43 protein-coding genes, 4 tRNA genes and 1 pseudogene (1 of these 48 running past the window's edge) are annotated in these 57,671 nt (G+C 35.6%); 32 read left to right on the forward strand and 16 right to left on the reverse strand.

Annotated features, from left to right (window positions below; genetic code table 11):
- The coding region (locus tag BKH43_RS03180) for a hypothetical protein (protein WP_143429021.1) at positions 1-1,781 on the reverse strand (1,781 nt) is incomplete at its 3' end.
- Between the two features lie 427 nt (positions 1,782-2,208).
- Here BKH43_RS03180 and BKH43_RS03185 point away from each other — a divergent pair.
- The 4 genes from BKH43_RS03185 (at position 2,209) to prpD (ending at position 7,734) form a co-directional block, all read left to right on the forward strand.
- Positions 2,209-4,161 (forward strand): AMP-binding protein, encoded by a 1,953-nt coding sequence (locus BKH43_RS03185; RefSeq protein ID WP_095228504.1) that lies wholly within the window; start codon positions 2,209-2,211, stop codon positions 4,159-4,161.
- Positions 4,161-5,036 (forward strand): methylisocitrate lyase, encoded by an 876-nt coding sequence (gene prpB / locus BKH43_RS03190; protein WP_095228506.1) that lies wholly within the window; start codon positions 4,161-4,163, stop codon positions 5,034-5,036. The genes BKH43_RS03185 and prpB overlap by 1 nt, the downstream gene beginning before the upstream one ends.
- 83 nt (positions 5,037-5,119) lie before the next feature.
- A complete protein-coding gene (locus BKH43_RS03195) occupies positions 5,120-6,265 on the forward strand; it encodes a citrate/2-methylcitrate synthase (RefSeq protein ID WP_216358490.1) in 1,146 nt (381 codons plus the stop codon).
- A 23-nt stretch (positions 6,266-6,288) separates the two neighbouring features.
- A complete protein-coding gene (gene prpD / locus BKH43_RS03200) occupies positions 6,289-7,734 on the forward strand; it encodes a 2-methylcitrate dehydratase (RefSeq protein WP_095228511.1) in 1,446 nt (481 codons plus the stop codon).
- 87 nt (positions 7,735-7,821) lie between these two features.
- Here prpD and BKH43_RS03205 read toward each other — a convergent pair whose 3' ends face one another.
- The 6 genes and pseudogenes from BKH43_RS03205 to BKH43_RS03230 all read right to left on the reverse strand — a co-directional run bounded on the left by BKH43_RS03205 (position 7,822) and on the right by BKH43_RS03230 (position 15,037).
- The gene (locus tag BKH43_RS03205) at positions 7,822-8,571 is read right to left on the reverse strand and encodes a hypothetical protein (protein WP_095228513.1); all 750 of its coding nucleotides are present in this window, start codon (positions 8,569-8,571) and stop codon (positions 7,822-7,824) included.
- A 279-nt stretch (positions 8,572-8,850) separates the two neighbouring features.
- A complete protein-coding gene (secF, locus tag BKH43_RS03210; RefSeq protein WP_095228515.1) occupies positions 8,851-9,828 on the reverse strand; it encodes a protein translocase subunit SecF in 978 nt (325 codons plus the stop codon).
- Positions 9,815-11,518 (reverse strand): protein translocase subunit SecD, encoded by a 1,704-nt coding sequence (secD, locus tag BKH43_RS03215; RefSeq protein WP_095228517.1) that lies wholly within the window; start codon positions 11,516-11,518, stop codon positions 9,815-9,817. Before secD ends, secF begins: the two co-directional genes overlap by 14 nt.
- Positions 11,519-11,764: 246 nt before the next feature.
- Positions 11,765-12,037 (reverse strand): annotated as a pseudogene (gene yajC, locus BKH43_RS08735) (preprotein translocase subunit YajC); the annotation flags it as partial.
- A gap of 35 nt (positions 12,038-12,072) precedes the next feature.
- Complete coding sequence (gene nhaA / locus BKH43_RS03225; RefSeq protein ID WP_095228522.1) at positions 12,073-13,362, reverse strand: sodium/proton antiporter NhaA; 1,290 nt, start codon at positions 13,360-13,362, stop codon at positions 12,073-12,075.
- Between the two features lie 37 nt (positions 13,363-13,399).
- Positions 13,400-15,037 (reverse strand): ATP-binding protein, encoded by a 1,638-nt coding sequence (locus BKH43_RS03230; RefSeq protein ID WP_095228524.1) that lies wholly within the window; start codon positions 15,035-15,037, stop codon positions 13,400-13,402.
- A 124-nt stretch (positions 15,038-15,161) separates the two neighbouring features.
- Here BKH43_RS03230 and BKH43_RS03235 point away from each other — a divergent pair, with 124 nt between their 5' ends.
- The 17 genes from BKH43_RS03235 to BKH43_RS03315 all read left to right on the forward strand — a co-directional run bounded on the left by BKH43_RS03235 (position 15,162) and on the right by BKH43_RS03315 (position 30,831).
- Entirely contained in the window at positions 15,162-16,388 is a 1,227-nt protein-coding gene (locus BKH43_RS03235; RefSeq protein ID WP_253248033.1) for an MFS transporter, read from the forward strand.
- A gap of 71 nt (positions 16,389-16,459) precedes the next feature.
- Positions 16,460-19,126: a valine--tRNA ligase gene (locus BKH43_RS03240; RefSeq protein ID WP_095228526.1), complete on the forward strand. Its 2,667-nt coding sequence runs from the start codon at positions 16,460-16,462 to the stop codon at positions 19,124-19,126.
- Positions 19,123-20,265 carry a pyridoxal phosphate-dependent aminotransferase family protein gene (locus tag BKH43_RS03245; RefSeq protein WP_095228528.1) on the forward strand — a complete coding sequence of 381 codons (1,143 nt, stop codon included), beginning with the start codon at positions 19,123-19,125 and terminating at the stop codon, positions 20,263-20,265. Before BKH43_RS03240 ends, BKH43_RS03245 begins: the two co-directional genes overlap by 4 nt.
- Positions 20,265-22,301, forward strand: coding sequence for a PBP1A family penicillin-binding protein (locus BKH43_RS03250; RefSeq protein WP_095228530.1), 2,037 nt, complete (start codon positions 20,265-20,267; stop codon positions 22,299-22,301). Before BKH43_RS03245 ends, BKH43_RS03250 begins: the two co-directional genes overlap by 1 nt.
- A 45-nt stretch (positions 22,302-22,346) precedes the next feature.
- Entirely contained in the window at positions 22,347-25,532 is a 3,186-nt protein-coding gene (locus tag BKH43_RS03255) for an efflux RND transporter permease subunit (protein WP_095228532.1), read from the forward strand.
- Positions 25,516-26,778 carry a TolC family protein gene (locus tag BKH43_RS03260; protein ID WP_095228534.1) on the forward strand — a complete coding sequence of 421 codons (1,263 nt, stop codon included), beginning with the start codon at positions 25,516-25,518 and terminating at the stop codon, positions 26,776-26,778. Before BKH43_RS03255 ends, BKH43_RS03260 begins: the two co-directional genes overlap by 17 nt.
- 39 nt (positions 26,779-26,817) lie before the next feature.
- Positions 26,818-27,051 (forward strand): 30S ribosomal protein S16, encoded by a 234-nt coding sequence (rpsP, locus tag BKH43_RS03265; protein ID WP_095228536.1) that lies wholly within the window; start codon positions 26,818-26,820, stop codon positions 27,049-27,051.
- Between the two features lie 8 nt (positions 27,052-27,059).
- Positions 27,060-27,302, forward strand: coding sequence for a KH domain-containing protein (locus BKH43_RS03270; protein WP_095228538.1), 243 nt, complete (start codon positions 27,060-27,062; stop codon positions 27,300-27,302).
- A gap of 4 nt (positions 27,303-27,306) precedes the next feature.
- The gene (rimM, locus tag BKH43_RS03275; protein ID WP_143429022.1) at positions 27,307-27,798 is read left to right on the forward strand and encodes a ribosome maturation factor RimM; all 492 of its coding nucleotides are present in this window, start codon (positions 27,307-27,309) and stop codon (positions 27,796-27,798) included.
- Between the two features lie 6 nt (positions 27,799-27,804).
- Positions 27,805-28,527 (forward strand): tRNA (guanosine(37)-N1)-methyltransferase TrmD, encoded by a 723-nt coding sequence (gene trmD, locus BKH43_RS03280; RefSeq protein ID WP_095228543.1) that lies wholly within the window; start codon positions 27,805-27,807, stop codon positions 28,525-28,527.
- 11 nt (positions 28,528-28,538) lie between these two features.
- Entirely contained in the window at positions 28,539-28,907 is a 369-nt protein-coding gene (gene rplS, locus BKH43_RS03285) for a 50S ribosomal protein L19 (RefSeq protein WP_095228545.1), read from the forward strand.
- 6 nt (positions 28,908-28,913) lie between these two features.
- On the forward strand, positions 28,914-29,183 hold the full coding sequence (locus BKH43_RS03290) for an EscU/YscU/HrcU family type III secretion system export apparatus switch protein (RefSeq protein ID WP_095228547.1): 270 nt from the start codon (positions 28,914-28,916) through the stop codon (positions 29,181-29,183).
- A gap of 220 nt (positions 29,184-29,403) precedes the next feature.
- A tRNA-Gly gene (locus tag BKH43_RS03295) sits at positions 29,404-29,478 on the forward strand.
- Between the two features lie 7 nt (positions 29,479-29,485).
- A tRNA-Leu gene (locus BKH43_RS03300) sits at positions 29,486-29,572 on the forward strand.
- Positions 29,573-29,590: 18 nt separating this feature from the next.
- Positions 29,591-29,664 (forward strand) — tRNA-Cys (locus tag BKH43_RS03305).
- A 95-nt stretch (positions 29,665-29,759) separates the two neighbouring features.
- Positions 29,760-29,847 (forward strand) — tRNA-Ser (locus BKH43_RS03310).
- 666 nt (positions 29,848-30,513) lie between these two features.
- Positions 30,514-30,831: an outer membrane beta-barrel protein gene (locus BKH43_RS03315; protein WP_095228549.1), complete on the forward strand. Its 318-nt coding sequence runs from the start codon at positions 30,514-30,516 to the stop codon at positions 30,829-30,831.
- A 180-nt stretch (positions 30,832-31,011) separates the two neighbouring features.
- On the opposite strand, the gene BKH43_RS03320 is transcribed toward BKH43_RS03315, so the two are convergent.
- From BKH43_RS03320 to BKH43_RS03340, 4 genes are all read right to left on the reverse strand, one after another.
- Positions 31,012-32,409 (reverse strand): anaerobic C4-dicarboxylate transporter, encoded by a 1,398-nt coding sequence (locus BKH43_RS03320; protein WP_095228551.1) that lies wholly within the window; start codon positions 32,407-32,409, stop codon positions 31,012-31,014.
- Between the two features lie 400 nt (positions 32,410-32,809).
- The gene (locus tag BKH43_RS03325) at positions 32,810-34,207 is read right to left on the reverse strand and encodes an anaerobic C4-dicarboxylate transporter (RefSeq protein WP_095228553.1); all 1,398 of its coding nucleotides are present in this window, start codon (positions 34,205-34,207) and stop codon (positions 32,810-32,812) included.
- Positions 34,208-35,196: 989 nt separating this feature from the next.
- On the reverse strand, positions 35,197-37,230 hold the full coding sequence (locus tag BKH43_RS08605) for a methyl-accepting chemotaxis protein (protein WP_095228557.1): 2,034 nt from the start codon (positions 37,228-37,230) through the stop codon (positions 35,197-35,199).
- 203 nt (positions 37,231-37,433) lie between these two features.
- Entirely contained in the window at positions 37,434-38,765 is a 1,332-nt protein-coding gene (locus BKH43_RS03340; RefSeq protein WP_095228559.1) for a homoserine dehydrogenase, read from the reverse strand.
- 110 nt (positions 38,766-38,875) lie between these two features.
- On the opposite strand from BKH43_RS03340, the gene BKH43_RS03345 reads away from it, so the two are divergent.
- The 7 genes from BKH43_RS03345 to BKH43_RS03375 all read left to right on the forward strand — a co-directional run bounded on the left by BKH43_RS03345 (position 38,876) and on the right by BKH43_RS03375 (position 45,627).
- Positions 38,876-39,796 carry a hypothetical protein gene (locus tag BKH43_RS03345; protein WP_095228561.1) on the forward strand — a complete coding sequence of 307 codons (921 nt, stop codon included), beginning with the start codon at positions 38,876-38,878 and terminating at the stop codon, positions 39,794-39,796.
- Positions 39,797-40,348, forward strand: a complete 552-nt coding sequence (locus BKH43_RS03350; protein WP_095228563.1) for a hypothetical protein — start codon at positions 39,797-39,799, stop codon at positions 40,346-40,348.
- A gap of 33 nt (positions 40,349-40,381) precedes the next feature.
- On the forward strand, positions 40,382-41,545 hold the full coding sequence (locus BKH43_RS03355) for a sigma-54 dependent transcriptional regulator (protein WP_095228565.1): 1,164 nt from the start codon (positions 40,382-40,384) through the stop codon (positions 41,543-41,545).
- A 45-nt stretch (positions 41,546-41,590) separates the two neighbouring features.
- Positions 41,591-42,805: a hypothetical protein gene (locus BKH43_RS03360; protein WP_143429023.1), complete on the forward strand. Its 1,215-nt coding sequence runs from the start codon at positions 41,591-41,593 to the stop codon at positions 42,803-42,805.
- A gap of 11 nt (positions 42,806-42,816) precedes the next feature.
- Positions 42,817-43,200 carry a biopolymer transporter ExbD gene (locus tag BKH43_RS03365; protein ID WP_095228569.1) on the forward strand — a complete coding sequence of 128 codons (384 nt, stop codon included), beginning with the start codon at positions 42,817-42,819 and terminating at the stop codon, positions 43,198-43,200.
- On the forward strand, positions 43,200-44,429 hold the full coding sequence (locus tag BKH43_RS03370) for a U32 family peptidase C-terminal domain-containing protein (protein ID WP_095228571.1): 1,230 nt from the start codon (positions 43,200-43,202) through the stop codon (positions 44,427-44,429). The genes BKH43_RS03365 and BKH43_RS03370 overlap by 1 nt, the downstream gene beginning before the upstream one ends.
- 292 nt (positions 44,430-44,721) lie before the next feature.
- A complete protein-coding gene (locus BKH43_RS03375) occupies positions 44,722-45,627 on the forward strand; it encodes an outer membrane beta-barrel protein (protein WP_095228573.1) in 906 nt (301 codons plus the stop codon).
- A 253-nt stretch (positions 45,628-45,880) separates the two neighbouring features.
- Here the strand turns inward: BKH43_RS03375 and BKH43_RS03380 are convergent, their stop codons facing one another.
- The 5 genes from BKH43_RS03380 to flgL form a co-directional block, all read right to left on the reverse strand.
- A complete protein-coding gene (locus tag BKH43_RS03380; RefSeq protein ID WP_095228575.1) occupies positions 45,881-46,903 on the reverse strand; it encodes a type II asparaginase in 1,023 nt (340 codons plus the stop codon).
- A gap of 424 nt (positions 46,904-47,327) precedes the next feature.
- Positions 47,328-48,428 (reverse strand): UDP-N-acetylglucosamine--N-acetylmuramyl-(pentapeptide) pyrophosphoryl-undecaprenol N-acetylglucosamine transferase, encoded by a 1,101-nt coding sequence (locus tag BKH43_RS03385; protein ID WP_253248034.1) that lies wholly within the window; start codon positions 48,426-48,428, stop codon positions 47,328-47,330.
- Positions 48,416-49,534 carry a tRNA guanosine(34) transglycosylase Tgt gene (gene tgt, locus BKH43_RS03390; RefSeq protein ID WP_095228577.1) on the reverse strand — a complete coding sequence of 373 codons (1,119 nt, stop codon included), beginning with the start codon at positions 49,532-49,534 and terminating at the stop codon, positions 48,416-48,418. Before tgt ends, BKH43_RS03385 begins: the two co-directional genes overlap by 13 nt.
- 185 nt (positions 49,535-49,719) lie before the next feature.
- Complete coding sequence (locus tag BKH43_RS03395) at positions 49,720-50,703, reverse strand: nitronate monooxygenase (protein ID WP_095228579.1); 984 nt, start codon at positions 50,701-50,703, stop codon at positions 49,720-49,722.
- 263 nt (positions 50,704-50,966) lie between these two features.
- The gene (gene flgL, locus BKH43_RS03400) at positions 50,967-53,546 is read right to left on the reverse strand and encodes a flagellar hook-associated protein FlgL (protein WP_095228581.1); all 2,580 of its coding nucleotides are present in this window, start codon (positions 53,544-53,546) and stop codon (positions 50,967-50,969) included.
- A gap of 214 nt (positions 53,547-53,760) precedes the next feature.
- Between flgL and BKH43_RS03405 the strand changes: the two genes are divergently transcribed.
- The 4 genes in view from BKH43_RS03405 to BKH43_RS03420 are tightly spaced (at most 53 nt apart) and all read left to right on the forward strand, a layout consistent with a single transcriptional unit that may run on beyond the window.
- Complete coding sequence (locus BKH43_RS03405) at positions 53,761-54,516, forward strand: CvpA family protein (RefSeq protein WP_095228583.1); 756 nt, start codon at positions 53,761-53,763, stop codon at positions 54,514-54,516.
- Positions 54,517-54,533: 17 nt separating this feature from the next.
- The gene (lysS, locus tag BKH43_RS03410) at positions 54,534-56,003 is read left to right on the forward strand and encodes a lysine--tRNA ligase (protein WP_095228585.1); all 1,470 of its coding nucleotides are present in this window, start codon (positions 54,534-54,536) and stop codon (positions 56,001-56,003) included.
- A 53-nt stretch (positions 56,004-56,056) separates the two neighbouring features.
- Positions 56,057-57,307 carry a serine hydroxymethyltransferase gene (locus BKH43_RS03415; RefSeq protein ID WP_095228587.1) on the forward strand — a complete coding sequence of 417 codons (1,251 nt, stop codon included), beginning with the start codon at positions 56,057-56,059 and terminating at the stop codon, positions 57,305-57,307.
- Positions 57,308-57,332: 25 nt separating this feature from the next.
- Positions 57,333-57,671, forward strand: the 5' portion of a protein-coding gene (locus BKH43_RS03420) for a DUF1882 domain-containing protein (protein WP_095228589.1). It continues 204 nt past the right edge of the window; only the first 339 of its 543 coding nucleotides appear in the window; the start codon lies at positions 57,333-57,335; its stop codon lies beyond the right edge, outside the window.

Here is a 57,671-nt window from a genome sequence, read left to right on the forward strand (position 1 = left end):
TTTGGGGCTTTATAGGTTTGTGCATAGAGGTTTTCTAGGTGTAAGGTGTTATAGATATTTATATCACCAGTTACATGAAGATCAGAGTTCCCATCTTGAAAGGTTAGGTTGTTAGCGTTTAGGGTAGATAAGGTGGCATGTGCAAAGAGAAAGTTTAAGTTATCAAAGCTTACATCTCCTATGTTGCTAATAACTAGTTTGGAGTAAGAATCTAGTGTTGCATCTTTTATGTGTATGCTTCCTGTTTGACTAGCTCCATTTGCCACTTTCCCATTGCCTTTAAACTCTAAGCCTGCTTTATCTACCTCGCTTGTTCCTTGATATAGATAGAGTTTGTCTATGTTTATTTTGTTGATATTGGAGTAAAAGACTGTGTTGTTATTACAACTATCATTTATGCAAGTATTGTTATTACGCTCAACTACTAGGTTTCCTATGTTGAAGTTAGAGCCATAAACGCTTGCGCCTCTTAAAGTTAACTCTTTGATATTAGAGCTACCGCTTATGCTAGAAGCGTCGATGATGGAGTTACTTCCTGTTGTGACTAAACCTTCAGCCACTATCTTATTAGCAAAAAAGTTTTTACCACTTAGAGTTAGCTGGTTAAAGCTGCCTAATTTACTTGTATCTAAAAAGATATCTTGACTTGCTTTTAGGCCTACGTTTAAGATACTGCCAGCAACGCCTGCATTTTTATACTCTATGTTAGTAATGTTTACATTTTTTCCTTCTATGTTTGTATTAGACCCACTAGTTGCACCAAAGGCACTTATGTGGTTGATATTTACATCAGAGCTTGTAGCTTTTAGGTTAACTGTAGCTTTTACTGTAGTTGAAAAGTTGTTGTTATCTGTGTTTACTAGGTTAGTTATGTTTATAGGAGCGTTAGTGCTAAAGGTTAGATTCCCAGTGCTTTTACTTATGTCGCTATTCCAACGAAATCTTAGGTCAGTAATCTTTAGACTATCACTTATAGAGTTAGCATTAATTGTTGCATTACCATTATTTGCCCCTATGATTAGCGTGCTTAAGCTTACTTTTGGAGTGCTTGTAAAGTCTAGTTTAGTTGGACCTGAAGTAGATAGGCTAAAGTTATCGCCCATAAGTATAGTGCCAGTTGAGCTAAAGCTTTTAGCTGTAACTGTTAGGCTTGTGGCTTCATTGCTGCAGTTTGCACTAGTGCACTGGGTTAGTTTTAAAGTTTCACTTTGATATACATCTCCACTAGCAGTTATCTTAACTTGAGCCCCGCCGCCACCATAGACGCTTGCACCATGTTGAAGGTAGTGACCACCTAGGCTAGTATCACCTCTTATATAAAAGTTTTTGGCAGTGTTAAAATCTATGGCAGTGTTATACTTAGTAGTGCCTCCACTAAAAGCTCCTAGTAAGACTGTGCCTACGCTTCCGCCTGTGGTTTGATTAGCCCCTAGTATGAGGCTAGAGTTATTAAGGTTAAGTGTTAGTTTATTAGTCTTACTAAGGTCAGAGTTCATAGAAAAGTTAAGGTTTTTTAGGTAGTAGTCAGTACCTGAGGTAAAACCATTTATGTTCATATTGGCATTTTTTGCAGGATATAGATAACTTCCATTTGGTCCACTGGCCCTGCAAAAAGAGTCGCTATTACACCCGCCAAAAAAGTTAGTGCTAGTTGGAAACTTCCCTCCAGCATCTTGTGGGGCGCCTTCAGCATAGGCTATACCTAGCAAGGATCCTAGCACAAAAGAGATGGCTAGAGTTTTAGTGACACTAGTATGTTTTGGCTTAAAACTTAAAGACATTTAGCTTCCCTCTTTTTTACTTTAGCTAGGACTAGATAAAACCTAACTAATATAAATCGTCTTGTAATTATATAGGATTAGCCTAAATTAAGAGGGGTTAATATCAACTAATCTTAACTTAAAAGTAAAATACTGCTTAATAAGCTAAATATACCAAACTATCTTTTCAAAACTTAGATAGTAGTTTTTAATCTTAAGATTCCATAAATTTACTTTTTTCTTAAAAAATAAAAGCTCAATCTGTATCATTTCTACATAAATCTTCCTAAAAATATGTAACTTTTCTTAACATTTAAACATTAATAGTTACCAATATGCACTGTTAAGATAAAAGTGTGCATATTTATCATTGATAAATTTGGGAATCTAAGTTTTTTTCTACAACACTAACTTGTAAGCCACTAGCTAATCTACAAAGGAGCTTACGATGCAAGGTGCCATAAAAACTCAATCAACTAACAAAACTAGCAAATTAGAAGGCTATGAAAAAGAGTACTTAGAATCTATAAAAGACCCCGCAGGTTTTTGGGAAAAAGCTGCGAGCAGGGTACACTGGTATCATAAGTGGGATAAGGCTTTAGAGGTTGTAAATGGACATTATAGGTGGTTTGTTGGTGGGTGTATGAACACTTGTTATAACGCCCTAGACTTACACATAGAGCATGGTAATGGCGATAAACTAGCATTAATTTATGACTCTCCTGTAACTGATACTAAGAAAACTTTCACTTACAAAGAGCTAAGAGATAGGGTTTCAAAAACTGCAAATATCTTAGTCAACAAAGGTGTTAACAGAGGCGATAGAGTAGTTATTTATATGCCTATGATTCCTGAAGCAGTTATAGCAATGCTTGCTTGTGCGCGCATAGGTGCAGTACACTCAGTAGTTTTTGGTGGCTTTGCAGCCCATGAGTTAGCCTCGCGTATAGAAGACGCAAAGCCTCGCGTTATTATTAGTGCAAGCTGTGGGATAGAAGTAAGCAGGATTATTAAATATAAAATCATACTTGATGAAGCTATAAAACAAAGCTCTCACAAACCAACTACTTGCTTAATCCATCAAAGACCTCAAGATATCTGCTCTATGCTTCCTTGGAGGGATGTAGACTGGGCAGAAGAGGAGAAAAAAGTAAAAGGCGTAGACTGCGTGCCTTTAGATTCCCTAGATCCACTTTATATACTCTATACAAGTGGGACTACTGGAAAACCAAAAGGTGTTATTAGAAGTAATGGCGGCCATAGCGTAGCGATGAAGTGGTCTATGGATAATATCTATAAGGTAAAAAGTGGTGATGTTATGTTTACTGCATCAGATGTTGGCTGGGTAGTAGGACATAGCTATATAGTCTATGCAACCTTAATGAGTGGGGCAACAACTGTGCTTTATGAGGGCAAACCTGTTAAAACACCAGATCCAGGTGCTTTTTTTAGAGTGTGTGAGGAGTATAAGGTTAATGTACTTTTTACAGCACCTACTGCATTTAGAGCTATACGCAAAGAAGACCCAGAAGGAAGTTTTGCTAAAAAGTATAACTTAGAAAGCCTTAGAGAGGTTTTTGTAGCTGGAGAAAGATGCGATACTGATACGCTTTCTTGGATAGAAAAGATAACTGGTAAAAAAGTTTTTGATAACTACTGGCAAACTGAAACTGGCTGGCCTATAGCGTCTAATGGAGTTGTAACTTTAATGAAGCCTGGCTCTGCAGGAGTGGCTATGCCTGGTTTTAATGTCAAAGTTTTAGATGAAGAGGGCAAGGAGTGTGAAAGTGGCACTCAAGGGAATCTAGTCTTAAAACTCCCACTTCCTCCAGCTTGTTTAATGGGTATATGGGAAGATGAAGAAAGATATAAAAAAAGCTATCTAGATCACTATAAGGGCTATTATCTAACTGGAGATAGTGGCTATAAAGATAAAGATGGCTATATCTTTGCTATGGGCAGGATGGATGGCGTTTTAAATGTCGCCGGACATAGGCTTTCAACTGGGGCTATAGAAGAGGCTATCTTAAAGCACCCAGACATTGTAGAGTGCGCTGTAGTTGGCGTGGATGATACTTTAAAAGGCGAAGTACCTCTAGCAGTTTGTGTTATGAAGCAAGTTGAAAGAGACCTTGATTCTTTAAAGCAGGGGATTAATACCTTAGTAAGAGAAGAAATAGGTGCTATAGCCACTCTTAGTGCCATAGCTTTTATAAACGTACTTCCAAAAACTAGAAGTGGAAAGATTTTAAGGAATCTAATAGCAAATATTGCTTGTGGTAAAGAGTACGACGTGCCTTCAACTATAGAAGATGTAAGCGTTATAGATAACTTAAAAGAAGTTTTAAAAGACATAGGATTCCCAAGAACTAAAACTAAAACCAATAAAAAGGAGCATTAATGAGTAGTTTCAAACAAGCACTTTTAGAAGCACAAAAAAAGCAAGAGCCTTTGCAAATCTTAGGGGCTATAAATGCTTATAGCGCCTTACAGGCTACAAAAAGTGGCGCTAAGGCCTTATATCTAAGTGGAGCAGGCGTGGCTAATGCCTCTTTGGGTTTGCCAGATCTAGGGATGTCTAACTTAGAAGATGTGTGCATAGATATAAGACGTATAACTTATATAACTAAGCTTCCTTTACTAGTAGATATAGATACTGGTTTTGGAGGGGCTTTTAACATAGAAAGGACTATAAAAGAAGTAGCGCGCGCAGGGGCAAGTGCAGTTCATATAGAAGATCAAGTAGCCCAGAAACGCTGCGGACATAGGCCTAATAAAGAGCTAGTTGATACCAAAGAAATGCAAGATAGGCTAAAGGCTTGTATAAGTGCGAAAGCTAGCTTAAATAAAGACTTTAGCATAATGGCGCGCACTGATGCTTTTGCAAATGAAGGCTTGCATAAGGCCCTAGATCGTGCCCTAGCTTATGAAGAAGTGGGTGCAGATATGATATTTGCTGAGGCCTTAAGCAGCCTAGAAGACTACAAACTTTTTTGTGAAAAACTAAAAGTGCCAGTACTAGCAAATATCACTGAGTTTGGTAAAACGCCATATTTCACAAAAGAGGAGCTTAAAAGTGTGGGCGTAGATATGATCCTTTATCCGCTATCTGCTTTTAGGGCTATGAATAAGGCAGCCTTAAATGTCTATAAAGATATCTTAGAGCATGGCAGCCAAAAGCAAAGTTTAGATTCTATGCAGACACGTGATGAGCTTTATAAAATGCTTGATTATTTAGAGTATGAAAAAAGCCTTGATGCACTCTTTGGTAAATAGAACTTTTTTTAAGGCGCAATTTTCAATCAAAAAAATTAGGAAGAGTAAGTGAGTAGTTAAAAAAGAAGCATAAAAGTGAGGTAATAACAATGGGACAAAAAAAGCAAACTAAAAGCGGAGGGCTAGCTGGCGTAGTAGCTGGCAAGTCAAGTATAAGTACAGTTGGCACAGGGCATGGGCTAAATTATAGAGGCTATGATATTTATGACCTTGCAAAATACGCCACCTTTGAAGAAGTAGCCTTTTTGCTTTTAAAAGAAAAGCTTCCTAATGCTAAAGAGTTAGCAGAATTTAAAAAAGAACTTATAAGTTTTAGAGGCTTATCAGAATCTTTAAAAGAAGTGTTAAGGTTAATCCCAAAAGATTCCCATCCTATGGATGTTATGAGAACTGGAGTTTCATTTCTAGGAAATATCTCTCCTGATGATAAGTTAGTAGATGAGAGACTGCTTGGAATCTTGCCTTCTATCTTAGCTTACTGGCATAACTTCCATGTGCATGGTAAAGAGATAGACACTAAGAGCTCTAAAGAAGATATAGCTAGCTACTTGCTAGAAAAACTCCACGCTTTTAGTAAGCCTTCCCCTGAAGTAAGCCTAGCTTTAAGCCCGCTAGGCACTGAAGCTATGAATGTAAGTCTTATACTTTATGCAGAGCATGAGTTTAATGCCTCTACTTTTGCTGCAAGGATTTGTGCATCTACAAATTCAGATACCTACTCTTGCATAGTAAGTGGCATAGGCACATTAAGGGGGAATCTTCATGGCGGGGCAAATGAAGCAGCTTATGAGTTAATCTCTAGCTTTGAAAACTCGCAAGATGCTTTAAAAGGCATAAAAGAAAAACTAGATTCTAAGGCAAAAATCATGGGCTTTGGGCATAGGGTCTATGTGGATAATGACCCAAGAAACGTAGTTATAAAAGGCTATAGCAAGAGACTTTCTGATGCACTAGGTGATAAAAAACTTTATACTATTAGTGAAGTTATAGAAAAAGAGATGTGGGAAGAAAAAAAGCTTTTCCCAAATCTTGATTTTTATAGTGCTAGTGTTTATCATTTTTTAGGGATCCCAACTGCTTATTTTACGCCTGTCTTTGTGGTAAGTCGCACTAGTGGCTGGCTAGCCCACGTCAATGAACAAAGAAAAGATAACAAGCTAATCCGCCCAAGTAGTGAGTATGTTGGATTAGATAAACAAGAATATATAGCCTTAGAAAATAGAATCTAAAACACAAAAAAGGAATAAATAAAATGAATGATATGGGAATCTTAGATGCAAAAAGGCCAGAGTTTGACAAGCTGCTAGTTGATATAACAAAGTATGTTATGGAGTATGAAGTAGATTCTAAACTTGCAATTGACACAGCAAAATACTGCCTTATGGACAGTATCTCTTGTATGCTTTTAGCCTTAGAGTTTCCAGCCTGTACTAAGCTTTTAGGACCTAGTGTAGAAGGAGCGACTTTTAGTCTTGGTGCAAAAGTGCCAGCTACTAGTTATCAGTTAGAGCCTGTGCGCGCTGCGTTTAACATAGGGGCTATGGTTAGGTGGCTTGACTTTAATGATACATGGCTTGCAAGCGAATGGGGACACCCTAGTGATAATATAGGCGCTATATGGGCAGTGAGTGATTACAAAAGCCGTCTTTTTGTTAGCAAGGGTAAGGCACCTTTGAAAATGAAAGATATCTTAGTAGCTATGATTAAAGCGCATGAAATTCAAGGAGTGCTAGCTCTTGAAAATAGTTTTAATAAAGTAGGGCTTGATCACGTTTTATTAGTACGCATTGCAAGTAGCGCTCTTGCTTGTAAACTCTTAGGTGGGAGTTATGAAGAAGTATTAAACACTTTAAGTCAAGCCTTTATGGATGGGGGGGCTTTGCGTGCTTATAGACATGCACCTAACACTGGCAGTAGAAAGAGTTGGGCAGCAGGGGATGCTTCAAGTCGTGGGGTTGACTTAGCGCTTAAATCTTTAAAAGGCGAGATGGGCTATCCTAGTGTGTTAAGTGCAAAATTTTGGGGCTTTGAAGATGTGAAGATGAAGGGCAAACCTTTAGTTGTAAAACAAGCCTTTGGAAGCTATGTTATGGAAAATGTGCTTTTTAAGATCTCTTTCCCAGCAGAGTTCCACGCTCAAACTGCAGTAGAAGCGGCCTTAAAGCTTCATGATGAGACTAAAGGCAAACTAGATTCTATAGAAAAGATAGTTATAACTACTCAAGAAAGTGGCCATAGAATCATTAATAAAGTAGGCAAGCTAGCAAATCCAGCTGATAGAGACCACTGTATACAGTACATGGTAGCAGTGCCTTTAATCTATGGTGAGCTTAAAGCTAAACATTATGAAGATGATATAGCTTCTAATCCTATGATAGATGCTTTGCGTGATAAGATGGAGGTAGTAGTAGATGAGAGCTATACTAAGGACTATTTAGACCCTGAAAAAAGATCTATTGCTAATGCTGTGCAAGTTTTTTATAAAGATGGAAGTAAGTCAGAAAAAGTTGAAGTTATGTATCCTATAGGGCATAGATTTAGAAGGGAAGAGGGACTGCCTCTTTTAGTAGAAAAGTTTCAAAATGCCTTAAAAGCAAAGTTTGCTAGTAAGCAAGCTAGGATGATAGAAGATACTTTTAGTAGAGGGGACTTTTTAGACTTAGGATTTAGTGAGTTTAGTGATCTTTTTGTGCTTTAAGAGTAGGGTTTAAAAGAGATAAAAAAGCTAGATATGGAATCTAAAAAAGCTTTTTTAGATTCCATAAGAGAAAAGGTTTTTTAGTGCTTACTTTCCAAAGTAGTAAGCGTAAGTTAGCATGATATCAGCGCTATAAGGGCTACCAGAGTTTTGTTGAAGGTAAGAGATCCAGTCAAGTGAGAACTTTTGGTGGTTGTTAGCTAGGGCTGCTACACCTACTTTTAGGGTAGGAAGTATGGTGTAAGGAGTGTTATTAGTAGTAGTAGTTCCTGCTGTTGTTGTTATGCCATTACCTACGTTAGAGTTTCTAACTGTCACACCAGCACCTACTGTATAACCTACTTTTGCATATTCGCCAGCTTGGAAGAGTTGTAAGAAGTCAAAGTTAAAAGAGTACTGAGGAGTATAAGCATTAGCAAAGTCTATGTTTCTAACACCTATGGTAGAGTTAGCTTCAAGACCTACTGTGCTACCACCAGCTGCAGTTGAGAAGTAGGCTATACCTGTTTTAAGACCAAGGTTAAGACCAGAAGGGGGATTATTAAGAGGATCTGCATCTCTTGGGGCACCTGATCCTATACCTACACCTAAAGTACCACCTAACATGATTTTAAAGCCTTCTAGTGGTTTAGCATTTTCTTTTGCTATAGCCGCATCTCTTGCAGCTTGCTCAGCACGAGCCTTTTCTGCTCTAAGTCTTTCAGCACGCGCTCTATCAGCACGTGCCTTTTCAGCGCGCGCCTTATCTATACGAGCTTGTTCAGCCTTAGTGGCAGCTAATGCAAATCCATTAAAACTCAGTATTAAGCTAGAAGCTAAAAGTATCTGTTTTACCATTTAAAATCCTTTTTTATTAAGTCTTTTGCGTGTTGCAATTTCGTTGTGAATATAATTGTGCCATCTTTTTTTTAGGAAATGTTTTAAGAATTTAAATAAAAAATCATAAATAGTAAAAAAAAAGTTAATTTTTTGGAGTTTATTAAACTTTATTTTCCTTTTTTGAAAATTCTATATCAAATAAATCATCTAAAAAGGAAAGTAAAAGTTATTCATATACTAGTAAGTTTAAGTTAAACTTATACTACTAGCAAAAAGTAGACATATGGTTTGTGTTTGTTATACTTGACCACTTTCATACATCGATCTAAGTTTTTTCTTCTCTTCACGTTTTTTAGCCTTTGCAAGCTCTTTGGCGTGGTATTTTTTGATAGAAAAACCAAACAAAAGAGCAAGCTTTGGTGCTACAAACATCGAGCTGTAGGTCCCAAACACAACTCCTACTAAAAGTGGAAGAGAAAATCCTACTATGATTTGCCCACCAAAAATGTATAAAGTAAGTACAACAAGGAACATAGTTAGTGAAGTAAAAACTGTCCTTGAGAGAGTATTAGAGATGGCTTCATTGATGGCTAGGTTTATATCATCTGTTTTTCCTTCTAACATCTTTTCTCTTATCCTATCAAAGATGATTATGGTGTCATTAATGGAGTAGCCTAGTAAAGTAAGCAAGGCAGCTATTACTTCGAGGTTTAAGTCCACATGGAAGATGATAACACTAGCTGCAGTTATAACTATATCATGCACTAGGGTTATGATACTTGCTAGGGCAAAACGCCACTCATACCTAAAGCTAACATAAGCCATCATAGCTATAGTTGCAAGACCTAGGGAGAGTATGGCACTTTTTGCTAGCTCACTTCCTACTTTTGGTCCTACGCTATCAAGTTTTCTTATCTCAAAGCTTCCAGTGTGATCTAACTCTTTATGCAGTATGCCATTTAAGTCATTCATCTTTACGTTTGCGTTATAAGGAAGCTTGATTATGACTTCAGCTTTATTACCAAACTCACTTACTTGAAAGTTATCAAATCTCTTGTCTTTATCAAGGGCTTTTCTTATCTCAGTTATAGGAGCAGCACTTACGTTGTTATACTTTATCTGAGCGACACTTCCACCAGCAAAGTCAACTCCAGGAGTAAAACCAACTCCAAAAAAGAGCCAAAGACAAATAATGACTAATACTACAGATAAACTAAGACCATAAGTACTCCACTTTACAAAGTTAAAAACAGAGCTTTTTTTAAAGATTTCCATGTGCTACCTTTAGGTCTTTTTTGTCTTGCTTTACAAGTTCATTTTTTGTTGAATCTTTTTTTGTGCCATCTTGACGTAGTGTGATACCAAACCAAAAGTAGATTCTGTGGCTTCTAGCCATCTTTTCACCTAACCAAAGATAGATTCCATGAGTACCGATTATAGCTGTGATGATAGAAGCTAGTATCCCTATACCTGTAGTTATGGCAAAGCCTTTTATAGCCCCAGTTCCATAAATATATAACAGTAAGGAGGCTATAAGGGAGGTGGCGTTTGCATCAAAGATAGCCCTTGAAGCATTAGCATAACCTGTTTTAATAGAGTTTATAACGCCTAAGCCTTCCCGCAGGGACTCTCTTATCCGCTCATTAATTATAATGTTAGCATCTACTGCCATACCAACAGTTAGCACTATCCCAGCCATACCTGGCAGCGTTAACGTGGCCCCAAAGATGGCCATAACGGCAATTATTAAAAACAAGTTTACTATCAAGGCTATGCAGGCAAAAACTCCAGCCATAGAGTAGTAAGCTAGCATGAAGATAACAACTAGTATAAAGCCAGCTACTAGTGCTATAAAAGATGCCCTTATAGAATCTGCTCCAAGACTTGGTCCTACACTTCTTTTTTCTACTACACTAACTGGCGCAGCAAGTGCTCCACTTCTTAGAGTTATAGCTAAGTCGCTTGCTTCTTGCATAGTAAAGCCACCACTTATCTGACCAGTTCCTCCACCTATCCTTTCTTGTATAACAGGGGCTGAGAAAACTTTACCATCTAAAACTATGGCCATCCTTTTTTTAATATTATTAGCAGAAAAGTCAGCAAAGATCTTAGCACCAACGCTATTTAGTTGAAAGCTAACTACTGGTGCCCCACTATCATGGCCTATCATAGCTTGAGCATCAGTAAGCATGGAGCCATCAATGATAGGTATAGCCTTAACTAAAAGCTTAGCATTTGGCTGGTCGCTATAAGGAAGTATGGTATCTCCATAGCTTGCTGCTTCTTGCTCACTCATCTGTGCTACGCGAGGGTTTCTATCCTCATCCACTGCCATTAACTCTAACTTTGCACTACGAGATATTAGATCTATAAGCCTTTCTTGCTCAGCGTTAGTTTTAATGCCTGGCATTTCAACTAAGATCTGATTTTCTCCTTGTCTTGAAACACTAGGCTCACTTAGTCCAAACTTATCAAGTCTGTTTCTAATAGTGGCTATAGCTTGATCTAGTGCATCTTTTGCAGTTTTTAATCTTTCTTCATCACTTAAGGCTACAGTGTATGAGTTTGCGTTTTTCTTAACAACTATACCTGGTATATCTTTTAAGATGGAATCTACTTTTGTAGATTCACTAGAATCTAAGATGTTAAAACTTAAAAAATTGTCAGTTGTTTTAAGTCCTGATATAAGCACGTTTTTATCTTTTGTCTGAAAGTTTATAGCACTAGCCATAGATGTATACTTGCTTTTTATAGCAGCTTTTGTGTCTACATCTAAAAGTAGGCTTAGTCCTCCTTGAAGATCAAGACCTAGAGTAATCTTAGGCATGTCTTTAAACGCATTATCCTCTTGAAAAAAAGAAGGTATGCTTAAGACTACCCCAAGGATAGCGGCAATTATTAGAGTAAGAAGCCTATAGTTAAAAGGCTTTTTTTTAGTGGGTGAATGAGGTCTTAGCTGTGCCATTTACTTGCGTTCTTCGTCTTTAGGTTCCACAGTGTTAGCAGCTTCGAGTTTGTGCTCTTTTGCTTGCTCTTTACTTTCTTTTTTCTCTTCTTTAGCGGCTATTTTTTCTTCCATAGCTTTAGCTTCTTCTTCTTGATGCTCTTTAGCGCCTAGTTTATGGTGCTCTCTTTTTTCTTCTTTTTTTTCAAGCTTTTTTTCATCTCTTTCTTTAGCCTTGTCTTTTGTAGAAGTTTGAGCACTAGGTAGTTCGTTTATATCATCGATTTTTTGAGCGATATACTCTCTTGCGACTTTTACCTTTGTGTCTTCGTTTAACTTAACGGTTATGAAGTTTTCTTCAGCTTTTAAAACTTCACAGATAAATCCGCCATTAGTTACTATCTTATCTCCCTTTTTCAGATTATTAATCATCTCTTTATGCTTTTTTTGATTGTTCCTTTGTGGCCTTATGATAAGGAAGTAGAAAATCAAAATGATGATTATTAGAGGTATGATTGAGGTGAGAAACTTAGTATCCATAAAAGTCCTTTTTGGTGATGTAAGCTTTTATTCTATCAAATCTTAGTTTTGATTTTGTTATAAAAGTATAAAAATATAGATCCAATGATCCCAGAAGCTAGTGAAGCTATAAGGATAGAGATCTTAGCTAAGTCTTTAGAATCTTCTGGCACAAAGGCTAGATTTGATACAAATATAGACATAGTAAAGCCAATGCCCGCTAGCATCCCAGCCCCTAAAATATGCATCCAAGATATGCCTTCAGGTCTTTTGGCGATGTGAAGTTTTTCACATAAAAACGTTGTGATTATTATCCCAAGTGGCTTTCCAACTACAAGTCCTAATAAGATTCCTAAAAATATATGATCAATTTCTAGATTAAAGTTAGAGTTTATAGTAACCCCTGCATTTGCAAAGGCAAAAATTGGCATGATAAAGTAAGCTGACCATGGCGCTAGTATGTGCTCTAGCCTTAAAAGCGGGCTTTGAACCTCTCTTGAGCTATTCCTTAAAACATGAAGTGCGTGATTTTTTTCATCATCTAAAAGCACAGAGTTTGTCTCAGGGCTAATTTTGGCAGCTTGTTTTAGCTTGAGACTAAAAAATTTAAAGTCTTTTTTTGATGTTGTTGGTATGCAAAAGGCAAGCACAACAGCAGCAATGGTTGCATGTATATGGCTAAAATGCACACTAAACCATAAAAATATCCCTACAAAGAGATATAAAAGCAAGCTTTTTATACCTACTTTGTTCATGATGATTAAAATGATAGTTATAGCTACTGAGATTCCTAACCAAACTAGATTTAAGTCATTAGTATAAAAGATGGCTATAACTAAAATCGCACCTAAGTCATCAGCAACTGCTAAGGTCACTAAAAAAAGTTTTAGGCTAGTAGGCACGTTTTTCCCAAGCATCATCATGACGCCTAGGGCAAAGGCGATATCTGTAGCCATAGGGATTCCAAATCCGTGATAACTACCAGTTCCTTTGTTTAGTAAAAAGTAGATTAATCCAGGAGCTATCATCCCGCCAATTGCCGCCATAACTGGGAAGGCTGCTTTTTGAAAGCCATTTAACTCACCAAAAAGTATCTCTTTTTTGATCTCAAGTCCTACCATGAGGAAGAAAAATGCCATTAAAACGTCATTTATCCAGTGGTGTAAACTAAAGCCATAAAATACTCCATGGAAGCTTAAGCCAAGGTCACCATGGAAAAACTCATGATATAAATCTTTAATAGGCGAGTTAGCGACAACTATCGCTAAAACACCACAGACAAACAAAAACACACCACCAAAAGATTCACTTTTTACAAAGTTATATAAGGCACCTTTTAAGTTCATACTACTCTCCTACTTTCTTGTTTTAGGTTAGCTTTTTTTAATTTAGCATAAAGCCTATGGATTTTGTACTATCAAAGTTACCATCTCTTTCATTTTGTACAGATTCTAAGAAGTCATTTAGGAAAAATGTAGAATCTTTTCTTGCTGCTACCTTATAAGCTGTGTTTTTAACTATAAGACTTATTTGTCCGCCGCTTAACTCAAAGTAGCTTAGCTTATCTAAAAGCTCTTTTTTATCTATATCAAACTTAGCATTTTTTGGTAGGTGTAGCTCCCAAATCTTAAGTCTATTTTCTTTAGTTGGGTTATCAAACTTTATTTTATAGTTAAAGCGCCTTGAAAAGGCACTATCAAAGCTATCAAGCAAGTTAGTAGTGGCAATTAGGATTCCATCAAATCTTTCAATCTGCTCTAAAAAAATATTTTGCATTTGGTTATGCATCTTATCTACGCCACTTAAACCTCCTCTTGCACTTAAAAACTGATCTGCTTCATCTAAAAGCAAGATAGGAGAAAGCTTTTTATCTTGTCTTATGTAGTTGTACTCATCAAAAACGCGCCTTACATTTTTTTCACTCTCACCTACATACATTGATAAAATCTTAGAGCAATCTAGGCTTAATAAATCTCTATGTAAGCTTTTAGCAAGGGCTTTTGCGCTTAAAGTCTTTCCAGTTCCACTAAGCCCATGAAAAAGTATCCTAGCGTTAATACCAGCTTTATCTACTAACTTCCAAGCCCTTAGTTTTTTGTGGATGTTTGCATCCATGTGCTCTACTAAGACATTTAACATCTCTTTAGTTTTTTTAGGAAGGATGACTTCTTCTAGGCTAACTTTTGGCTTTATAATCTCAAAAAGGTCGTGGTTTTCTAAGCCTTCATAGCTTTTAGTTTTTATATTAACTATACGATTATAGATATTTCTATCTATGCTTAGATCTTCTAGCTGAGACTTTGTAGCCCCTAGACTTACAAAGTCAACTTCTACTAGTCCAAGACGTACTAACTTATCATCTAGCATGTTAGAGATAAGGAGTTTTTCGCTTTCATTTTTGCCTAGTATGTTTACTAGCTCCCAGATGTAGTTTTGATTACCTTGGTCATACTTTAGTTTAGTTAGCCCTAAAAGTAAAAGTCTTTCTTTTTCATTAAGCTTAAACTCTTTTGTGATCCTAGGGAGCTCTAAAGGGATCTTAGTTAGTTTAAGCCTAGAATCTATTTGCCTTTTAAAACCAGTAACTGCACCATGCTTTGCATCCCTAGTTTTAAATATCAAATCTATTAAACTAAACTCATCTTTTAAGTACTCTAAGTTATCTTTATAAGCACGTATAGGAAGGGTTGCATCAAGCCCGCCTTCTAAAAGTTTTAAAAAGCTATGACTTAAGTAGAGGTCTTCTTTTAGCATGCTTAAAAGGGCTGAGTTATTAGTATCTACTATCCAACCTAGTTTCATTAGCACATCTAGGTCTTTTAAGTAAGGAAGCACTTCAGCTCCACTTGCTTTGTAGGTGTTAGTTATGAGATTTAAGATATTAACTCCATCTATACCGCTTAGTTGCATTTGCAGTAGCTTTTTTAGGATGCGTGCTTGTGAGGCGTTACAGTTTAGGAAGTTAAAAACTGTTGTTTTTGTTATATCATCTTCAGATAAGAACTCTAGCAAGTTGTTCATTATGGTATCGCCTTTATTTTTTAAAAAATCTTATTAAGCCTTAAGCTTGACCATGTTTTTTTGTACATAAAATTATTCTAATGATAGAATCTTTTTGCTGATTTAACTTTTATAGGATGCGCATTTGATAAAACTAATCTCTCAAATCTTATCTATATCAGCCAAAGACTTTAAAATCCTATCTATAAGCTTTGCTTTTCTCTTTAGTATATTTTGCAGTTATAGTATCTTAAAACCACTTAGGGATACACTAGCTACAGTTGGTGCCTTGCATGATATAAAGTGGCTTTTTATGGCAACTTTTATCTTTAGCCTAGTTGCAGTTTTTGCTGGGATGTATCTTAGTGCTAGAGTTAAAAGAGGGAGCTATATAGTTATCATTTTTTTGTTTTTTACCTTAAATATATTTTTATTTTATATCTTTTTTATAAGTTATGGCGAAACTCTTTGGGGGGCTAGGGTATTTTTTGTCTGGGCTAGTGTTTTTAACCTCTTTGTTATCTCTACTGGTTTTTTACTTCTAGCTGATAGGTTTGATAAAGATACTTCAAAACGCCTTTTTGGGATAATCTTTGCTGGGGCATCTTTAGGCTCTATCATAGGGGCACTTTTTACATCCTTGCTATCTAAGTTTACAAGTATAGAAAACTTGCTTTTAGTTAGTGCTTTACTCTTACTCATAGCTGCTTTTTTATCTACACTTTTGCTTAAAGGGGCTAAAAGTAAGGACTTAGTTATAAATCCTAAAAATCCATTTAATGGAATCTCACTTATCTTAAAGTCTAAGTATCTTTTATTAATAGCAGGTTTTATCTTACTAACTACAGCGGCTAATACTTTTCTTTATATAGAACAAGCTCGCGTTGTAAAGCTAGTCTTTCATAGCCGTGAAGAAAGAGTTAGCGTCTTTGCTAATATAGACTTTATAGTTCAAACTTTAAGCCTTTTAATACAGATCTTTTTTACCGGAAAAGTTGCTAAAAGACTAGGCATAAGCTTTTTGCTAGTTATAGTCCCACTAGTTTTAGCCTTTGGCTTTGTTGTTATAGCTTTTAGTCATCCTATATTTTATATCTTTGTAATATTTATGATTATAAGAAGAGTAGGGGAGTATGCTTTTATAAAACCAGGACGCGAGATGACTTTTGTAGTGCTAAGCGAAGAAGAAAAGTATAGAACTAAAAGCTTTTTTGATACTGCTCTTTATCGTTTTGGTGATATGGGAAGTTCATGGCTAGAATCTTTACTTTCTCATATAGGGGTAAAAGTGGCACTTTTTGGAGGGGCATTTCTTTGTTTGCTTTGGGCGTATAATGCTTTTATGCTAAGTCGTTTTTATAAAAAAAGATAGCCTTTGATATAATTTTGAAATATTCGCTGCTTATAATGCCACGCAAACTTACATATAAAAGGAAAGCTTAGATGCAAGAACAAAACTCATCTCAAGACTTAAAACTCCCCTATGATAGAGACTGGGAAAGCAAGCTAATAGCTACTTGTGAACAAAGAGGCTACTTTGAAGTAGAGGGCAATAAGCACTTGCAAGCCTCTCGCGCATCTTTACCAAAGAGTGAAAAAAACTTTTGCATCATCATGCCTCCTCCTAATGTAACTGGAATCTTACACATAGGCCATAGTCTTACTTTTACGCTTCAAGATATCATCACTAGATATAAAAGGATGGATGGTTATAAAATGCTTTGGCAGCCTGGCCTTGATCACGCAGGAATCGCCACTCAAAACGTCGTAGAAAAGCAACTTCTAGCACAAGGCATAAAAAAAGAAGACATAGGCAGGGAAGCTTTTATAAAAAAAGTGTGGGAGTGGAAGGAAGAAAGTGGAGGTAAGATTTTATCTCAGATGAGAACTTTAGGCTTTTCTCCAGCCTTTAAACGCACTCGTTTTACTATGGATCCTGGCCTTGCAAACGCAGTTAAAAAAACCTTTGTGTCTTGGTTTGATAAGGGGCTTATCTATCAAGGTAATAGGATGATAAACTGGTGTACGCATGATGGCGCATTAAGCGATATAGAAGTGGATTATGTAGAATCAGATTCTAAACTTTATTATATGAGATACTTTTTTAAAGATTCTAAAGACTATCTAGTTGTAGCAACTACAAGGCCGGAAACTTTCTTTGGTGATACTGCAGTTATGGTTAATCCAAATGATGAAAGATATAAAAGCTTCATAGGTAAAAGCGTAGTGCTTCCACTAAGTGGTAAAGAGATAAAAGTTATAGCTGATGAGAGCGTAGATTCTAGCTTTGGGACGGGGTGTGTTAAAGTTACTCCAGCACATGATTTAAACGACTATGAAGTAGGGCTAAAACATAACTTAGAGTTTGTAGTCATCTTTGATGAAAAGGGAATCTTAAATGAGTACGCTTTAAACTTTAAAGGCTTAGAGCGACTAGAAGCAAGAGAAAAGATAGTAGAAGAGCTAGAAAAACAAGGCTACATAGAAAAGATAGAAGATTATAAAAATAGCGTTGCTAAATGCTATAGATGTGGTAATACTATAGAGCCTTATATCTCTAAGCAGTGGTTTGTAAAAGCCAAGGCAGCAAAGCCTGCTATCAAGCTAGTAGCAGAAAAACAAACTACCTTTTTTCCGCCAAACTGGGAGAACAACTACAACGCATGGATGAGGGACTTAAGAGACTGGTGTATATCAAGGCAGCTTTGGTGGGGTCATAGAATCCCAATTTTTTACTGTGAATCTTGTAATCACGTCTTTGCAAGTGAAGAAGTTCCAAGTGAGTGTCCAAAGTGTAAAAGCACTAAACTGCATCAAGACCCTGATGTTTTAGATACGTGGTTTAGCTCAGCCCTCTTTGATCACTCAACACTTGGTTGGGGGAATAAGGACTTTGGTAAAGGCACTTTGTGGCAGGTTGATGACTTAGAAAACTTTCATCCTAATAGTCTTTTAATAACTGGCTTTGATATCCTTTTCTTTTGGGTAGCACGCATGCTACTAGCAAGTGCACAAAACTTAGGCGAGATAGCTTTTAGGCATATTTACTTGCACGCTTTAGTCTTAGATGAAAAGGGCTTTAAGATGAGTAAGTCTAAAGGAAATGTTATAGATCCTTTAGACATAGCTAAAACTTATAGTGCTGATATATTGCGTTTTTCACTTAGTTATATGTGTGCCCAGGGGCGCGATGTAAGGATGAGTTTTAAGCAACTTGAAGTAACGCGCAATTTTACTAACAAGCTAATAAACGCTAAAAACTTTTTAGAGCTTTATGCAAGCCAGCTAGATCCTAACTACTCTTTTAACCCTGAACTTAAAGAGTATAAAACCAGTGTTGGAAAGTATATGAAGTCTCGCTTTAATCTTTGTGTAAAAGAGCTAAGAGAAGCATTGGAAACTTATAGGTTTGATAGTGCAAGTAGTGTGATGTATCGCTTTTTGTGGAGTGAGTTTTGTGATGTTGGAATTGAGTTAGCAAAAGTTGAAAAAGAAAGTGTTTTTGAGCTTGCAAGTATCTTTTTAGATTCTATGAAGCTGCTTAATCCTTTTATGCCTTTTATAAGTGAGTATATCTATCAAAGCCTTTTGAAAAATGACATTAATAGCTTTGAGTGGGAATCTATCATGGTTAAAAGCTTCCCTAAGATAGAAGAGCAAGATAAAGATATAGAAGTTAAATTTGAAGTTTTACTAGATGCACTAACTACTTTAAGACGCCTAAAAGCAAACTCTAAGGCAAGCAAGGCTTATATAAAGTTAAACAAGCAAGAAAAAGACTTTGAGTTTTTTAAGCCTTTTTTAACTAAGCTTGCTAAGCTTGATTTAGAGCTAGTAGATTCTAAAAAGCAAGATAGTGTTGGGGATGTTGGGGTGCATTGTGAGTGTTTTGTAGTCTTAGAAAAAGAGGATTTAGAAAAGTTAAAGTTAAGCTTAGAAACTAAAAAAGCTAAGCTTGAAAAAGAAGTAGCAAAGTTAGAATCTATGCTTAAAAATCCATCTTTTATCCAAAATGCTAAAAGCGAAGTTGTAGAAAACACAAAATTAAGCTTAGAATCAAATATTGATTTATTAAAAAAAGTAGTCTTAGAGTTACAAGGGTTAAGATGAGTTTTACCTCCCACATAAAGGCCTTAAAAAAGGCTAATCGCCTCAGAACTAAAAGACTAATAAACCCAAATCTAAAAGATTTAGGGAGTAATGACTACTTAAACCTAGCTTCCAAAAAAAGCCTTTTTAAAAAGGCCTATAAACTATGCCTTAAAGAGGGCTATAGCAATGCTTTTAGGCCTAATGTAGCACGCGCTTCTATGCTAGTTAATGGCTACTATAAAATGCATCAAAACTTAGAATCTTTTTTATGCAAGATTCATAAAGCTAAGGCTTGCACGCTAGTAGGCTCTGGCTTTTTAGGAAACTTAGCTATCTTTGATACTTTAGTTCGCAAAGGAGATGTTCTTTTTATAGATGAAAACTTTCATGCAAGCGGGATTTTTGTAAGTGAGAATCTAAAAAATGCTTTTAAGTTTAAGCATAATGATGTCTATGATTTAAAGCTTCAACTAAAGGCTTTTAAAGAGATAAATCCTAACTTTAAAGGCGAAGTTTTTATAGCCATTGAAGGCATTTACTCAATGGATGGGGACTTAGGAAGTTTAGAGATTTTTAATTATGCAAGAGCAAAAGAGTACTACTTGATAGTAGATGAAGCCCATAGCATAGGCGTTTTAGGGAAACATCTTTTAGGGATTTTTGAACACTATAATTTAGCTTTGCGTAAAAAAGATATCATTCTAGGTACTTTAAGTAAGGCTTATGCAAGTTATGGGGCTTATATCTTGGGTGATAAAGAAGTCATAGAGTTTTTGTGTTCAAAAGCAAGAAGCATAATTTATACTACTTCATTAAGCCTTTTTGATACTGCCCTTGCCTTAGTAAATGCTAAATACATTCATAAAAATGCTACTTTGTTTAGAAATGAGATAGAAAAACGCCAAAGGCTTTTAGAATCTATACTTGGCGTGAAGTTAGATTCTTTAATCTATATGCATAGATGTAAAAATACAGAAGAGCTTTTAGCTATGCAAACAGATCTAGAAAAAAAAGGCTTTTTTGTTGGAGCCATAAGACCGCCTACTGTTAGTTTTCCTAGTCTTAGAGTGACTTTAAGACTAAAGCCTAAGACTATGAAAAGATTCTTTTTAGATTTAAAAGAGCTAAGTAAAAGCTCACTCCCTAAGGTTATATAATGTCTCGCACGCTTAAGATTATAGGCTATAGTATACTAACTATCATTATTATTGTACTAATTGCCGCTGGTATCTATGCTTATAAGTTATATCAAGAACTAAGCCCTCAAATTGACGCTATAGTTAATTACAACCCGCCTGAAGTAACGCAAGTTTTTGATAGAAAAAATCGCCTTATAGCTAACATCTATGATACAGACTGCACTGCTAGTTCTAGTAAGTACTGCGGTCAGTTTAGATTCTATGCAAAGTATGATGAAATCCCTGGCCGCATGATAGAAACGCTTTTAGCCGTTGAAGACACTTTGTTTTTTGAGCATGGCGGGGTTAATATAGATGCTATCTTAAGAGCAGGACTTAAAAATATCATACATATGAGATATGCAGAAGGAGGCAGTACCTTAACTCAGCAGCTAGTAAAAAACATACTTTTAAGTAGACAAAAAAGCTTAGAGCGCAAGTTTAAAGAGATGCTTTTATCTATTAGAGTAGAGCAGGTTTTAACTAAGGAACAGATTTTAGAGCGCTACTTTAACTCAATCTACTTTGGTTCTGGTTACTATGGGATAAAAACTGCAGCCCTTGGTTATTTTCATAAAGACTTAAAAGAACTAAGCTTAAAAGAGATGGCTATGCTTGCAGCCTTGCCAAAAAGCCCAGTTCATTATGACCCAACTCGCCACTTAGGAGAGAGTTTAAAGCGTGCAAATGTTATCTTAGAGCGTATGAAGTCTTTAGGCTGGATAAGTGAAAGTGAGTTTAAAGAAGGGATTAGTGAAGTACCTACAGTTTATAGCCAAAACCTTACTAAAAATAAAGCCCCTTACGTAGCAGATGAGGTCTTGCGCATCTTAGGTCCTAAGATTAAAGATATAAAAACTGGTGGCTATAAGATATATCTAACCTTAGATCTAGACTATCAAAACCTAGCAAAAGCTAGTCTTAAAAAGGGCTATGAGAACATTATATTTAGGCATATACAAAAGGTAAATGACTATAGGAAGCGCCATAAACTAAAACCTTTAAGTGATGAAGAGATAGCTGCTATTAATGCAAGTTATCAAAATCTTAATGGTGCTATGGTAGTTACTAACCCTCATACTGGTGAGATTCTAGCCTTAGTTGGCGGTATAGATCATGCAAAAAGTCCTTTTAATAGAGCTACGCAGGCTAGACGTCAGTTAGGATCAGCTATCAAGCCTTTTATCTATTTAATGGCATTAAATGCTGGCTACTCTACTGCAAGTCACGTGCCAGATGCCGCAAGGCGCTTTGATGCAGGAGATGGCAAGATATGGCAGCCTAAGAACTATTCTCGTGGATTTTATGGCTTTGTGACTTTACAGTATGCCTTACAGCACTCTTTAAACATCTCTACTATAAATCTTGCCTCAGCAGTAGGGTTTAATACGATTTATAAAAATCTTAACGATTTTGGCTTTTATGGATTCCAAAAAGATCCTTCAGTTGTGCTAGGAAGCCTTTCTATCTCCCCACTAGAAGCTGCCAAACAATACAGCCTTTTTAGTAATGATGGAGTGATAGTAGATACTTATCTAATAAGAAAGATAGTTGCAAAAGATGGGACTACAAGGGAGTTTGCGCCAATTAAAAAAGAGATCACAACTAAAGATCAAGCCTACTTAGTTACTTCTATCTTAAAAGATGTGGTGCAAAATGGCACAGGTAGAAGGGCAAAAGTTGCAGGCATTGACATAGCAGGTAAGACTGGAACTAGCAATGACATTAGAGATGCGTGGTTTTCAGCCTTTACTCCTAGTGTGCAGCTTATAGTTTGGTATGGCAGGGATAATAACACTAGCATAGGATCTAATGATGCAGGAGGAGTTATAGCAGCACCAGTTGCAGGTGACTTTATAAAAAATCTTTTGCTTTTAGACCCTAGCATAGATAGACGCTTTAAAAGACCACAAGGAGTGCACTCTGCTACGATAAATGGCGTGCATTATGACTATACTAACATCTCTCCACTACCGCGTAATAACATCACTGATACAGATAAGGTTTTGTTTTAGTGAAGGAGTGCTTTTAATGAGTAGTGCTTACATGGAATCTTGTATATGAAAAGGTTAGTAACTTACTGCTTAGAAAACCCAGTAGTTATCATGGTTGGCATGATATTTTTACTACTTTTTGGCTACTTAAGTGTTATAAGGATGCCTTATGCCCTAACTCCAAAAGTCTCTAGACCTATCATATCTATATCCACTACTTGGGCAGGAGCTACTCCTTATGAAGTAGAAAAAGAGATAATCCAAAGGCAAGAAAAGTATCTTAAAAATCTTCCTAATCTTTTAAGCATGACTTCTTCTTCAAGACAAGGAGCAGGTTCAGTAGTACTAGAGTTTAAAGTAGGGACTAATACTAATGATGCATTTTTAGATGTAAGCTCTAAATTAAATGAAGTGCGTGGCTATCCAAGTGATATAGATAAGCCAGTTATAAGGCCTACAGGAGATGATGTAGCGCCTATTGTGTTTATGTTTGCTAGAAGTTTAGATAAGTCATCTATCAGGCATAAGTATCTTTTTTTGATGGATGATGTGGTTAAGTACTATGAACGCTTGCCAGGAGTTGGTAGTGTGACAGTTTCTGGTGGAGTTCCACGTGAGATACATATAGCCTTAAATACTAACTCGCTAGCTTTTTATAATATAACTGTAGATGATGTAACTAAGGCCTTACAAGCACAAAATATAAATGTTTCAGCAGGCACTATAGACTACGCACAAAGGACTTATAGAGTTAGAACAGTAGGTGTTTTTAATGACGTACAAGACATATATAACACAGTTATAAAAGCAAGTGGATCTCAAGTAGTAAGACTAAAAGATATAGCTAAAGTTATAGACACTTTTGCAAAACCAACCTCGCCTAATATACATGATAATGACGAAACTGTAACCATGCTTATAAGGCCTACAAATGATGGCTCAGTACTAGAAGTAGTAAAAAGTGTAAAAGAGTTAACCGCTAAGCTTAATAAAGGAATCTTAAAAGATAATCACATAAAAATAGACATAGGAAGAGATAGCTCTTCTTTCATACAAGATGCCATAAACTTAGTTAAAGAAAACGTCTTTGAAGGGATAATCCTAGCTGCTATTGTGCTTTATCTTTTCTTAAGAAGTATCTATACAGTCTTTGTAGTAAGTCTTATAATCCCACTTTCTATCTTAAGCTCTTTTATCATATTAAACATGCTTGATAGGACGCTAAATGTCATCTTACTAGCAGGAGTAAGCTTTGCTATATCTATGATAATAGATTCAAGCATAGTTGTAGTAGAAAACATACACCGGCACTATAGTATGGGTAAAAAGATGTTTGAAGCTTGTAAGGATGGAGTATCAGAGGTTGCGGGTGCACTTTTTGCAAGCACAGTTACAACTATAGCTATCTTTATACCTATCATTGGACTAAAAGATGAGATGGGACAGTTTTTTGTAGATATAGCCCTAGCATCTTCTTCAGCACTAATCATCTCTTTTATAGTCTGTCTTTTTGGACTGCCTATGCTTTATTACACCATGGCTAAGTATTTTTTAAAAAAGAAGAAAAAAACTAAGATCTTAAAACATAATGAAGTAGAAGAGCTAGTAGTTAACTCAAAGTATAGATTCTATAATCCTAAATGGCTTTTTGATACCGCACTTGGTGTAGTTGGCAAGTTTTTATTTGATATCATAGACTGGATTTTAAGACTAGTTTTAAAAAATATCTATACAAGGCTTTTTGTTATCATAGTTTTTTGTGCGTGTAGTGTTTTTATCTCTATAAAAATCTTTCCTAAGCTTGATTATCTCCCTAAAGGTTCACAAAACTTCATCCTAGGCTATGTAAGCATACCTAATGGTCTAAGTTATGCTGAAAGACTTAAAATCACAGATGCAATCTATAACTACAATAAGCCTTATTTAGAACAAAATGGCTTTAAGGGTAATGATAAATACCCAGCTATAAAAGACTTTTTTGTAACTGCAAGTCCAACTTTAGTTGAGTTTTATGAGATTTCAGCTGATCCTAAGAGGGCAAAAGAGTTAATCCCACTTATGAGAGATACCATAAACTCTATACCTAATATAACTGGAACAGTAGTAGAACAAGGCATGTTTAGTGCAAGCAGGATAAGATCTAGTGTAGATGTAAATATCATAGGCTATGACTTAGATTCTATGATAGATAGCGCTAGGGCTTTTATAAACCTTGCTAATAAGTATTTACCAGGTGCTAGGATAAGGGCTATACCTAGTTTAGATCTAGGCAACAAAGAAATAACCCTTTATCCAAACGAGAGGGCTTTAAGTATTAATGGGCTTAATGTCAAAAGTTTTGGAAACATAGTAGATGTGCTAATAGATGGCAAAAAAGTAGGTGACTTTAGAGATAACTATGGGCGCTTAAGTGATATTATGCTAACTGCTAATCAAGAAGCAAAAAGCCCAGAAGACATGCTTTATACACAGATTTATACTCCTTCAAAGAGGATAGTACCACTTAGCTCACTAGCTGATATTAAATACACCCAAGGTGTCTCACAGATACGCCACTATGAACAAGATAGGAACTTGCTAATAGTTATAAACCCAAGTGATAAGATGCCACTTCAAACAGTCATAGAAACTATAAGCGATAAGATAATACCAGAGCTAAAAGAAAGCGGGGAGTTAGAAAATAACAAAGTAGTCTTTAGTGGTAATGCTAATAAGCTTTATAGACTAGCAAGTGATCTAGGCTATGGCTTTTTGCTAGCCTTAGGGATAACTTACTTAATACTTGCGGCTTTATATGGTAACTTTGTCTATCCTTTTATTATCATCTTTACTGTGCCCTTTGCTGTAGCAGGAGGACTTTTAGGGCTATGGTTTGTGAATAAATATATAGCAGTGCAAAACTTAGATGTACTAACCATGCTAGGTTTTATAATCCTAGTAGGCTCAGTTGTTAACAATGCTATATTAATCGTCTATCAAAGCCTTATAAATTTAAAAGATCATAAGATGGAAATATTTCAAAGTGTGTATGAAGCTACAAAGTCACGTATAAGGCCAATTTATATGGGTATGTTAACTACAGTCTTAGCCCTTGTACCACTAATCTTTTCTCATGGTGCTGGAAGTGAGATATATAGAGGATTAGGGGCTGTTATAGCTGGAGGGCTTTTAGTATCTACTATTATTTCAGTGTTTGTGATTCCATCTTTATTATTATTTGTTTTAAGGAAGCCAAATGATGAAGTTGCTTAAACTTATCTTATCTATCCTTATAGCTAGCATCTTAGCACCTAGTGTTTTATCTGCTTTAAGCATGCAAAAGATGGTAGATCTAGCTTTAAATAATACTTATAAGCTAGAAGCCCAGCGCTACAATGTCCAAAAGGCAAGAAGTGATATAAAAAATGCCTATGCGTCATTTTTACCAAGTATAAATTTTGGTTATCTTTATAGCTATAACGCTCCTCAAGATAGCCTAGCTTACCAGCAAAACAACCTCCAACTTACATCTTCATTTAATATCTTTAATGGTCTTAAAGACTACTATGGCTTAATGATAGCTAAGAGTAACTATAAGCAAGAACTTAACACTTTAGAATCTACTAAAAACGACTTAGTCTTAATGACTAAGATAGCCTACTTAAAGGCCTTAGAAAACAGAGAGGCTTTGAAAATCTCAAAAGATTCCATAGACTTATTAAACGTGCAGTTAAAAACGGCAAAAGAGTTTTATAAACAAGGTATCGCTGATAAAAGTGATGTTTTAAGCATACAAGTAAATATCGCTAACGCTCAGATGCAAAACCTAAAAACTAAGTCTGATCTTGATGCTAACTTAAACACATTAAGAGTGCTTACTGGCACGCTAATAGACCCAGCAGTCTTAGAAGATATAACAGTGCCAACTTTTAGTATAGATAGAGATGAGTTGATGAAAAATATCTATAAAAATAATATCTCCTTACAGCAATTTAACACTAGTGAAGAAATCATAAGGCAAAATATCAACCTTTCGCGCTCAGGCTACTACCCAAAGATTAATATTAGCACTAGTAACTTTATAGCCCTAAGTGATAGTAGGGATAATAATATACTTCAAGCAGCTGCTAATCAAAACCAAGTAAGACTAAGCCTAACATGGAACTTTTTAGATGCTACTAAAAGCTTTTATAGTTCCCAAGCATTAACGGCAAGCTTACTATCTTTAAACTCTGCTAAAGTAGACTTAAAAGAAGATATATTACTTCAAGCTACTAGCTTAATAAACGCACTTAATATAGCAAAGGCTCAGATTAATCTTGCCACAGTGGCCCTAGCCCAAGCTAAAGAAAACTATCGCATAGTTAGTAATAAGTACAAGCAGCAAGTTGCAAGATACGTAGAACTTTTAGATTCTGAGTTACTTTTAACTAATGCAAAGTCACGTCTTAGCGTAGCAAAGTATGAGCTAGCTATAAGCATAGCAAGAATTTATCACCTTGAAAACACCCAGTTTTAAGATATACTATCAACTTATATTTTTTGCAAAAGGATGTTCATGGCTACAGTTATAAGACTAACTAGAATGGGGAGAAAAAAGAAACCATTTTATAGGATAGTAGTTACAGATTCTAGAAAAAGAAGAGATGGTGGCTGGATAGAATCTATAGGTTACTATAACCCTCTAACTGAACCTGCAAGCTTCAAGATAGATATGGAAAGATTTAACTACTGGAAGGGTGTAGGTGCTAAGATGAGTGAACGTATAGAGGCCTTAACTAAGCAAAAGTAGCGTTTTAAGTGGTAGAAGACTTTCTAAAACACTATACACAAAAGATAGTTGCTAACAAGGATGCTGTGAGCATAAAAAAGACCATGAAAGAGATGGACTTTTGTGAGATAGAGATTTATGTAGCCAGCAGTGATGTTGGGCGACTTATAGGAAAAGATGGTAAGATGATAAGTGCTATAAAGACTTTTATATCTGCTTGCAAAGCAAAAGATGGCATCAGCTATAAAGTAAGTGTACAAAGTAACACCTAAAGCTATGTTACTTGTCTTAAGGCTTGGAGCTAGTGTAGGAGTAAAAGGGCTTATGCGTTTTACTTTGATTAGCGATTTTCCAGAGTTTTTAAAAGTGGGACGAGTGCTTTACTCAAAGACTTTAAAATCTTTTGAGATAGCTTATATAAGCTTAGAAAAATCTCATATAGGCTTTAAGGATGTAAACTCTTTAGAATCTGCAAAGCTTTTAACAAACACTGAGCTTTTTGCTAGTGAAGATGAGAGTAAAAAAGAGCTTCTTTTAAAAGAAGATGAGTACTTTTATGATGATGTAGTTGGCTTAAGCGTTATAGAAGATTCCAAAGTACTTGGTAAAGTAGTAGATATACAACGTATTAATACAACTGATTATCTCCATGTAAAAACTCCTGAGGGAAAGATCTTTTTACTACCTTATATAGATAGGTTTGTTTTAAAGATAGACTTAGAATCTAAAAGCCTTTTTAGCATAGATGCACTTTACTTGCTACCTTAAGTTTATATGAAGTTTAGTTTTATAACTCTTTTTCCAGAGCTTATAGCCCCTTACTTTTCTGATAGTATCCTAGGTAGGGCACGCACACTAGGCCTTTTAGAGACTAATTATCTTAATATAAGAGATTACGCGCTTAACCCTTATAAAAAAGTAGATAGTGCACTTATAGGTGGAGGAGCTGGTATGGTTATCTTGCCTAACTTGCTTCATAGAGTTTTAGCTGAGGTTAAAGATTCTAGAATCTTATTTATGTCTCCTTGTGGGGCTCGCTTTAGTCAAAAAGATGCTAAACGCTTAAGTAAGTTTAAGCATATAAGTTTTGTGTGTGCAAGATATGAAGGCTTTGATGAGAGAAATATAGAGTTAGATGCTCACGAAGTTTTTAGTCTAGGAGACTTTATATTAACTGGTGGTGAGCTAGCAGCAAGTGCTATGGCAGATAGTATAGCTAGGTACATAAAAGGAGTTTTGGGTAATCAAAATTCACTAGAAGGAGAGAGTTTTGAAAACTCACTACTTGAAGCACCAAACTTTGCAACTAGACTAGATTCTAGTAAGGATTTAGAATCTAAAAAGAGTTTAGATTTAAAGTTTGAAGCTGATATTTTTAATAAAGAAAGTGTCCCTTTAGAATATTTAAAGGGAAACCACGCTAAAATTGCGGATTTAAAACTAAAATTATCTGTTATGAAGACTGCTTACTTCAGACCGGATTTACATCAAAAATAAGGACTATGAAAATGAAAAATCGCTACATTCAAGACTTTGAAAACGCTCAGCTACAAGGTAGAGAAGTTCCTAGCTTTAAAGCTGGAGATACTTTAAAAGTGGGTATAAAGATAACTGAAGGTGATAAGACTAGGATACAAAACTTCGAAGGTATCTGCATAGCAGTGCATGGTAATGGAGTTGATAAAACTTTTACTATTAGAAAAATCTCAGCTAATAACATAGGTGTTGAAAAAATCTTTCCACTTTATAGCGACGCACTAGAAAGTATAAAAGTTCTAAGAGTAGGGCGCGTAAGAAGAGCTAAGCTTTATTATCTAAGAGATAGAAAAGGAAAAGCTGCAAGGATAAAAGAACTTAGAAAAGTAGTGACAGCCTAAGTTTATATGCAACAAAAAGCTGCTGCTTTAGCCTATGATAAAGATAAAGATAGTAGTCCTAGGATAGTAGCTAGTGGTGTAGGGCAGATAGCAAAAGCCATAGTCCAAAAGGCTAGTGAGTTTGATGTGCCTTTGTTTAAAAATGAGGTTTTAGTTGACTCTTTAGTCCATATGGATGTTAACGCTAACGTCCCTCCAGAGCTTTATCAAGCAGTGGTTGAAGTTTTTGTGTGGTTACAAAACAGTGAGAAAAGTACTCAGATAAGTAGGTTTTGAGATTGGAGTTTTAGAATCTATGACTGAGTTTGAGATTTTTACATGTAATAGTGCTTTTTAGCTTTAAAGTAACTTTTATAAGAGATACTTTAAAGTAACACTTACATTAAGTATTATGCATTTATTTTGCCTTAGTTATTTTAAGTTTAATTTAAGTGCAAAAAACTTGCTTTTATTAAAATTAAAAAGTACAATTGTAATTCTTTTTTAAGTAATTCATGCGGGAATAGCTCAGTGGTAGAGCACAACCTTGCCAAGGTTGGGGCCGCGGGTTCGATCCCCGTTTCCCGCTCCAAGTTTTAGCCCAGATGGTGGAATGGTAGACACAAGGGACTTAAAATCCCTCGGATATTGCGTCCGTGCCGGTTCAAGTCCGGCTCCGGGCACCATTTACCTAGTTGGATGGCGGCGACATAGCCAAGTGGTAAGGCATGGGCCTGCAAAGCCTTGATCCTCGGTTCGAATCCGAGTGTCGCCTCCAGTTCTAAGTAATCTTTAATAATTTTAAATACTTTTTAAACTTTATCGCTTTTTGTACATATACAATTAGGCTTTAAGATTTAAGTTATATATGCGCGGGAGATGGCTGAGTGGTCGAAAGCGGCGGTCTTGAAAACCGTTGAAGGTAACACTTCCAGGGGTTCGAATCCCTTTCTCCCGGCCAGAAGCAGTTAGTAAACTTGCTGTTTTAGAATCCTTTTATCTTTAAAGTTTTCCTTTAAAGATTTTTATTTTACTTTTTACTTTTTTTTAATGTACTTTTTAGCTTTAGTTACTTTCATAATAGTTAGTAGTGTTAGCTAAGTTACAATCCTCCAATAATGATTATGACGCTTAATATATTAGCCTTAGTCTTTAAGGTCTAATATTTTTAAGCTATTTATATTTTAGTTTCTTGTAATCATAAACTAAACTCCTTATTTATCACTTCTACTTTGCAGACTTGCTTTTTTTGATTACAGTACGTGTATGATGTTAATTTAACTTCATTAATTAATTTTTAAAGATTTATCAAATGAGAAAAAAGACCCTTGTAGGCGTACTAGATTTAGTAGTAGCTCTAAGTTCTGCAAGTTATGCAAAAGTGGCATTTTTGTAGGTGGCAACCTAGGTCTTCTTATAACTTCAGCTACTGATATCCCTTCTTTAGTTCAGGCATTTATCTTAGCAACTAGGATAGGTTACACACTAGGTGTAAATGTAGGTTACAAGCAAGACTTAACTACAGATATGGGTCTAAAATACTATCTAAGCTATAACTTTTCTCAAAGCTTTGCTAGTAAAGCTATAGGACCTATTAGAACATAAAGCTGATATCTTAAATCACTTAGTGGTTGCAAATATTGATTACTTTTATAACTTTGATAAGATGTTTGGTGCTTATGTAGGTATAGGTTTAGGTTACTTTGACTACAGTGGATCTTTTAATATAGCTAATCTTGCTGATTTTGGTATAAGTGGTGGAAGCTTTGCTCTACCTATAAACGTAGGTTTTAACTTTAATGTAAATGAATCTAACACCATATCATTAGGCGCTAAGGTACCAGTTCTTGGTACAGATGTAAACGTGCTACTGCACAAAAAGTTCAAGCCTTGCAAAATGGCTCTAGTTCAAGCACTACAAGCGAATCTGCAGATGGTGGACTAGCATCCTTGCAAGTTATAAAAGGTAGTACACTTAGAAACTACATCATACAACTTGGTTATACCTATACTTTTTAATCTAGAGCCTTAAAGTACATTTTTATACAAAGTCCTTTTTGCTATCACTAGTTTAACTAGTGATAGTTATAGTTTTAAGATTTTCCTTTCTTCTTTAAAATTTAACCTATAAAGCTACATACCCTGCCATACCAGCTATTAGATACCCAAAGATACAAGCTGTTATAACACCTATAAGACCAGGGAGTATAAAGCTATGGTTTATAACAAACTTGCCTATATGTGTAGTACCTGATCTATCAAACTGGATGGCTGCTAGGTCGCTTGGATAAGTAGGGAGTATGTAGTAGCCATAGCAAGCTGATGCAAAAGCTACGATTATCCCTGGGCTTACGCCTATACCTATAGCTAGTGGCACAAAGGCTACTAAGGCTGCTGCTTGAGAGTTAACAAACTTTGAGATGATTAAAAGCATTACAGCATAAGTCCAAGGGTACTGTGAGACTACATCTCCAAGCAAGGCTTTTATCATAGGAGTATGTACTCCAAACATACTATCTGCCATCCATGAGATTCCAAAGACTGCGACTAAGGCTATCATACCTGACTTAAAGATAGCATTTGAAGCGATTTTTGCAGCATCAGTTTTAGTAAAGATTAGTATAACTGTACCAGCTAGTAGCATAAAAATTTGTATGATATCAACCATACTCATAGCCTTATGCTTACCGCCTATTTCAAAAACTGGTCTTAACTCTTTAAAGTAGCCAAGTATAGCCACTATGACTATAGCGCCCAAAAAGATCCACATAGCAGCCCACTGTCTTTTACCAAGCTTTTTACCTATAAGAGAGCTTTCTCCACTATCTCCATAAAGATGGGCTTTAAACTCAGGGTCTTTTAATCTTTCTTGAAAAGCTTTATCTTTATCTAAAGACTTGCCTCTAAACATAGAGTAGATTCCAACTACTAAAACTCCTATATAAGTAGCTGGGATAGTTACTTTAAGTAAGTCTATGTAGCCATCAAAGCCTGCTAGGTGGGTTTTGTCATTTATTAAAAAAGCAGTTAGGGTTACTACTGCTACACTTACTGGAGAGGCTATGATTCCAAGTTGAGCGCAAATCGAGCTAGCAGCCATAGGGCGTTCAGGACGAATATTATTTTTTATGGCTATGTCATAAACTATAGGAAGCACTGTATAAACTACATGCCCTGTCCCACAAAGCACAGTTAGCGTGCAAGTAACTAGTGGGGCAAGTATGCTTACGTATTTTGGATTCTTACGTAAGATTTTTTCAGCGATTTGAAGCATGACATCTAGTCCGCCGCTTGCTTGAAGTGTGGCTGAAGCACTAACAACGGCAAGTATGGTTAGCATAACACTAACTGCTGGTTTTCCTAAATTCATATGGAATCCAAAAGTAAAGATAAAAAGCCCTACACCTCCTAAAAGTCCTAATGCCATACCTCCTTTTTTAGCTCCATAAAAGAGGCATATAAGCACGATGATTAGCTGGATGATAAACTGGGTGCCCTCGTTTAGATTCATTAAAAAACTCATTTTCTTCTCCTTGCATAAGTTCTCATTTCATGCAAGGCATTATAATAGCTTTTTACTAGAAGTGACTTTTTTTTATAAAATTATTTACTATTTATTTACTATTATTATTTTATAACATTATGGAACATATCTTTATCAAGTATGCTTAATAACTTCTCAAATCTTTTACATAAAGAAACATATGTATATATTCAGATAGTCTATTTTTTAATTTATAGTAAAAAAGTAACATATATAATGGTTTTTAGAGTTATACAAATATCAAGTAAAAATGACATATAAGATAAAAACTAGATTAGATTAAAAGAGGAAAGAAGAAAAAGACTAAAGTAAAAAAAGACTTATAAAAGTTAAGTTTTATAAGTCTTTTTTCTTATGATATTAGAATCTTGGGCCGTGCTTATAGGTGCACATAGCCTGCAAAACTAGCTATTATGTAGCCAAAGATACAAGAGCTTATAACTCCTATAAGTCCAGGGAATATAAAGCTATGGTTTATAACAAACTTGCCTATATGCGTGGTTCCTGATCTATCAAACTGAATGGCCGCTAGGTCGCTTGGATATATAGGCAAGATATAGTAAGCATAACAAGCTGGTGCAAAGGCTACTATTATCCCAGGGCTTACTCCTATACTTAAAGCTAGTGGCACAAAAGCTACTAAGGCTGCTGCTTGAGAGTTTATAAAGTAGGATATAACAAAGAGCATGATGGCATAAGTCCAAGGATGGGCTATGATAACTCCGCCTAAAAGATGTTTCATCATATCTAGGTGGACTGAAAACATAGTATTAGCCATCCAAGAGATTCCAAATATAGCTACTAGTGCTATCATCCCAGACTTAAAGATAGCGTTTTGTGAGATCTTAGCAGCATCAGTTTTGGTAAAGATTAGTATGACTGTACCAGTTAGTAACATGAAAATTTGTATGATATCAACCATACTCATAACTTTTTCTTTGCCACCTACGTTAAAAACTGGTCTTAATTCTTTGAAGTAACCAAGGATTGCCACTATGACTATAGCGCCTAAAAAGATCCACATAGCAGCCCACTGTCTTTTAGCAAGTTTTTTACCTATAAGAGAGCTTTCTCCACTTGTACCATAAAGGTTAGCTTTAAACTCAGGGTCTTTTAATCTTTCTTGAAAAGCTTTATCTTTATCTAAAGACTTGCCTCTAAACATGGAGTAGATTCCAACGATTATAACGGCTAGATAAGTCGCTGGGATAGTGATTTTAAGTAAGTCTATGTAACCATCAAAACCTGCAAGATGAGACTTTGAGTTAACTAAAAATGCAGTTAAGGTAACTACTGCTACACTTACTGGAGAGGCTATGATACCAAGCTGTGCACAAACTGAGCTAGCTGCCATTGGGCGCTCAGGTCTTATGTTGTTTTTAATAGATATGTCATAAATGATAGGAAGTACAGTATAGACCACATGTCCAGTTCCACAAAGAACTGTCAAGGTACAAGTTACAAGAGGGGCTAATATACTTACAAATCTTGGATTTTTACGTAAGATCTTTTCAGCGATTTGAAGCATGACTTCTAAGCCACCACTTGCTTGAAGTGTGGCTGAAGCACTAACAACGGCAAGTATGGTTAGCATTACATCAACTGCAGGAGAGGTTGGGGCTATATGGAATCCAAAGGCAAATATAACTAATGCTACACCGCCTAGTAAACCTAGTGCCATCCCCCCCCTTCTTGCCCCAAAGAAAAGGCAAAGTATGACTATGATTATCTGGATGATAAACTGTGTGCCTTCATTTAAATTCATTAAAAAACTCATAAAAAAACCTCCTAGTAAAGCGATGCTGCCTTAGAAAATAGGAGGTAAGTATAGGATGTTTTTTGATAGTTGGAGACACTAAAAGATAATATTAATTTACTTAAATAAATTAGTTTATAAAATACCCATAATAAAAAGTTACATATAAATAATTTTTATCACTAAAATAATCTATTTTATCGATAATCTTTATATTAAAAACTAAAGGTTAACTTTTTTATATCTAATAAATATTTGTTATATTTTATGGAATTTGGATCGTTTTTAACGAGCAGTATTACTTTTTTTTTGCAAACTTGATTAGCTATCTATTCCAACACTTTCTTTTTTGCATGGATTATTATTTTTGTGTCTTCTAACCAAAGCGAAGCTTCCTTGAAAACGAAGTTTCCTCGAAAGTGAAGCTTCCTTGAAAAAGGGGTTTAACCTCTCCTTAACTCCCACAAAACCTGCGAAAGCGTAAGCTTCTTTGAAACTAGTACTAGTTGCTATAAGCAACTAGGGCTTTCTTTCAAGAAAGACTTTTTTTTAGCGTGAGTCAAGGGGGAGGGCCTTGGCTCATTTCCGTTTCTAGCAAAACGAAGTTTCCTCGAAAGCGAAGCTTCCTTGAAAACGAAGTTTCCTCGAAAAAAATGGCGTAAGCACTACTGCTTGCTTGTCTCCGCTTTTTTGCACCACGAAACAAAGCGAGAATGCCACAGGCCTTAAAAAATATAATTATTGGAAGCCTTATTGTGTATGAGATAGCTGCCTATTAAACGATCTTTATAAGTAAACTTAAGATTGTGTAATGGAGTAAAGGTTATTAGCTGCTTGTAAAACTTTTTTTATACTAGATCATCACTACTTGCTTTACGCATAAGTCTAGCCTGTGATAGCTAGCTAGTAAAAGAGCTGCTATATCTTAGTAACAGCTCTTTTTATATAGTCTTGCTTAGTTAGATTTTTCTAACTTAGACTTCATTTATTAGACTTTGCCTATTAGATTCTTAGAATCTATTTTTCTTTACATCTTCTATCATAACTTTTGATACTGAATCTATATTTTTACCTATAGCACTACACTCATCAACTATGTTTAAAGTATCTCTTATCTGGTGTTGAAGGCTAGATATGGCGTTATTAACCTCTAAGACGCTATGAGTTTGAGTAGAGATAGACTGAGACATCTCATCTATACTTTGAGAAAGCAAAGATATACTGCCTTCTATCTCATTTAAAGACTTTTGAGTTTTTTCAGCTAGCTTTCTAACCTCATCAGCAACAACTGCAAAGCCTCTTCCATGCTCTCCAGCCCTAGCTGCTTCTATGGCGGCATTTAGCGCTAGTATATTTATCTGGTCGGCTATATCATGTATCATCTTAGTGATACTTTTTATACCTTCACTTTGTGCTAAGACGTTCTCACTTTTTTCATTAATGCTTTGTAAAGACGCACTTATATTATTCATATTACTAGCGCTATCTTCCATGGCTTTGGCTTGATTGCCCGTTAGGTCATTAAGTTTAGAAGTTACGTTATTTAGACTTTGGGCTTTAAGGGCTAGGTTGTTTGAAACTTTGAGGTTAGAGTTTAGGTTTAAAACTATAGCATCACGAAGTTTGTTTAAGTTTTGAGCTAGCTCTAAGAAGCCTCCTTTTAGCCCTATGGAAGCTACTGAAGAAAGAAAGTTATTTTGTGAGTAAGATTCCATGGTGCTTGAGATTAGAGCAAAGTTTTGTCCTATGAGATTTAAAAACTCGCATAGATTATTTCTTAGTTTCATTATCTGTTCGTTTTGAGATTCTAAGACTAGTTTGCCTTGGAAGTTTCCTAGCCTTCCTTGCTCCAAGGCTGTAGTTATCTCACCAACTAGCTTTTCATCTTTTTCTAGGTTTAATTTGACATTAGCAATAGACTGATTGATGATACTTGCTAACTCTCCAAACTCATCTTTTGAGTAGATTTTAATCTCTTCTAAGGTTTGTGTTTTGTGTCCTACGTAGTCTAAAAAAGAAAAGATTCCACTTTGGAGTTTTTTAAGTGAGTTAGCAAAGCCTCTTATGAAAGATATGCTTAGGCTTATGCCTATTATTAGTGTTATGATTGCTATTATTATCACCCATATGATGGAGTTTACTTCATTTCTAACTATACTTTTTGTCTGTTGTAATGAAAACTCTAGTATGTCGCTAATCTTGTCGTTTAAAAAGTTGATATATCCACTAGAGATCTGAAACCACGCTTTAGAATCTTCACCATAGTTGCCATAGTCTGCTTTTTGATAGAGGACATTAATCATGCTTTTAGTGGCTGCAAACTTAGCGTCATTTATCTCACCTAAGTTTTTATAAGCATTATAGTAGTCTAGAGATTCTAAAGCTCTAGTAAGGCTGGAGTTAAAGATACCAAGGTTAGAAAAAGTAAGTTTTGATTGATCTACATTCATCCTTTCATTTATCTCAAAAACACCTGCAACATTAGCCCTTACTAGCCCCATAGCCTCAGCTGCATATACTAGATTATAAGCACCAAGTAAAGAGTAGTTTATACGCTCATCTATAAGGCTATTACTTATACTTGTGCTTACTATTTTTATTAGCCTATCTATGATGTCTGAGTAAGTAGCTATTGCAGTTTCAGTAACGTAGTAGCCTTCATTAATGCGCTTTCTAAAGTCTTGTAAGTCTTTAAAATCTTTGTTTACTGTCTGTATATCTTTACTACTTCGTTCATTTCCATCATTTTGCATAAAGGCTAATAGATTTTTGAACTCTTCATCAACCTTAATCTTTTGTCTGTTATAAGGTAGCTCTGTAGCCTCACTTGCGTTAGTTACATACATACCTCCAAGTCCTCTTTCAACTTGTATTTCATGAACTAAGGTTGATACTTGCTTTGCGTAGTATATGTTTTCTGGGACCAAAGATAGCTGTCTATATAGACTAAAGTGCTTAGTAAGCAGCATCACGCAGTAAATCAGACTTATTATCAGTAAAAAGACCACAAGCAAGATTTGCTTACCTTTGATGTTTAATCTCATGCCTAATCCCTCTTCTTTTCTTTGATGTGTTTGTAATATGTGAAGTTTAGTCCATTTTCCAAAGATGTTTTAGAAAAACTAAACATTTAATAAAAATTTTACTTTTTTGGGAAACTAAAAGCAAGGATAAGAAGAGATAAAATCTTAGCTTTTATAAGCCAAGATAAAAAGTAGTTTAAAAGCTTTTAGAAATAGCATAAATCTTAGTCTAGTAGCCTTATCATATAAGGTTTGCAAACTACACAGATTAGCTTTTCTATCTCGTTTAATGCCTTTTGTATATCTAGCTCAGCACATATATGAGTTGAAAGAAGCAAGGTTGCATGTTTAGGTTTAGATTCTATACAAGTAGTATCTAAGTCTTTTTTATGTGTTTTATCTTGCTCCCAAGTTTCTTTTTGAAGCAAGGTTCTAATTGAAACTTTATACTTAGCAAACACTAATGCTATATCGCTTAAAACTCCTGGTTTATCAGTTACATTTAATCTTATGTAGTACTTACTTGAGATAGATTCTATAGGTTTTAGTTTTAGAGTATTTTCATGTGAGCTCATATAACCTAGCATAGGTGAAGTTTTACTTCTTGCTATCTCTAAGATATCACTAACTACTGAGCTTGCAGTTGGCGCCCCACCAGCTCCAGCACCATAATAAACTGTCTCTCCTACCATATCACCTACTACACTAATTGCATTCATAGCCTTATCTACCTTAGCTAAAAGCTTATCTTGTGATATCAAGCAAGGATGCACTCTAAGTTCTACTTCATCACTATGAATCTCTTTTTTAGCTATGCCTAAAAGTTTTATAACATAGCCAAACTCTTTTGCAAAAAGTATATCTATCTGAGATATCTCTTCTATGCCCTCTACCAAGATGTCTTCTAACTTAGCATTTATGCCATAGGCTATACTTGCTAGGATTAAAAGTTTATGGGCTGTATCGCCTCCACTTATATCTAAAGTAGGATCAGCTTCAGCGTAGCCTAAGTCTTGTGCCTCTTTTAGGGCTACTTTAAAGTTAAGTCCGCTTTTACTCATCTTAGTTAGGATGTAGTTACTTGTACCATTCATTATGCCGCTAAGAGAAAGTATGTGATTAGCCCCAAGGCCATCTTTTAGAATCTTAATTATAGGTATACCACCACACACACTTGCTTCAAAGCCTATGGCGGAGTTTTTGCACTGCTTTTCTAGGTCGTATCTATGATAAGCAAGCATGGCCTTATTAGCAGTTACAAAGGCCTTACCACTTTTTAGTGCCCTTAGTGCTATCTCATAAGGAAGTTCTACACCACCTATTAGCTCAACTATTACTTCTATACTAGGATCACTAAAAGCATCATCTATATTAGTGCTTAAAGGTATGCCTAGACTTTTAAGCTCTTTATCATCTATATCTCTTGAGATTCCAATGCGCGGTACTAGATTAACACCACATCTTGCTTTGAGTATGTCTTTATTAGTCTGTAATATCTTTACTACGCTTTTTCCAACGGTGCCTACACCGATTATAGCTATATTTATATCTTTCAAGTTAGTCTGCCTTTTAGCGCTTAGGTATAATCTAAATAAACCTTAATTATAACCTGTGTTAGAATACCAAAAGACATTATGTTATAAGCACACCACCACGAAGAGTTTCAATGAAGTTTAGAAAAATAGGAATCTTGCTTAATCTAGTAGGCGTCCTAATCATTATAGTGTTATTAATTGCCTTAGTGTTTTCTTACTTTTATGTATCTCATAGAAGCGAAACAACTATTAATGCCAAGCTCCATGAAGCTAAGTTAAAACTTAAAAGCAAACACATAGACTTAAAGTACCAGCCCTTTAAATGTAGCGGTTTTAGAAATATAGAGTGTGCCAGTAAGGGCATCTCGCTAGCTTTTGATAATCAGATGCTTAGTTCAAAAGATATAAGTTTGCAAACTAAAAGAGATAGCACTGACTTAAATATGCTTTTAGACTTTAAATTAAGCTCTGTGCTTAATGCAACTCAGTCTAACAAAGTAGCACTGGCTGCTTTAAAAACCCTCCAGCCAAAACATGTAACTTGCAAGATAAACTTTGGTGCACAAGATTCAGTAGGGACTATGAAGTGTGACTTATTAGAAGGGGGCATACAAAGCATTATAGATTCTAAAGTTGTTTTCAAACAAAACTTTGATAACTTAGTAGATGCTTTTAGTACCATTAATCAAAACACACCTTTTTCCTTCGAGTTTGCTTTTAATGTGATAAATCCAAGTGATTTCTTAGCTAAGTTTGATAGTAATGCCCTAGATTATGAAAGGGCCCTTGGTAACTCTGAAGATCCTAAGACTATAAAAGCAGCTTATACAAAAAGCATACAAAATGGGATAGATGCTATGGTGTTTTTAGCTCAAGTAACTGGCGTACTTGATGAAGGAAGCACACAAGCTTTTAAAGATTTTTTTAACTCTAGCGGTCTAACACTTAAAGTAAAAAGCAAGCAAGATGTAAACTTAGCCTTTTTTAACTTTGATAAACATGACTTAGCGGCTAAGGCTACATTATTTGACTGGAGCATAAAAGATAATTAGATGAGATTCCTTAGTGCTATGTGTTTTATCATGCTTTTTAGTTTAGCTAGCCTAAGTAGTGCTAAGGACTTAGAGATAGATAAAAAGCCTGATGATAAGGTGTTTATCACAGATTCTAAGCCTCAAGAGTTTATAGTAAGTTATGACTTTACGACACTTGATTACATCCCAAAAGGACAAGACTTAAAGATATCTAAGCCCTTAGTTCCTATCATCTTAAAAGAAAAGTTAAAGCCACTTTTTAGCTGCAGTGTTCCTTTTAAGGCAAGAAGCTTTGCTATAGACGTTCCAGGTAGTTTTAGTGACTTACAAAAACAAGCCTATGTAGAAAAGCAAGTTAGCTATGAGATTTATAGAATCTTAAACACACATGTAGATTCTTTACTTAAGTGTCTTATGCAAAATGAAGCTAGCATAGATACTAACGATCTAACAAGCAACTTTCAAACTAAGGCCTTTAGTCATCTTAGACTTATGCCCTCTTACATGTTAGTAAGTTTTAGCGATGATAGTTTAGAGCTAGTATTTTATAAACCTAAAAGATATAACTAGATGCCTAGTAACCAAACCTAAAGGAGGGCAAATATGAAGATAGCCATAGTTGAAGATGATATTAATATGAGAAAAGGCTTAGAGTTTTTTTTCCTAGACTATAAAGACTTAGAGATAGTTAGCTTTAAAAATCCAAAAGATGCCCTAAAAGCCCTAGATGATAGCTTTTCTTTAGTTATAACTGATATTAATATGCCTCATATGGATGGACTAACTTTTTTATCTGAGTTAAAAGGGCGTTATGAAGCTATAGTCATAACAGGCAATGCCACTTTAAATAAAGCCATAGAATCTATACGTCTTGGAGTAAAGGACTTTTTTCAAAAACCTTTTGAGCCTAAAGATTTGCTAGATGCAGTTTATAGGACTAAAAAGCTAGTTGAGTTTGAAAAAAGTGCTCCTAAAAAAAAGCTTGCTCTCCCAAAAACTAAAAGCTTTTTTCAAGCTAGCTCACCTGCTTTAGAAGAGGCAAAAAACATGGCCTTAAAAGTTGCCCTTACTGATGCAAGTGTGTTGCTTTTAGGGGCTAGTGGGGTTGGTAAAGAAGTTTTTGCACGCTACATACATGAAAACTCAAAAAGGAGTGCTGCACCCTTTGTAGCACTAAACATGGCTAGCATCCCAGAAAATCTTTTAGAATCTGAACTTTTTGGATTTGAAAAAGGTGCTTTTACTGATGCAAGTGCTCAAAAGATAGGGCTTTTTGAAAGCGCACAAGGTGGAAGTATATTCTTAGATGAGATAGGAGAGATGCCTTTAGCCCTCCAAGCTAAACTACTTCGTGCCTTGCAAGAAAAGGAGATAACAAGGTTAGGAAGCTTTAAGCCTATAAAGATAGATGTTAGATTTATCTCAGCTACTAATGCAGATATAAAAGATAAGATAAGTAAGCATGAGTTTAGAGAGGATTTATTTTTTAGACTTCAAACTGTGCCTATTAAGATTCCACTTCTAAAAGATAGAAAAGAAGAGATATTACCCATAGCCCTAACTCATATAGATAATATATGTAAAAATTACGGCTTTAGCACTAAGGTTTTAAGTGAAGATGCTAAGGCTAGGCTACTTGAATATAGTTGGCCAGGTAATATAAGAGAGCTTTTATCTGTCATAGAGCGATCTTGCATACTAAGTGAAGGTGATACTATCAAGCAAAGTGACTTGTATTTAGATGAAAGAGAAAAAGGTTTGCTTTAATATTTTGTTAGAATTCACTCCTATATTAACGCTAAGGATCTAATGTTGCGTAAGCTAGTTGTATTTGTCATGCTTGTTATATCTTTGCAGGCTAAAAGCTACATTATCTCTCCTCTTTTGCCACCTACTCAAGAGGTTTTAAATACTTCAAAGTCAAGCTGTGATGCTAGCTGTATGCACGATCTTTTTAATAAAAAACTTTATCTAAGCTTTCTTTCTCACTATAAGGGCACAAGTGATGTAGCTTTAAAATCAGACTTTAAAGTAGCTAGTTCTTATCTAGATTCTTTTGTGTATCATGAAGACACCATAAGCGATAAAGTCTTACGCATAGCTCTTTTAATGCCCCAAAAGTTAATAGGCCGCTACTCAGTTTCTACCCCAGATGTTGTTATGAGCTATCTTGTATCTCGCGGGATAGATTTTAACTTTAAAGTTTTTAACTCTATAGATGAAAGTCCAGAAAACTTAGTAAAAGCTTATGATGAACTAAAAGCAGAAAACTATGACTATGTTATAGCCATACTTACTCAAAGTGGTGTTAAAGCTTTGGTGCAAAATGTAAACGTAGATAGGCTAGTTTATGTGCCAACTGTAAATATCAACCAGATAGATTTCTCCGTCCCTAAAAAGATGGTTTTTGGCGGGATAGATTATAACGCCCAGATAAAACTTATCTCAGACTTTGCAAAAAATAGCTCTGTGATAGCTTATAATGATGATAGCTACATAGGCATGATTCTAGGAAACACCCTAGCTAAAGATAGTAAAAATATTATCTATCAAGATACCATCACCTCAAAACTAGCTGCAAACTATAAACAAAGCTTACAAGACCAAGAAGTCATGCTTGATAACTCTATGGTTGTGTTTAATACCTCAGCTATAAAAAGTGGCCTTATCATCCCACAAATTAGCACGCTTAATATCACTCCAAAATACTTTCTTTCAACTCAGATAAACTATAACCCAGTCCTTTTAACTCTAACTCAACCAGAAGATGTAGAAAATCTTTTAGTAGTTAATGCCATAGGCCAAACTAATGATAACTTAATGGAGTACACTAACTTATTAAGTGGGGACTTAAAGTATGACTGGGTAAATTACGCAACTGATATAGGCGTAGAGATGTTTTTAGACTTACAGGTTAATAACCTAGATAAGTTTTTTAGTGAGCCTATAAAGCATAATCAAGTCATATACAATAACCGCTTTTTTAAACCTAAGGGCTACTATTTCGCGCCTAATACTACAAATTAAAGTGAAGAGTAATGAAAAAAATAGATTCTTTAAACTTAGTGCCTTTCATAGATATCATGCTAGTTTTACTAGTTATAGTCCTAACATCAGCTAGTTTTGTTAACCACCCAAAAGTCTCTTTAAACGTACCAAAAGTTGATGCAAAAGCTAGCTCTAGTGCTACAAGTAATGATAAAAGCTTTACTATCTCTATAGATAAAAAAGGCAAGATTTATGCTAATGATAAAGAAGTAGATGTTAGTGCTTTAAAAGATGCTCTTTCTAGCTTAGATAAAAACACTAACATTATCTTAAACACAGATAAAGATGGCAGTGTAGAAAACTTCATGCAAGTAGTTAGCGTGCTTAAAGACTTAGAGCTTAGTAAAGTTTATGTCTCAGTGGATGATAAATAATGGAATCTAAAATTAATAAAAAAGTAGAGCTTTTATCTCCTGCAGGAAATCTTACTAAGTTAAAAATCGCCATTAGCTACGGTGCAGATACAGTTTATGGAGGAGTAAGTCACTTCTCACTTAGAAATAGAGCTACAAAAGATTTCACACTTGAAAGCTTTAAAGAAGGCATAGACTACGCCCATGCACGCGGTAAAAAAGTTTATGTAACGCTAAATGGCTTTCCTTTTAACTCCCAGCTTGAGCTTTTAAAAAAGCACATTATAGAGATGGCCTCTCTTAGTCCAGATGCTTTTATCATAGCAGCACCTGGTGTTGTAAGACTAGCTAAAAAGCTAGCCCCAGAGGTTCCTATACACCTTTCAACCCAAGCTAATGTCTTAAATGTCCTAGATGCTGAAGTCTTTTACGAGCTAGGAGTTAAGCGCATAGTTGCAGCGCGTGAGATAAGCCTAAAAGACTGCATGGAGATAAAAAAGGCCTTGCCAGATTTGGAGATAGAGATCTTTGTGCATGGCTCTATGTGTTATGCTTTTTCAGGGCGCTGTTTAATCTCTAGCCTTCAAAGTGGACGCGTGCCAAACCGCGGAAGCTGTGCTAATGACTGCAGGTTTGATTATGAATACTATGTTAGAAATCCTGATAATGGCGTTATGATGCGTCTTCATGAAGAAGAAGGAGTTGGCACTCATATCTTTAACTCTAAGGACTTAAATCTTAGTGCTCATATAAAAGAGATCCTTGATAGTGGCGCAATTGATGCTTTAAAGATAGAAGGAAGGACAAAAAGTGAGTACTACGCAGGTATCACTACTAGGACTTATAGAAAAGCCATTGATGACTACTATAAAGGATTCCAAGATATTAGAAGTTATGAAAATGAGCTTTTAACGCTTAAAAATCGCGGCTTTACTGATGGCTATATCATAAAGCGTCCTTTTGAAAAAAGTGACACTCAAAATGTGCAAACTGCTATAAGTGAAGGCAGCTTTCAAGTAGTAGCCCAAGTTAGTGAAGATGGTGAGTTTTGCCTTTGTAAAGATAAGATATTTAAAAATGAAAGCTATGAAGTAGTTTCTCCAAAGGGTGATATAAAAAGTATAAGTTTTTCTAAGATAGAGCTAGAAAATGGCAAAGAAGTAGAAGAAATCCATAGTGGCAATGTAAACAGGATAAGACTACCTTTTAAGTTAGAAGGTTTTAGTTTTTTAAGAAAAAAGCTAAGTTAGTTTTCTTCTCGCCTAGCTTTTTTATTTTTTGCTTTTTTGCCTTTAACCCACATGTTTATTTTGCATGCTAGCTTGCTTTAGCATAAGAGTTTATAGCATTTAGATTCTAAGTTTTATCTATGTTAAAACTTTAAAAAGCAAAAACTTTAGACCTTGTTTAGTGCCTTGTTTTATTATCGTTACAAAATGTTTATACGTTAATAAATCTTTACTTTTTTATCCTTCAAAATCCCTCTGTTTTCCACTACAATAAAACTTAATGCTATCAGATAGATATATTTAAGGATGTTTTATGAAAAAAGAGAAATCTTTACTAGTTTTACTAGGTGTAGGTGTGGTTTCAAGTTTGTTTTTTAGCTCTGCAGTTTATGCTAAAAGTGGAGTTTTTGTAGGGATTAATGCAGGCTTGCCTATAACTAGCACTGATTATGAGCTTAAGCCTAATTATCAACATTTTAAAGACCAACTGCCTACTTCTGGTATAGGCTATAGTTTAGGCGCTGAGATAGGATATAAGCAGGAGTTAAGTAAAAGATTTGGTGTGAGAGTTTATGCAAGTTATAACTTTTCTCAAAGCTATGGCAAAAAGAAAAGCTCTGAAACTGACCCACTTTTACCTTTAGCCGTAGCTTTTGCTAATAAGCTTGATAGCACAGGGACTTTAGGCACTCTTACTAGTTCAGGACTAGAATCTAAATCAAGTGTTAAAACAGATACAAACCTAAATGCTACTTTAACTAACCACCTAGCAGCTGCTAATATAGACTTTACTTTTAATGCCACTAGATATCTAGGCTTTTTCCTAGGTATGGGTATAGGGGCTGACTTTTATAGTGGGGCTTATCAGTATGATGCCCACGCTACTCCTAGTGTATTTTTAACATCTTTGGGACAAACAGGTTTAGCTGCTTTTGCAAGTGCATATCCTCAGTTAAAAACGCTGCAAGAACCAAGTGAACATAAAGGATCTATAAATGGTGCTACAGCAGTAGGACTAGCCTTGCCATTAAATGTCGGTGTGAACTTAGATCTTGGCTCTTCAACCATCAGTCTAGGAGCTAAGATCCCCCTTCTTGCTACCACTATGAATATACAAGGTCCAAGTGATCAAAGTGAAGATAATAGTCCTTCTACTAGCTATGGAGCTATTAACCTAAAAAACTACATCTTACAAGCAGGTTATAGCTATACATTTTAGAAGATAGTTTGTAAAGACTATTTTTAGGTGGATGTATTTTTACCCTCCTAAGTAGTCTTTGATCCTAAAGTAAGCATACTCTATATCTCTTTGTAAGAGTGTATAAATGTTAAAAAGCTTATTTATAGAATCTAGAAGCTATCTAGATTCTATCTTTCTTGCATAGATTATCACACGCCTTGTTCATCTATAGTGGTGATATTAGCTAGGATGTAAGCTTTTATTAAAAGTTACCTATCTATATGTGCTTATCTTAGTACTCACTAAAGTACTTTTGTATCTTTTTAGGATCGCTAGTTTTAGTAAGGGCTACTTGAAGCAAGACTCTAGCTTTTTGTACATTTAAATCATCACTAGTTAAAAAGCCATACTTATCATCATTTACTTCTTCATTACGCACTACATAGCCACTTCCAGTTCTACTTCCTCTAACTACTATAACGCCTTTTTTAACAGCTTCTGCTAGGGCTTTTAGCACGCTTGGGTAAGGATTCCCATCGCCCATGCCAGCTAGCACTATGGCTTTAGCGCCATTTTTAATAGCTAGGTTTACAAAGTCTGGCGTGTCATTAGGGTGAGCATAGATGATATCAACACGAGGGAGAGAGGAGATATCTTCTATATTAAACCCACTTTTATAGGTGTTTTTCCTAGTTGATTCCATGTAGTATTTCACATGACCATAATAGACCATGCCAAGTTTGCCAGCATTAGGCGAGGCGAAAGTATTAACTGAAGTTGTATCAGTTTTAGTGACTTCTCTAGCAGCATGAATCTCATCGTTCATAACTACTAATACACCTTTGCCAATACTTTGTTTACTAGCTGCTACGCTTACTGCGTTATATAAGTTAAGTGCGCCATCACTACTCATAGATGTAGCACTTCTCATAGCGCCAACTAAAACTATAGGTTTTTTAGTTTTTACTACTAGATCTAAAAAGTACGCAGTTTCTTCCATAGTATCAGTACCATGAGTTATAACTACTCCATCAACATCTTTTTGTTTTAAGAGGGTATCTACGCGCCTAGCTAACTTTAGCCAAACTTCATCGTTCATATCTTGAGAGCCTATGTTTGAGACTTGCTCTCCTTTAATGTTTGCTATGTTTTTTAACTCAGGTACTGCTTCTAAAAGTTTATCTACTCCTACAACTCCTGCAGTATAAGAAGAGTTAGTAGCACTATTACTACTTCCAGCTATAGTGCCCCCAGTAGCTAGTATGACTATATTAGGTTTAGCAAGCATGACGCCAAGGCTTAGGGCTAGTGCCATTAATATCCTTTTAAACAAATTAGATCCTTTTAATGTAGAATGTTTAATTTTACAAAAAAACAATCACTAGCTACATAAGTTTTATAAGAGATTTTAAGTTTATATGTTTAGATTCTATATTTTAATACTTTCTTTTTTTATCCTGCTTATTTTTTTTGTGATTTTTGTCAGTACGAAACGGGCGAGAGTAGTGCTATCGCCTAATAACACAACGTGTTATGTCATTGCGAGGAGACATGGAATATGTCGACATGGCAATCCATATATTCTGTCTTTTTCGTTTTTTGTGATAGCAAAAACCTAAAGACGAGAATGCCTTTGGCAGTGTGATTTTTAATTTCCTAGCTTTTGTATATTTATGAGATTTAATAATATAAGAATAAAAACTTTTATTAAAGTTTATTAAGTTGACATAACTTTTATTTTAAACCTTCTTGTAATCTAACATCTTTTCTACTATCTCTTCTGCGCCTTCACTTTTTATAAGACCTTGAAGTCCTTCTGAAACCTCTTTTAAAGGGAAGTTAAAGATCTCTTCTAAGATAGAATCTTCACTTTTTTCTGCTAACTCACTTTCTGTGTAAAGTAAGGCTAGATTTTTAGATTCCAAAAACTTAGCATTAAAAAACTGGTGATTTTTAGCAGCATAGGGGTAGGGGACAAAGAGGGCAGGGAGACCATTTGCACTTAACTCCCAAAGAGTGCTTGCCCCACTTCTACTTATAGCAAAGTCACTACTTGCCATCAAATCTGGCATATCACTCCTAAAGTCAAAAACTTCAGCCTTTATACCTAAGTCGCTATAGGCATCTTTTATCTTTTCATACTCAAGTTTGCCAGTTTGATGAAGTATTTTTATGCCTTTAGAATCTAGTAAGGGCGCTAGGCGTAAAGCAAGATTATTTATAGCCCTTGCGCCTTGAGAGCCCCCTAGGAAAAGGATAGTTTTTATATCTGTGCGCACTCTTGCGCTTTGGAAAAACTCGACTTTAACTGGATAGCTAGTTTCTATCAAATCTGGAACATTTAAAGGAAAGCTTGAAAAGATTCTAAGTGCTTTTTTAGCTAAGACGCCATTAGCTTGACCTAAGATAGAGTTTTGTTCGTGTAAAAAAAGTGGGCACTTATACATAAAAGCGCCAAAACTAGCAGGAGCGCTACTAAAGCCACCAACACTTATAACGTGAGTTACATTTTCTTTTTTTAGAATCTTTCTTGCCCTTAGGCTAGCTTTTAAGATAAAAAGCAAGTTTAAAAGCTTTATGATGATATTTCTACCAACTACAGGTTTGGAATCTAAAAAGTAAGCCTTGCTAAAAAGCCTATTATCTTTAGAGCCCTCTCCAAACCAGGCCCTATCTTGGCCTATAGTTGAGCCTATATAAATGCACTTTATGCCTAGTCTTCTGCAAGCTAGGGCTAGGGCTTTAACTATGCTTAAATGCCCGCCAGTGCCTCCACCGGCTATGCAAATTTTTATATTATTTTTATCTTCTTTAGTCATATCATCTTCTAACTCTGCCATGCTTCTAGCCTTTCTTTTTTAAACTCTAAGAATCTAGATTCCATTATAGCTTTTCTAGCCTCTCTAACTAGATTTAGATAAAAGTAGAGATTATGGATGCTTGCAAGGCGGTGATAGGTTATCTCGTGGGCTTTAAAAAGGTGGTGAAGATAGGCGCGTGAGTAGTTTTTGCAAGTGTGGCAGTTGCAGTTTTCATCAAGTGGGAGGTGAGAAGTAGCATGCATGGCATTTTTGATATTTATCTTACCCTTGCTTGTAAAGATGCTTGCATTTCTTGCATTTCTTGTAGGCATAACACAATCAAACATATCAACCCCTCGCTCTATACCTTCTAGTATGTCTCTAGGCGTTCCAACTCCCATTAGATATCTAGCTTTGTTTTGTGGTAAAAACTCACAACTAAAATCAATAGTATTTACCATCTCAAGAAAGCCTTCCCCAACAGCTAGCCCACCTATAGCGTAGCCATCAAAGTCTAACTCTACTAAGTCTTTTGCGCTTTGTTTGCGTAAAGTGTAGTCTGTGCCTCCTTGCATGATTCCAAAGATATTATTAGTTTTAGCAAGGCCTAACTCTTTTTGAAGTTTGTGATACTCTATGCTTTCTTTTGCCCATCTTGTAGTGCGATTTATAGAATCTAAAACCTTATCTTTGCTAGCAGGCAGGCCTATAAGATGATCTAAAACCATCATGATGTCTGAGTTTAGCGCGTACTGTATATCTAAAACTTTGCTAGGTGTGAAAGTGTGGCTACTACCATCTATATGGCTTTTAAACTCTACTCCATGCTCTAAAACTTTTACATTTCCCCCTAGACTAAAGACTTGAAAGCCCCCGCTATCGCTTAGATAGTTGCCTTTAAAGTTTGCAAACTTATGCACGCCTCCAAAGTCTTTTAATATCTCTATCCCCGGACGCAAGTACATATGATAGGTGTTAGCTAAGATTAAGTTGCAGCTAAGATTTTCTACATCAGTGCTATCAAGGGACTTTATAACCCCTTGTGTGCCAACTGGCATAAAGATAGGTGTTTCAACCTCGCCATGACTTAAGTGAAGCACTCCAGCACGGGCTTTATTGTCTTGATGTTTTAGTGTAAAAAGCATTTTCTTACTCTTTTGTATTTAGTTATTAAAAAGCTAGATTCTAATAGAAGTTAGGGGTAATATGCAAATGATAACTAAGTGAGAAAATGGCTTTTTATATCCCACTTAGTAATGGCAAAAAAGGCAAAATATCATGTGCTGCTGACATATGATATTTGCCTTCAGTTATAAGGGCTATTTCTTTTTTACTCTTTAATGCTTAGTTCATCAACTATCTCTGCTACGCTTTTTATGCTTTTTATACTCCCTATACCTGTACCTAGTGAGATATAGCCTTTTTTAGAGTTATCTTCAAGCATGCCTATACGAAGACCTAGAGTACCGCCCATAGCTTCGCCTATAGCTTCATTACTAGCGCCTGCTTTATCCATAGCTAAAAGCTTTTCTGCAAGCTCTCCTGGAAGGGACCTATAGTAATCTGGCATAGTTCTAAAAAGTAGTAAATCAAGACCATTGCTAGCAACTATTTTTTCTTTGATGCTTAAAGGTACTGGGCTTTCTTTAGCACTTATAAAAACTGAACCAGCAAAAACTCCACTTGCACCAAGGGCGTGTGCAGCCTTAGCACTACGTCTATCAGTGATACCGCCAGCTGCTAGCAAAGGGATATTTTTAAGAGAATCTGCTATCAAAGGCACTATAGAAAAAGTTCCTAGTGCCTTAGCTGGCAAAGTGCCTCCTTCATCAAAGCCAGTAGCTACTATGATATCAGCGCCTGCAGATTCTGCAAGGATGGTATTTTTCGGACTAGGATTGATGTCACGATAGATGATTTTAATATCTTCTTTTTTTAGCCACTCAAACAAAGATGGTATCACTACATCCTCGCCATAACCTGTATAAACTACTACTTTTACTCCTTCTTCTTTTAGCACGTCTAATAAAGGCTCTGTCCATATATCATCTTTAGGTCTTGGTATGATATTAACTCCAAAGGGTTTGCTAGTTAAAGCCTTAGTTTTTCTTATCTCTTCGCGCATTTTATCTGCGGCATCTTTTGGAGAAGAAGCTGCAGTTTGTGCATTTAGCCCTGCACTTGGTCCCAGTACGCCTAAGCCTCCAGCATTACTTACGCTAGCAACTAAGTTTGCATTAGTAAGCCATGATAAAGGGCCTTGTATAACTGGTTTTTGTATGTTTAATATTTCACAGACTGGGTTAGTTTTCATTAATATAAGTTTCCTTTTTAAGTTTAAATACTAGCTTTAAGTCTAGAATATTTAAGGAAACTTTTTATATTTAAGGTCTTGCTTGCGGGGTTACCTTAAGGTTTAGTTAAGTTAACACCCATTTATAAGTTTAAAAAGTTAGAAAAATGTTACTAAAAAATGGATTTTTCTTTATCATGCACTAGGAATCTAATACATGATAAAAATTATAAATGCAAACTATTTTGCTAAATACATACTAGTAATAAGTAGTGATAAAAAGGCTATCTTAAGTAGTCAACTAGCGAGAGTTGATTGATCTTACTAGTTGAAGCAAGGACGGCATTATAGTTATTAGTTAGATTATTAAACTCATTATAAGTTTTAGCTATATCAGCACCTATAGTTTCTCCTTTTATAGCACTAACTTGAGTTTTTACCATCTCTTGTCTTTGTATGGCAGATTCAAAACTCCTTGAATGGGCACCATTTTTAGCAATGATTTTTTCTATATGATCACTTAGATGGTCTATTAAAGAGATGCTATTTTGTATGCCTCTATTTTCTAAGTCATCTGAGTAGTTAGATTTATTAAGTGAGCCTGGCCTATAGATACCTTTACTAACCGCTTCTATGGCTTCATCTAGCCCTTTGAAAAAGTTTATCTTAGGGTCATCTATAGTTAGGGCTGAGTTTGCATTAAGCCTAAGCATGGCTGAGTTTGCTTTTGTGGCTTTTTCACTAAAGTCGTTTTCATCACTATCTGATATGTTAAATCTCATCCTAGTAGTTGAGCGTGTCAAGTCTTTTATGTGCATCTTGCCATCAGTGTCTAAACTTACGTCTATATTTCTAGCAGAGTCTTTTAGTAAGTTTTCATAAGCTAGCTTGTTTTCTTGTGTTGGAGCTTTTATAATCTCTGCATTTTGTAAGTCTTTTGCACTAAGATTAGAGTAGTTAAGAGCTATACTCATGGCATCCATTAACTGTCTATAAGTTATATCATTAGCCTTAGTTATGGTTACTGCTGGTGGGGCATCTTTTGGATTAAAAATAGGTATGAGTAAAGGCGCTCCTCTATCTCTTGCATCTTCTCCATCCTTAGGAGGTAGTTCTAAAAAAGTACCTTGGTCACTAAAATGCAAGCTAGCTTCAACTTTTACGCCATTATGATCATGAAGCAGCATATTATAAGTTTTATTATTAAGTGAGCCAGTAGTTACATCTATAAGCTTAGAATCTTCAGTAGCAAGTTTTGAAGTACCAGCTATGTTTTGGGCTATATTTGCATCTAGTGAGCTTCCATTTAGCCTAAAACCACCTTCTACGTAGCTTGCGCCAAGTGGAGGAGAAAAGCCATTAACACTTTTCATATTTTTATCTAAAGATTCCATATTTATACTTAGTCCATGCTCACCATCAAATGGCCCATCAACACTATCTTTTAAGGTACTTTTTACATTTTTATCAAAGATGTTTATAACACCTTCATCTATCTCTACTTCTACTTTTCCACCAAAGTAGCGTTGTATCTCATCTGTAAGATCACCTAGTGTAGCACCTTTGACATCTACTATCAAAGGCTTTCTTTTCTCTCCACCTAGGGGGGCATTATTTATCTTGCCATCATCTGTATTTGGAGATGTGCCAGTGATCTTTATGTATCTTGTATCACTTGAGACTACATCTTCTAACTTAGTTAAACGCCCAGGCATGGAGTTATCTTTATTTATAAAGACATTAGGCAAGCTTACTAGGCGGTTATCATATTTATTATCAACACCACTTACCGTGCTTAGAGTATGGGTTGGTGTGATATTTTGCATATTATAGACTTTTATATGTGCACCAAGTTTTTCTAGCTGGTCTATATTATCTACATTTTTATCACTTGAGATCATGTGAAAGTCTAGGCTAGAGCTTCCATGTTGCAAGTCTTTTATCTCTATCTCGCCCCAGGCGTTAAGTTTTACTTCTACAGCTTTAGAAAGATTAGTATTGCCAAAGGCCTTACCTATCCTTTCTAGCAAATCCTTTACCTTAGTGGCTGAGTGTTGGTTGTTATAATCTAAGTCAAGTCCAAATTTTTCTTTAAATGCACTGCCATCACTTCTAACACCTCTTATATAAAAGTACTCCTTGTCATTATTAGTAGTGTTGGTGTCATTATCACCTATTAGATCTCTTAGGGTATCGCTTTCTTTTATAAAAACTTCTTTAGGCTCTGCTGTTTGATTATCAGCGTCCATCGTGCCAGGGTGTAAAAGTCTTTGATTATAAAGAGGCATATTAGTAGTTATCTTTCTAGACTTATCATTATCAGCACTTAGAAATAAGTCTTTACCAGTTATATTAAAAGGAACTTCGTTTTTAGAGCCAAGTAGGGCTTTTAACTCTTGATTATTCCCCCTATAAGTGCCATCATCATCAAAAGGTCTTTCATCTACTCTGCTTCCTCCAAAGATAAACTCTCCACCTATGGAAGTATTAGCCACGTTTATGATGTGGTTTCTTATGCTTTTAAGATCGTTTGCTAAGGCCTGTCTTGAAGTAGGCGTATGGACTTCATTAGCTGCATATAAAAGTTTAGTTTTAAAGTCATCCATAGACTTTGAGATATCACTTAAGGCTTGGTCTGTGTTTAAAGTAGCAGTGTGAGCGCTTTTTGCTACATCTATATTTTGACCTAGTGTTGTTTCATCATACTGAAGTTTAAGATTCTGATTAAAGATGCTTGAGTCTTGATATGGCTGTTGGATCTTCATGCCAGAGGCTATCTTTGCGTTAGTGTCATTTAGCTTTTCTGCGAGCGCGCTTTGATTATTTGCCATCTGATTATATTTAGTGCCAAATGTTACTCTCATCTGCATCCTGCCTTTATGTAGTACGTAAGTGAAAGCAAAATGCATTCCTTACTATATGGTTCTTAGCTTCACTTATATCGTCATTTAAAAGCTTGAAGTAAAAAGATCTTAAGTTAAAACTAGTTTAGATTAAGTTTTTTGCTTGTAACTAATGTTATAAATCTGGCTTCTTTTGAGATAAAATTAAAATCTTCATTTAAGACTTAGGATAGGCATGAATTATATAGATATAATTGTTTTAATAATCGTCATACTGCTTTCTTTGCGCGGTTTTATAAATGGCTTGATATATGAAATATTAAGTATTATAGGTTTAGTTTTAGGAGCCTATCTAGGCGCAACTTATGGTAGGGATGTTGGAATCTTATTTGATAAACATGCCTTGCATTTTACTTCGACTTTTGTGATTAACGCTATAGGTTTTGCCATAGTTTTTTTGGTTGTTTGGATAGTGTGTCTTTTTATAGGCATCTTTATATCCCGCTTTACTTTAGTTCCTAGTCTTAGCTTTTTAAATAAGATTCTAGGCTTTTTGTTTGGCTTAGTTAAAAACTTTATCATTCTTTCACTTATAGTATTTGGCATATCTTATACACCATTTTTTATGAACTTTGCCAAAAAAGCCCAAAAGGAATCTACTACTTTTGAGTTGATGATACAAACTGGTGGAGGTATACTAAGACATGCTTGGTTGATGGATGAGATGAAAAAAGTAGATCTTAAAAATGCTGCTAATATAAAAGATAGTGTTAATAGCGCTACAAAAGCCATACAAAACAAGCTTAATAAGACAGTACAAGACCTAGGAGGTCAAGGAAAAGATGCTATAAACAATGCAGTTAATACCAACTTAGATGAGGTCATAGATAAGGTTAAAGATAAGGTAGAAAATCCAAACTCTAATCTAATGGATACTAAAACAGATTCCAAACCTACTTCACCTAAGCCTATCTCAGAGGATAATAACTAAACTACAAAAGGAAGCCCATGTTTGAAAACCAGTACATTACCCAACGCATACAAAAGTCACAAGAGCTAAGAGAGCTAGGATTTAACCCTTATGATAACTCTTGTGAAAAAGAGCTTAGCAATGCTAGTTTTTTAAAAAAGTATAAAGATGTAGACTTAAGCACTCCTAATATGGATATAAAAGAAAGCTTAAGCGGGCGTGTAAAGTTTATGCGTCTTATGGGTAAGGCAAGCTTTATGAAGATAGAAGATGAAAGCGGGGTTGTGCAGATTTACTTTTCACAAAATGAGTTAGGTGAGCACTTTAAGATTCTAAAAAAGTATCTTGAAGTAGGGGATATAGTGCAAGCTAGTGGCTTTCCTTTTGTAACTAAAACTGGCGAGCTTAGTCTTCATGCCCTAAGTCTTAAGATACTAACTAAGGCCATAGTGCCACTGCCTGAAAAGTTCCACGGTCTTAGTGATATAGAGCTGCGTTATCGCCAACGCTACTTAGATCTAATAATGAACAAAGACGTAATGGAAACTTTTAAAATACGTAGCAAAATAGTTAGTAGTGTAAGGGCTTTTTTTGAAGATAAAGGCTTTTTAGAAGTAGAAACTCCTATGCTTCATCCAATCCCAGGTGGGGCTAATGCTAGGCCTTTTATAACCCACCATAATGCCCTTGATGTAGATAGATATTTACGCATAGCACCAGAGCTTTACTTAAAAAGGCTTATAGTTGGTGGCTTTGAAGCAGTTTTTGAGATAAATCGTAACTTTAGAAATGAAGGCATGGATCACTCTCATAACCCTGAATTTAGCATGATAGAGTTTTACTGGGCTTATCACACCTATAAAGATTTAATAGAGCTTACTAAGGATCTTTTTAAGTATATCTTAGCAGGTCTAGGCATGGAATCTAAAGTAGTTTATGGCGAGTACACTCTAGATCTAGCTAACTTTAATGTGGTGACTTTAAAAGATTCTATAACTTCTATAGGCGGGGTGGATAAAAGCATCGTTGAAAGTCACAAGGACTTAGAATCTTTTCTTAAAGCTAAAGGCTTTGAAACTGCTAATCTAAGCTATGGAAAGCTTTTAGGTCTAGCTTTTGAAGAGTTAGTAGAATCTAAACTAATAGATCCAACTTTTATAACAGAGTACCCAATCGATATAAGCCCACTTGCAAGAAGAAATGATGCTAATCCAGAGATCGCTGATAGGTTTGAGCTTTTTATAGCAGGTAAAGAGATAGCTAATGGGTTTAGTGAGCTAAACGACCCTTTAGATCAATTAGAGCGTTTTAAAGAGCAAGTAAAAGCAAAAGATGCAGGTGATGAAGAAGCCCAGTACATGGATGAAGACTACGTGCAAGCACTTGGCTACGGTATGCCTCCAACGGCAGGGCAGGGTATAGGCATAGATAGATTAGTTATGCTTTTTACTAATAGTTCTAGCATAAAAGATGTTATATTATTCCCGGCTATGAAACCACAAGATTAAAGGCCCAAAAGGCAGTAATTAAGCTATAAGCAAACCAACTTTAAGGAGCAAAGATGTCGTATTTTATGGAAAAAAGTGATAAAGAGATTTTTGATTTAATACAAAAAGAACTAGTTAGGCAAAATGAGCATTTAGAAATGATAGCAAGTGAGAACTTTACTTTTCCAAGCGTTATGGAAGCTATGGGAAGTGTTTTAACCAATAAATACGCAGAAGGCTATCCAGGTAAGCGCTACTATGGGGGCTGTGAGTTTGTAGATGAGATAGAAACTATAGCAATTGAACGTATAAAAAAGCTTTTTGGCTGTAACTTTGCTAACGTGCAACCTCACTCAGGATCTCAAGCAAATGGTGCAGTATATGCCGCTTTACTAAAACCATATGATAAGATCATGGGCATGGCTTTAAGTCATGGAGGACATTTAACTCATGGTGCAAAAGTTAGTTTAACTGGTAAGATGTATCAAAGCTTTTTTTATGGGGTAGAACTAGATGGTAGGATAGATTATGACAAGCTAGCAGACCACGTACAAGTAGTACAGCCTAATATGCTAGTTTGTGGATTTTCAGCTTATACTAGAACGCTTGATTTTAAAAGGCTTAGAGAGATAGCAGATAGTGTTAATGCCATCTTGCTAGCTGATGTTGCCCATGTTGCAGGACTTTGTGTAGCTGGCGAATATCCTAACCCTTTCCCTTACTGTCACGTAGTAACTACTACTACTCATAAGACCTTAAGAGGCCCTAGAGGTGGAGTTATACTAACTAATGATGAAGAGATGGCTAAAAAGATAGATAAGATGGTCTTCCCTGGAATCCAAGGTGGCCCTTTAATGCATGTCATTGCAGGTAAGGCTGTAGGCTTTGGAGAAAACTTAAAGCCAGAGTGGAAAACTTATGCTAAACAAGTTAAGGCTAATATAAATGCACTTGCAACTGTGCTAGTAGGTAGAGGCTTTGAACTAGTAAGTGGTGGAACTGATAACCATCTTATACTGATGAGTTTCTTAAAAAATAGCTTTAGTGGAAAAGATGCAGATATCGCACTAGGTAATGCTGGAATCACTGTTAATAAAAACACAGTTCCAGGTGAAACTAGATCTCCTTTTATAACTAGTGGAGTGCGTATAGGCTCACCTGCATTAACAGCACGCGGTATGAAAGAAAGAGAGTTTAAGATAATAGGCAACTGGATAGCTGATATCTTAGAAAACATAACAGATACTAATCTCCAAGCTAAGATCAAAAAAGAGATAAAAGAGCTTACAAAAGATTTCATTATCTATGATAGAGCTATATATTAGTATCTAACCAACTTAAGGGTTATAGATGCAAGAGATAGAATTAAAGCTTATCAAAATGGATACTAGCCACTACTATAAAAGAGTAGATGGCATAGGTAAAAAACTAGTTTATTTGGGTAAAACTTTTTATGATAACTTTGAAAGGGTTGATGCGCCTTTGACGTCTATGGTTATAAAGGCACATCTAAATAGAGAGATAGTTGTAGCTCATGATTTATTACTTCAAGGTGGAACTAAGGTTGAAAATATAGTCTTTGACTATAACGGATATAATCCTGAGCGTTTCTATCATAAAGCACAGCTTATACTAAGAGAAGAGGGCTATCAAAACTTTACAGCCTACACTACAGCTAATCCTAAACAT

Origin of the sequence: Helicobacter sp. 13S00401-1 (assembly GCF_002272925.1) — a bacterium.
In the GTDB taxonomy this organism is placed as follows: domain Bacteria; phylum Campylobacterota; class Campylobacteria; order Campylobacterales; family Helicobacteraceae; genus Helicobacter_I.

Bases quoted from the DNA above. Each gene is read 5' to 3' on its own strand.
- BKH43_RS08605 (WP_095228557.1), bottom strand. From the start codon at position 37,230: ATGAGATTAAACATCAAAGGTAAGCAAATCTTGCTTGTGGTCTTTTTA.
- BKH43_RS03355 (WP_095228565.1), top strand. From the start codon at position 40,382: ATGAAGATAGCCATAGTTGAAGATGATATTAATATGAGAAAAGGCTTA.
- nhaA (WP_095228522.1), bottom strand. From the start codon at position 13,362: ATGAACTTAAAAGGTGCCTTATATAACTTTGTAAAAAGTGAATCTTTT.
- BKH43_RS03385 (WP_253248034.1), bottom strand. From the start codon at position 48,428: ATGGCAGAGTTAGAAGATGATATGACTAAAGAAGATAAAAATAATATA.
- BKH43_RS03375 (WP_095228573.1), top strand. From the start codon at position 44,722: ATGAAAAAAGAGAAATCTTTACTAGTTTTACTAGGTGTAGGTGTGGTT.
- BKH43_RS03365 (WP_095228569.1), top strand. From the start codon at position 42,817: ATGAAAAAAATAGATTCTTTAAACTTAGTGCCTTTCATAGATATCATG.
- BKH43_RS03370 (WP_095228571.1), top strand. From the start codon at position 43,200: ATGGAATCTAAAATTAATAAAAAAGTAGAGCTTTTATCTCCTGCAGGA.
- BKH43_RS03395 (WP_095228579.1), bottom strand. From the start codon at position 50,703: ATGAAAACTAACCCAGTCTGTGAAATATTAAACATACAAAAACCAGTT.
- rimM (WP_143429022.1), top strand. From the start codon at position 27,307: ATGTTACTTGTCTTAAGGCTTGGAGCTAGTGTAGGAGTAAAAGGGCTT.
- BKH43_RS03250 (WP_095228530.1), top strand. From the start codon at position 20,265: ATGTCTCGCACGCTTAAGATTATAGGCTATAGTATACTAACTATCATT.
- prpB (WP_095228506.1), top strand. From the start codon at position 4,161: ATGAGTAGTTTCAAACAAGCACTTTTAGAAGCACAAAAAAAGCAAGAG.
- secD (WP_095228517.1), bottom strand. From the start codon at position 11,518: ATGGCACAGCTAAGACCTCATTCACCCACTAAAAAAAAGCCTTTTAAC.
- BKH43_RS03255 (WP_095228532.1), top strand. From the start codon at position 22,347: ATGAAAAGGTTAGTAACTTACTGCTTAGAAAACCCAGTAGTTATCATG.
- BKH43_RS03185 (WP_095228504.1), top strand. From the start codon at position 2,209: ATGCAAGGTGCCATAAAAACTCAATCAACTAACAAAACTAGCAAATTA.
- BKH43_RS03345 (WP_095228561.1), top strand. From the start codon at position 38,876: ATGAAGTTTAGAAAAATAGGAATCTTGCTTAATCTAGTAGGCGTCCTA.
- BKH43_RS03380 (WP_095228575.1), bottom strand. From the start codon at position 46,903: ATGGCACTAGCCCTAAGCCTTGGCGTCATGCTTGCTAAACCTAATATA.
- BKH43_RS03405 (WP_095228583.1), top strand. From the start codon at position 53,761: ATGAATTATATAGATATAATTGTTTTAATAATCGTCATACTGCTTTCT.
- tgt (WP_095228577.1), bottom strand. From the start codon at position 49,534: ATGCTTTTTACACTAAAACATCAAGACAATAAAGCCCGTGCTGGAGTG.
- rplS (WP_095228545.1), top strand. From the start codon at position 28,539: ATGAAAAATCGCTACATTCAAGACTTTGAAAACGCTCAGCTACAAGGT.
- BKH43_RS03230 (WP_095228524.1), bottom strand. From the start codon at position 15,037: ATGAACAACTTGCTAGAGTTCTTATCTGAAGATGATATAACAAAAACA.
- flgL (WP_095228581.1), bottom strand. From the start codon at position 53,546: ATGAGAGTAACATTTGGCACTAAATATAATCAGATGGCAAATAATCAA.
- lysS (WP_095228585.1), top strand. From the start codon at position 54,534: ATGTTTGAAAACCAGTACATTACCCAACGCATACAAAAGTCACAAGAG.
- BKH43_RS03290 (WP_095228547.1), top strand. From the start codon at position 28,914: ATGCAACAAAAAGCTGCTGCTTTAGCCTATGATAAAGATAAAGATAGT.
- rpsP (WP_095228536.1), top strand. From the start codon at position 26,818: ATGGCTACAGTTATAAGACTAACTAGAATGGGGAGAAAAAAGAAACCA.
- BKH43_RS03240 (WP_095228526.1), top strand. From the start codon at position 16,460: ATGCAAGAACAAAACTCATCTCAAGACTTAAAACTCCCCTATGATAGA.
- BKH43_RS03205 (WP_095228513.1), bottom strand. From the start codon at position 8,571: ATGGTAAAACAGATACTTTTAGCTTCTAGCTTAATACTGAGTTTTAAT.
- BKH43_RS03415 (WP_095228587.1), top strand. From the start codon at position 56,057: ATGTCGTATTTTATGGAAAAAAGTGATAAAGAGATTTTTGATTTAATA.
- prpD (WP_095228511.1), top strand. From the start codon at position 6,289: ATGAATGATATGGGAATCTTAGATGCAAAAAGGCCAGAGTTTGACAAG.
- BKH43_RS03245 (WP_095228528.1), top strand. From the start codon at position 19,123: ATGAGTTTTACCTCCCACATAAAGGCCTTAAAAAAGGCTAATCGCCTC.
- BKH43_RS03325 (WP_095228553.1), bottom strand. From the start codon at position 34,207: ATGAGTTTTTTAATGAATTTAAATGAAGGCACACAGTTTATCATCCAG.
- BKH43_RS03260 (WP_095228534.1), top strand. From the start codon at position 25,516: ATGATGAAGTTGCTTAAACTTATCTTATCTATCCTTATAGCTAGCATC.
- BKH43_RS03320 (WP_095228551.1), bottom strand. From the start codon at position 32,409: ATGAGTTTTTTAATGAATCTAAACGAGGGCACCCAGTTTATCATCCAG.
- trmD (WP_095228543.1), top strand. From the start codon at position 27,805: ATGAAGTTTAGTTTTATAACTCTTTTTCCAGAGCTTATAGCCCCTTAC.
- BKH43_RS03350 (WP_095228563.1), top strand. From the start codon at position 39,797: ATGAGATTCCTTAGTGCTATGTGTTTTATCATGCTTTTTAGTTTAGCT.
- secF (WP_095228515.1), bottom strand. From the start codon at position 9,828: ATGGAAATCTTTAAAAAAAGCTCTGTTTTTAACTTTGTAAAGTGGAGT.